General features: G+C 65.3%; 51 protein-coding genes (1 of these 51 only partly in view). 30 read left to right on the forward strand and 21 right to left on the reverse strand.

Annotation, left to right across the window (positions count from 1 at the left end; translation table 11 throughout):
- Nucleotides 1-475, forward strand: a 475-nt coding sequence (locus tag ACFFBG_RS14005) for a GGDEF domain-containing protein (protein ID WP_375479723.1), incomplete at its 5' end; no start/stop codon positions are given.
- Between the two features lie 15 nt (nucleotides 476-490).
- Here the strand turns inward: ACFFBG_RS14005 and ACFFBG_RS14010 are convergent.
- The 3 genes from ACFFBG_RS14010 to ACFFBG_RS14020 form a co-directional block, all read right to left on the reverse strand.
- Nucleotides 491-1,279, reverse strand: a complete 789-nt coding sequence (locus ACFFBG_RS14010) for a citryl-CoA lyase (protein ID WP_375479725.1) — start codon at nucleotides 1,277-1,279, stop codon at nucleotides 491-493.
- Nucleotides 1,272-2,438, reverse strand: coding sequence for a CaiB/BaiF CoA transferase family protein (locus ACFFBG_RS14015; protein ID WP_375480041.1), 1,167 nt, complete (start codon nucleotides 2,436-2,438; stop codon nucleotides 1,272-1,274). The genes ACFFBG_RS14010 and ACFFBG_RS14015 overlap by 8 nt, the downstream gene beginning before the upstream one ends.
- A gap of 62 nt (nucleotides 2,439-2,500) precedes the next feature.
- Nucleotides 2,501-3,331: an IclR family transcriptional regulator C-terminal domain-containing protein gene (locus ACFFBG_RS14020; protein ID WP_375479727.1), complete on the reverse strand. Its 831-nt coding sequence runs from the start codon at nucleotides 3,329-3,331 to the stop codon at nucleotides 2,501-2,503.
- A 137-nt stretch (nucleotides 3,332-3,468) separates the two neighbouring features.
- Between ACFFBG_RS14020 and ACFFBG_RS14025 the strand changes: the two genes are divergently transcribed.
- The 8 genes from ACFFBG_RS14025 to ACFFBG_RS14060 all read left to right on the forward strand — a co-directional run bounded on the left by ACFFBG_RS14025 (nucleotide 3,469) and on the right by ACFFBG_RS14060 (nucleotide 11,367).
- A complete protein-coding gene (locus ACFFBG_RS14025; RefSeq protein WP_375479729.1) occupies nucleotides 3,469-4,329 on the forward strand; it encodes an extradiol ring-cleavage dioxygenase in 861 nt (286 codons plus the stop codon).
- Between the two features lie 34 nt (nucleotides 4,330-4,363).
- Entirely contained in the window at nucleotides 4,364-4,726 is a 363-nt protein-coding gene (locus tag ACFFBG_RS14030; protein ID WP_375479730.1) for a hypothetical protein, read from the forward strand.
- A 153-nt stretch (nucleotides 4,727-4,879) separates the two neighbouring features.
- On the forward strand, nucleotides 4,880-6,349 hold the full coding sequence (locus ACFFBG_RS14035; protein WP_375479733.1) for an amidohydrolase family protein: 1,470 nt from the start codon (nucleotides 4,880-4,882) through the stop codon (nucleotides 6,347-6,349).
- A gap of 211 nt (nucleotides 6,350-6,560) precedes the next feature.
- Nucleotides 6,561-7,679, forward strand: a complete 1,119-nt coding sequence (locus ACFFBG_RS14040; RefSeq protein WP_375479735.1) for a sugar ABC transporter substrate-binding protein — start codon at nucleotides 6,561-6,563, stop codon at nucleotides 7,677-7,679.
- Between the two features lie 7 nt (nucleotides 7,680-7,686).
- Nucleotides 7,687-9,252, forward strand: coding sequence for a sugar ABC transporter ATP-binding protein (locus ACFFBG_RS14045; RefSeq protein WP_375479737.1), 1,566 nt, complete (start codon nucleotides 7,687-7,689; stop codon nucleotides 9,250-9,252).
- Nucleotides 9,249-10,253 (forward strand): ABC transporter permease, encoded by a 1,005-nt coding sequence (locus ACFFBG_RS14050; protein WP_375479739.1) that lies wholly within the window; start codon nucleotides 9,249-9,251, stop codon nucleotides 10,251-10,253. Before ACFFBG_RS14045 ends, ACFFBG_RS14050 begins: the two co-directional genes overlap by 4 nt.
- A gap of 147 nt (nucleotides 10,254-10,400) precedes the next feature.
- A complete protein-coding gene (locus ACFFBG_RS14055; protein ID WP_375479740.1) occupies nucleotides 10,401-10,793 on the forward strand; it encodes a nuclear transport factor 2 family protein in 393 nt (130 codons plus the stop codon).
- A 151-nt stretch (nucleotides 10,794-10,944) separates the two neighbouring features.
- A complete protein-coding gene (locus tag ACFFBG_RS14060) occupies nucleotides 10,945-11,367 on the forward strand; it encodes an aspartate 1-decarboxylase (protein WP_375479742.1) in 423 nt (140 codons plus the stop codon).
- Here ACFFBG_RS14060 and ACFFBG_RS14065 read toward each other — a convergent pair.
- Nucleotides 11,364-12,401, reverse strand: coding sequence for an AraC family transcriptional regulator (locus tag ACFFBG_RS14065; protein ID WP_375479744.1), 1,038 nt, complete (start codon nucleotides 12,399-12,401; stop codon nucleotides 11,364-11,366). The genes ACFFBG_RS14060 and ACFFBG_RS14065 overlap by 4 nt on opposite strands.
- Before the next feature lie 190 nt (nucleotides 12,402-12,591).
- On the opposite strand from ACFFBG_RS14065, the gene ACFFBG_RS14070 reads away from it, so the two are divergent.
- A complete protein-coding gene (locus ACFFBG_RS14070; RefSeq protein ID WP_375479746.1) occupies nucleotides 12,592-13,815 on the forward strand; it encodes an acyl-CoA dehydrogenase family protein in 1,224 nt (407 codons plus the stop codon).
- 27 nt (nucleotides 13,816-13,842) lie between these two features.
- Entirely contained in the window at nucleotides 13,843-14,136 is a 294-nt protein-coding gene (locus ACFFBG_RS14075) for an antibiotic biosynthesis monooxygenase family protein (RefSeq protein WP_375479748.1), read from the forward strand.
- 359 nt (nucleotides 14,137-14,495) lie between these two features.
- On the opposite strand, the gene ACFFBG_RS14080 is transcribed toward ACFFBG_RS14075, so the two are convergent.
- Genes ACFFBG_RS14080 through ACFFBG_RS14090 form a run of 3 tightly spaced genes read right to left on the reverse strand, consistent with a single transcriptional unit; the run spans nucleotide 14,496 to nucleotide 17,853 of the window.
- The gene (locus ACFFBG_RS14080) at nucleotides 14,496-15,524 is read right to left on the reverse strand and encodes a zinc-binding dehydrogenase (protein WP_375479750.1); all 1,029 of its coding nucleotides are present in this window, start codon (nucleotides 15,522-15,524) and stop codon (nucleotides 14,496-14,498) included.
- Nucleotides 15,524-16,720 (reverse strand): mandelate racemase/muconate lactonizing enzyme family protein, encoded by a 1,197-nt coding sequence (locus ACFFBG_RS14085; protein WP_375479752.1) that lies wholly within the window; start codon nucleotides 16,718-16,720, stop codon nucleotides 15,524-15,526. The genes ACFFBG_RS14080 and ACFFBG_RS14085 overlap by 1 nt, the downstream gene beginning before the upstream one ends.
- Complete coding sequence (locus ACFFBG_RS14090) at nucleotides 16,717-17,853, reverse strand: cellulase-like family protein (RefSeq protein WP_375479754.1); 1,137 nt, start codon at nucleotides 17,851-17,853, stop codon at nucleotides 16,717-16,719. Before ACFFBG_RS14090 ends, ACFFBG_RS14085 begins: the two co-directional genes overlap by 4 nt.
- A gap of 297 nt (nucleotides 17,854-18,150) precedes the next feature.
- Between ACFFBG_RS14090 and ACFFBG_RS14095 the strand changes: the two genes are divergently transcribed.
- Nucleotides 18,151-19,104, forward strand: a complete 954-nt coding sequence (locus ACFFBG_RS14095) for a PDR/VanB family oxidoreductase (protein ID WP_375479756.1) — start codon at nucleotides 18,151-18,153, stop codon at nucleotides 19,102-19,104.
- Nucleotides 19,105-19,179: 75 nt separating this feature from the next.
- On the opposite strand, the gene ACFFBG_RS14100 is transcribed toward ACFFBG_RS14095, so the two are convergent.
- The 3 genes from ACFFBG_RS14100 to ACFFBG_RS14110 all read right to left on the reverse strand — a co-directional run bounded on the left by ACFFBG_RS14100 (nucleotide 19,180) and on the right by ACFFBG_RS14110 (nucleotide 22,889).
- Nucleotides 19,180-20,289, reverse strand: coding sequence for a hypothetical protein (locus ACFFBG_RS14100; RefSeq protein WP_375479758.1), 1,110 nt, complete (start codon nucleotides 20,287-20,289; stop codon nucleotides 19,180-19,182).
- Complete coding sequence (locus tag ACFFBG_RS14105) at nucleotides 20,286-21,608, reverse strand: flavin monoamine oxidase family protein (protein WP_375479760.1); 1,323 nt, start codon at nucleotides 21,606-21,608, stop codon at nucleotides 20,286-20,288. The genes ACFFBG_RS14100 and ACFFBG_RS14105 overlap by 4 nt, the downstream gene beginning before the upstream one ends.
- A gap of 120 nt (nucleotides 21,609-21,728) precedes the next feature.
- A complete protein-coding gene (locus ACFFBG_RS14110) occupies nucleotides 21,729-22,889 on the reverse strand; it encodes an SRPBCC family protein (RefSeq protein WP_375479762.1) in 1,161 nt (386 codons plus the stop codon).
- A 134-nt stretch (nucleotides 22,890-23,023) separates the two neighbouring features.
- Here ACFFBG_RS14110 and ACFFBG_RS14115 point away from each other — a divergent pair, with 134 nt between their 5' ends.
- On the forward strand, nucleotides 23,024-25,504 hold the full coding sequence (locus ACFFBG_RS14115; protein ID WP_375479764.1) for a beta-glucosidase: 2,481 nt from the start codon (nucleotides 23,024-23,026) through the stop codon (nucleotides 25,502-25,504).
- A 113-nt stretch (nucleotides 25,505-25,617) separates the two neighbouring features.
- On the opposite strand, the gene ACFFBG_RS14120 is transcribed toward ACFFBG_RS14115, so the two are convergent.
- The 8 genes from ACFFBG_RS14120 to ACFFBG_RS14155 all read right to left on the reverse strand — a co-directional run bounded on the left by ACFFBG_RS14120 (nucleotide 25,618) and on the right by ACFFBG_RS14155 (nucleotide 34,429).
- The gene (locus ACFFBG_RS14120; RefSeq protein ID WP_375479766.1) at nucleotides 25,618-27,105 is read right to left on the reverse strand and encodes a GntR family transcriptional regulator; all 1,488 of its coding nucleotides are present in this window, start codon (nucleotides 27,103-27,105) and stop codon (nucleotides 25,618-25,620) included.
- A 105-nt stretch (nucleotides 27,106-27,210) separates the two neighbouring features.
- Nucleotides 27,211-28,128 (reverse strand): dihydrodipicolinate synthase family protein, encoded by a 918-nt coding sequence (locus ACFFBG_RS14125; protein ID WP_375479768.1) that lies wholly within the window; start codon nucleotides 28,126-28,128, stop codon nucleotides 27,211-27,213.
- Entirely contained in the window at nucleotides 28,125-28,583 is a 459-nt protein-coding gene (locus tag ACFFBG_RS14130) for a hypothetical protein (protein WP_375479770.1), read from the reverse strand. Before ACFFBG_RS14130 ends, ACFFBG_RS14125 begins: the two co-directional genes overlap by 4 nt.
- Entirely contained in the window at nucleotides 28,580-30,199 is a 1,620-nt protein-coding gene (locus ACFFBG_RS14135; protein ID WP_375479772.1) for a GMC family oxidoreductase, read from the reverse strand. Before ACFFBG_RS14135 ends, ACFFBG_RS14130 begins: the two co-directional genes overlap by 4 nt.
- Nucleotides 30,196-31,692 carry an aminobutyraldehyde dehydrogenase gene (locus ACFFBG_RS14140; RefSeq protein WP_375479773.1) on the reverse strand — a complete coding sequence of 499 codons (1,497 nt, stop codon included), beginning with the start codon at nucleotides 31,690-31,692 and terminating at the stop codon, nucleotides 30,196-30,198. Before ACFFBG_RS14140 ends, ACFFBG_RS14135 begins: the two co-directional genes overlap by 4 nt.
- Nucleotides 31,693-31,762: 70 nt before the next feature.
- Complete coding sequence (locus tag ACFFBG_RS14145) at nucleotides 31,763-32,704, reverse strand: ornithine cyclodeaminase family protein (RefSeq protein ID WP_375479775.1); 942 nt, start codon at nucleotides 32,702-32,704, stop codon at nucleotides 31,763-31,765.
- Nucleotides 32,701-33,141: an aconitase X swivel domain-containing protein gene (locus ACFFBG_RS14150; protein ID WP_375479777.1), complete on the reverse strand. Its 441-nt coding sequence runs from the start codon at nucleotides 33,139-33,141 to the stop codon at nucleotides 32,701-32,703. The genes ACFFBG_RS14145 and ACFFBG_RS14150 overlap by 4 nt, the downstream gene beginning before the upstream one ends.
- Nucleotides 33,134-34,429 (reverse strand): aconitase X, encoded by a 1,296-nt coding sequence (locus ACFFBG_RS14155; RefSeq protein ID WP_375479779.1) that lies wholly within the window; start codon nucleotides 34,427-34,429, stop codon nucleotides 33,134-33,136. The genes ACFFBG_RS14150 and ACFFBG_RS14155 overlap by 8 nt, the downstream gene beginning before the upstream one ends.
- 167 nt (nucleotides 34,430-34,596) lie before the next feature.
- Here ACFFBG_RS14155 and ACFFBG_RS14160 point away from each other — a divergent pair, with 167 nt between their 5' ends.
- Together ACFFBG_RS14160 and ACFFBG_RS14165 are read left to right on the forward strand one after the other, a co-directional pair.
- Nucleotides 34,597-36,048 carry an aldehyde dehydrogenase family protein gene (locus ACFFBG_RS14160; RefSeq protein ID WP_375480043.1) on the forward strand — a complete coding sequence of 484 codons (1,452 nt, stop codon included), beginning with the start codon at nucleotides 34,597-34,599 and terminating at the stop codon, nucleotides 36,046-36,048.
- Nucleotides 36,049-36,178: 130 nt separating this feature from the next.
- Nucleotides 36,179-37,291, forward strand: coding sequence for a mandelate racemase/muconate lactonizing enzyme family protein (locus tag ACFFBG_RS14165; RefSeq protein WP_375479781.1), 1,113 nt, complete (start codon nucleotides 36,179-36,181; stop codon nucleotides 37,289-37,291).
- A gap of 44 nt (nucleotides 37,292-37,335) precedes the next feature.
- Here the strand turns inward: ACFFBG_RS14165 and ACFFBG_RS14170 are convergent, their stop codons facing one another.
- Nucleotides 37,336-37,671 (reverse strand): cupin domain-containing protein, encoded by a 336-nt coding sequence (locus ACFFBG_RS14170; protein WP_375479782.1) that lies wholly within the window; start codon nucleotides 37,669-37,671, stop codon nucleotides 37,336-37,338.
- Between the two features lie 122 nt (nucleotides 37,672-37,793).
- Between ACFFBG_RS14170 and ACFFBG_RS14175 the strand changes: the two genes are divergently transcribed.
- Entirely contained in the window at nucleotides 37,794-39,506 is a 1,713-nt protein-coding gene (locus ACFFBG_RS14175; RefSeq protein ID WP_375479784.1) for a dihydroxy-acid dehydratase, read from the forward strand.
- A 102-nt stretch (nucleotides 39,507-39,608) separates the two neighbouring features.
- Here ACFFBG_RS14175 and ACFFBG_RS14180 read toward each other — a convergent pair whose 3' ends face one another.
- Nucleotides 39,609-40,589, reverse strand: coding sequence for an acetylxylan esterase (locus tag ACFFBG_RS14180; protein WP_375479786.1), 981 nt, complete (start codon nucleotides 40,587-40,589; stop codon nucleotides 39,609-39,611).
- Nucleotides 40,590-40,983: 394 nt separating this feature from the next.
- On the opposite strand from ACFFBG_RS14180, the gene ACFFBG_RS14185 reads away from it, so the two are divergent.
- From ACFFBG_RS14185 to ACFFBG_RS14220, 8 genes are all read left to right on the forward strand, one after another.
- Nucleotides 40,984-42,033: an ABC transporter permease gene (locus ACFFBG_RS14185; protein WP_375479788.1), complete on the forward strand. Its 1,050-nt coding sequence runs from the start codon at nucleotides 40,984-40,986 to the stop codon at nucleotides 42,031-42,033.
- Nucleotides 42,030-42,932 carry an ABC transporter permease gene (locus ACFFBG_RS14190; RefSeq protein WP_375479790.1) on the forward strand — a complete coding sequence of 301 codons (903 nt, stop codon included), beginning with the start codon at nucleotides 42,030-42,032 and terminating at the stop codon, nucleotides 42,930-42,932. The genes ACFFBG_RS14185 and ACFFBG_RS14190 overlap by 4 nt, the downstream gene beginning before the upstream one ends.
- A 1-nt stretch (nucleotide 42,933) precedes the next feature.
- Nucleotides 42,934-44,751, forward strand: coding sequence for an ABC transporter ATP-binding protein (locus ACFFBG_RS14195; protein ID WP_375479792.1), 1,818 nt, complete (start codon nucleotides 42,934-42,936; stop codon nucleotides 44,749-44,751).
- A gap of 49 nt (nucleotides 44,752-44,800) precedes the next feature.
- Nucleotides 44,801-46,417 (forward strand): ABC transporter substrate-binding protein, encoded by a 1,617-nt coding sequence (locus ACFFBG_RS14200; protein WP_375479794.1) that lies wholly within the window; start codon nucleotides 44,801-44,803, stop codon nucleotides 46,415-46,417.
- Between the two features lie 125 nt (nucleotides 46,418-46,542).
- The gene (locus ACFFBG_RS14205; RefSeq protein ID WP_375479796.1) at nucleotides 46,543-47,076 is read left to right on the forward strand and encodes a TetR/AcrR family transcriptional regulator; all 534 of its coding nucleotides are present in this window, start codon (nucleotides 46,543-46,545) and stop codon (nucleotides 47,074-47,076) included.
- Entirely contained in the window at nucleotides 47,073-48,284 is a 1,212-nt protein-coding gene (locus ACFFBG_RS14210; protein ID WP_375479798.1) for an MFS transporter, read from the forward strand. Before ACFFBG_RS14205 ends, ACFFBG_RS14210 begins: the two co-directional genes overlap by 4 nt.
- A 20-nt stretch (nucleotides 48,285-48,304) precedes the next feature.
- Nucleotides 48,305-49,324 (forward strand): Gfo/Idh/MocA family protein, encoded by a 1,020-nt coding sequence (locus ACFFBG_RS14215; protein WP_375479800.1) that lies wholly within the window; start codon nucleotides 48,305-48,307, stop codon nucleotides 49,322-49,324.
- A gap of 44 nt (nucleotides 49,325-49,368) precedes the next feature.
- Nucleotides 49,369-50,250, forward strand: coding sequence for a hypothetical protein (locus ACFFBG_RS14220; protein ID WP_375479802.1), 882 nt, complete (start codon nucleotides 49,369-49,371; stop codon nucleotides 50,248-50,250).
- Here the strand turns inward: ACFFBG_RS14220 and ACFFBG_RS14225 are convergent.
- Nucleotides 50,242-51,189, reverse strand: coding sequence for an alpha/beta hydrolase (locus ACFFBG_RS14225; RefSeq protein ID WP_375479804.1), 948 nt, complete (start codon nucleotides 51,187-51,189; stop codon nucleotides 50,242-50,244). The two genes, ACFFBG_RS14220 and ACFFBG_RS14225, sit on opposite strands and share 9 nt — an antisense overlap.
- 400 nt (nucleotides 51,190-51,589) lie before the next feature.
- Here ACFFBG_RS14225 and ACFFBG_RS14230 point away from each other — a divergent pair, with 400 nt between their 5' ends.
- From ACFFBG_RS14230 to ACFFBG_RS14255, 6 genes are all read left to right on the forward strand, one after another.
- A complete protein-coding gene (locus ACFFBG_RS14230) occupies nucleotides 51,590-53,203 on the forward strand; it encodes an ABC transporter substrate-binding protein (RefSeq protein ID WP_375479806.1) in 1,614 nt (537 codons plus the stop codon).
- A 22-nt stretch (nucleotides 53,204-53,225) separates the two neighbouring features.
- A complete protein-coding gene (locus ACFFBG_RS14235; protein WP_375479808.1) occupies nucleotides 53,226-53,420 on the forward strand; it encodes a 4-oxalocrotonate tautomerase family protein in 195 nt (64 codons plus the stop codon).
- Between the two features lie 80 nt (nucleotides 53,421-53,500).
- On the forward strand, nucleotides 53,501-53,815 hold the full coding sequence (locus tag ACFFBG_RS14240) for a DMT family transporter (RefSeq protein ID WP_375479810.1): 315 nt from the start codon (nucleotides 53,501-53,503) through the stop codon (nucleotides 53,813-53,815).
- A 48-nt stretch (nucleotides 53,816-53,863) separates the two neighbouring features.
- Nucleotides 53,864-54,859 (forward strand): LLM class flavin-dependent oxidoreductase, encoded by a 996-nt coding sequence (locus tag ACFFBG_RS14245; protein WP_375479812.1) that lies wholly within the window; start codon nucleotides 53,864-53,866, stop codon nucleotides 54,857-54,859.
- 442 nt (nucleotides 54,860-55,301) lie between these two features.
- Nucleotides 55,302-56,339 (forward strand): ABC transporter permease, encoded by a 1,038-nt coding sequence (locus ACFFBG_RS14250; protein ID WP_375479814.1) that lies wholly within the window; start codon nucleotides 55,302-55,304, stop codon nucleotides 56,337-56,339.
- Nucleotides 56,339-57,162 carry the 5' portion of an ABC transporter permease gene (locus ACFFBG_RS14255; protein WP_375479816.1) on the forward strand. 55 nt of this gene lie beyond the right edge of the window, so the window shows 824 of its 879 coding nt (coding positions 1-824); the start codon lies at nucleotides 56,339-56,341; the stop codon falls past the right edge of the window. The genes ACFFBG_RS14250 and ACFFBG_RS14255 overlap by 1 nt, the downstream gene beginning before the upstream one ends.

Genomic DNA, 57,162 nt, shown 5'->3' on the forward strand with positions numbered 1-57,162 from the left:
ATCGGGGCAATCAGACTCTCACTCGGCATGGATCGAGCAATCGGGGTCAGGCCAGGACGTCAAGATCGCCCAGCTCGACCGTGACTACGACACCTATGCCGACCCCACGGTCATCGTCGTCGTCGACCTGGACAACCTGAAGCAGGTCAACGACGGCCCCGGAGGACACAGCGCGGGAGACCACCTGCTGCGCGGGGCCGCTCAGGTCATGCGTCGCTGCATCCGCGACTGCGACTTCCTCGCCCGACTCGGCGGCGACGAGTTCGGCATCACCCTGACCAGCACGCCCGCCGACCTCGCGCCGACGCTGGCCCGTCGCGTGACCCGTGCACTCGACCTGGCTGGAATCCCGGCATCCGTCGGCTGGTCGCCCCTCGCGCCGGATCGCACCGTCCGCACGTCCGTCAAGCTGGCCGACGAGGCCATGTACCAAGCCAAGAAGAGACGAAAGCGAAGCGCCGCGACAACCGGTTGAATTCTCGCGGACGGTTCACTCGGCGGGACGGTAGACGGCGTGCGACTCCACATCGTTGAAGATCTCGCGGGCGACCGGGTTGCGCATCTCCTCGGCAATATGTCCGAGCAGCCCAGCGCAGCGCGCGAGCAGCACGACACCGCGCAGGATGCCGAGCGGGATGCCCAGATCGGCGAGCATCGCGCCGCACATGCCGGCGCCGTTGAGCGGTAACGACTTGCCGAGGATCTCTGGAGAGACCCGGCCGATGGCCTCGAAGAGCGCGAGGTGCGGTCCGTATTGGTCTTCCTCGCGAGCGACGCCGACGAGCACCGCCACGCGTGGATCAATGTGCTTGTGAAGGTGATGCCCGAGACCCGGCACGAACCCGCCGGCCGCGCGGCGTGCGGTGACGGCGGCGCGGGCAAGCTCATCCCAGGCCGCGTCAGTGTCCGGCAGCGGGTCGGAGTTCGACAAAGCCTCGGCGAGGAAGGTGCCGGTCTCCTCGCTGACTCCGAGGAAGCGTGAGCCGCCGCCGAGCAGGCCCGCGGCCAAGGCGCCCTGCACGGAGTCGGGCGCGCTGAGGTAGGTCAGGCGCGCGGCGATCGCGGTGGGCGTGAACCCGTGGTCGGCCAGCGCCACGAGCACTGCCTCGAACACACGCGCCTGCTGCCGGCTGGGCGGGCTCAGCGTGATCAGCTGATAAGCAAGATGACCGAAGCTGACCTTGCCGATGAGGTCTGCGGCCAGGTCCTGACCGAACAGCATGATGCGTTCGGCGGACGACACCCCTAGTGCGGTCGGGTATTCGGAGTGCTCAGTCATGTGCAGCCTCCTGTCCGATGCCAAGCTCGCGACGGATCTCCTTGCCATGCTGGTCCAGCCTCGGTGGTGGCCGGTCGTAGCGCACCGGCGTCGCCGAGAAGCCGATCGGGTTGCGCACGGTGGGGACGCCGTCGATGACCACGACCGGCTCTAGGCCGAGTTCGGTGGCCAGTTCGACGCCGCCGCGCACGTCGTTGATGGGGCCGCACGGGATGCCAGCGGCGCTGAGCGTCTCGAACCACTCGTGGGCCGACTTGGTGGCCAGCCGTTCGAGCAATATCGGCCGCAACAGGTCGCGGTTGTCGTTCCGTGCGCCGACGGTGGCGAACCGCTCGTCGGCGGCGACCTCGCCGATGCCGAGAGCCGCGGCGAGCTTGCGGAACTGGCCGTCGTTCCCGGCGATCACGATCAGTTCACCGTCGCCGGTCGGTAGCGGTTCGTATGGGAACAGCGACAGGTGCGCATTGCCCATTCGGGTCGGCACGACATCACCGGCCACGTAGGCAGACGTCTGGTTCACCAGGGACGAGAGCGCGGTCATCAGCAGGTTCGTCTCGATGTGCTGACCCTCGCCGGTCGCGTCACGATGATGCAGCGCGGCCAGGATGCCGATCGCCGACTGCAGCCCGGTCATCACGTCGAACACCGAGATGCCGGCGCGGTACGGAGGGCCGTCGCGCGACCCGGTCAGGCTCATCAAACCCGACACGGCCTGCACCAGCAGGTCGTAGCCCGGCAGTGACGCGCCCTTGTCGACGCCGAATCCGCTGATGGAGCAGTAGATCGAGTCGGGGCGCCGCGCGCGCACCGATCCATAGTCGAGCCCGAACTTGTCCAGCCCGCCCGGCTTGAAGTTCTGGATCATCACGTCGGCGCGGGCGGTGAGCCGATGCGCGACATCGAGATCGACCGCGTCACCGAGGTCGAGCACGATCGAGCGCTTGTTGCGATTGATCGCGAGGTAGTAAGTGCTGTCGGCGCCGCGGCGCGGCGGCACCCAGTGGCGGGTGTCGTCGCCGGCCGCGGACTCGACCTTGATCACGTCTGCGCCGAGATCAGCAAGCAGCATCGTGCAGTACGGACCAGCGAGCACACGGCTGAAGTCCGCGACGACAGTGCCGGTGAGCGGTGCGCTCGACGTGTTCGGCGCTGCCACCAAAGATCTCCCGTTCACATCGTTATGCGTGCGCTTGTCCGTTCTGTGGTAAGCCGCTCGGCCGGTCATCCTGCAGCGGGACGCAAGGTGCCGTCGGCGAGCCGTTCGACGTGCGGTCGCAACTGCCACGCCGCCCAATCGGCGCTGACGTCGCCGGCGGTGCGCAGCAGATGCGGCAGGTGCTGATGGACGAGCGTGTCGACACTTGTCTCGGCCGCGTGCACCGTCACGTTCATGGCGGCGCGCACGAGGCCGTCGCCGTCTCGCACCGGAGCCGCGACCGAGCGGATGCCGGGTGCCAACTCCTCGTCGGCCAGGGCCCAACCGCGCGCGCGCACGGTCGTGAGTTCGCGTTCGAGCGCTGTGCGCTCGCGTGGCAGGAACTGCGGCAGCCCTGACCGGCTGGGCTCGCGCAACGCCGCGTCAAGTTCATCGGCGCTCAGCGCGGCAAGCAGCACTTTGCCCTGTGAGGTGAACGTCGCGGGAAATCTCGTGCCCACATCGACGCGCAGCGCGATGATCTTCGGGACGGCGACGCGCGCCATGTACACGACGTCCGAGCCGTCCAGCTGGCTCATCGACGATGACTCGTGCGTCACGGCGACGAGGTCGCTCATGTGCGGCCGGGCGATGTCCCACAGCCCCAGCGAACTGACGTACGCCATGCCCAGGCGCAACACCTTCGGCGTCAGCGAGAACATGCCGTCGACGACCCGCACGTGGCCGAGTTCGCTCAGTGTCAGCAGCAGGCGGCGGGCGGTCGGGCGGGCTAAACCTGTGACAGCGGCAACCTCGGCGAGCGTCATCGCTGAGCGCTCGCGGTCGAAGCAACTCAAGACGTCGAGTCCGCGTGCCAGCGCCTCAACGAAGTCGGGGGAGTTGCCGCGTCCTGCCATCTCATCCTCCCGTGCTTGACACTGCTCGACACCGCTTGACACCGTCCGTCGCCGAGAGGCATCGTCTCACCAGACCGTCAGACGGACAACTGTACGTTCGCGGCTGACAGCGTATGCAGGGATGAGGAGCATGGCTGATGGCCGAGTTGGTCGCAATCCTGGCGACGACCCACCACCCGTTCTTCTACCGGACGAGCCTGTTGGCGCCCGAGGTGGCGCCGCCGTTCGCAGCGGAGTGGGTGCGCAAGGTCGAGGCGTACCGCGAGACCCTGACGCGTGCGCGTCCCGACATCCTCGTGATGGTCGGTTCCGACCACTTCCACCAGCTGTGGCTGGACAATATGCCGCAGTTCCTCGTGGGCAAGGCGCCGTTCTATGACGCGAACTACTACAACGAGGAACGCGAGTTCGGGCTGCCGCGGATGCTGCTCAAGGGACACGAGGAGCTTTCGAGCTACATCCTCCGCGAAGGCATCGACCGCGATTTCGACCTCGCGTTCTCGAACGAGCTGCGGGTCGACCACTCGATCACGTGCCCAATCATCACCGTGCGGCCGGGGAACGACCTGCCGATCGTGCCGATCTACACGAACATCTTCGCGCCGCCCCTGCCTCGTCCTGAACGCTTCGTCAAGCTGGGCCAGACGATTCGCCAGCTCATCGACGCGTGGCCGTCGCAGCTGCGCGTCGCGGTGATCGGCACCGGTCATCTTTCGCTCGAGCTCGGCGGTCCGCGCCAGTTCGGCCCACACGGTCCTGACCCCGAGTTCGACGCGAAAGCGGTCGAGTGGATCGCCAATGGCGACATCGACGGCTGCCTGGCCAACGTCACGCTCGACAGCTTGCATGCGCCCGGCAACGCGACCCACGGCTTCATGGATTTCATGCTGATGATGGGCGTGGCCGGCTACCGCAAGGCCGATCACGCCGACAGCCTCGACCTGTTCCACACCATGGAGGCCTACTTCACCTGGTACCCGAATGGGGCGCCGGTATGAGCGAGGCTTACGGGGCTGGCACGGAGGTCTCGCGATGAGCAAGTACCTGATGAACAAGTTCTTGTTCACCGTCGATCGCGACCCAGTGCTCGTCGAGCGCTACCGCATCGACCCGGCTGCGACAGTCGCCTGGTGGGAACACACCCAGGCGAACAGCATCCTCCACTGCCACAGCGGCGAGTCGAGCACGTGGCTCGCGTTCACCGATGACGAGCGTGCCGCGCTGGCCACGCACGATCACGTCGCCTTGTTCGAACTCGGCGCGCACCCGTTCCTGACGCTGACGCTCTGGATCGCCCTGTTCGAGCGCGACGACGATGAGCCGTTGGCGATGCAACTCGACTACGCGGCCAAGCTCTCGCATGTCGTGCCGCCCTATCCGGACATCAGCACGTGAGGGGGTTCGACGCAGCCGTGCGTCTCGACGCCGCGGCGCAGGAACCCCCCGGCACGGCACTCGCGTTCGGCGTAGCGCACAAGAACATCAGCATCGCCGGCGGACGGTCGCACGTCGTGATCGCACCGCGACGACCCACCGGAAGGAATTAGCATGAACCCCGACGAGATAACGCAGGTCAGCGCCGGACGACCAGTGGTGTTCCGGCACGCAACGGTGCTCGCGATGGACGACGCCGACGCCGGCGCCATCGACGACGGCGACGTGCTCGTCACCGGCGACACGATCGTCGCGGTGGGACGCGACCTCGACGCGCCCGCCGACGCGGTCGAGGTCGACGCGGAGGGTGGAATCCTCATGCCCGGCATGGTCGACACCCATCGGCACATGTGGCAGAGCGCATTGCGCGGGCTCGGCGCCGACTGGACGCTGAGCCAGTACTTCGTCTTCTACTACCTGACCTGGGGCAAGATCTTCCGTCCCGAGGACATCCACGCGGGCAATGTGCTGTCGGCGATCGAGGCCGTCGACTCCGGTGTCACGACCACGGTCGACTGGTCGCACGGCTTGCAAACCGTCGACCACGGCGCCGCCGCGCTCGATGCGTTGCGCACCTCGCCCGGCCGCTTCGTGCTCGCCTACGGCAACCTGCTCGGTGCGCCGTGGGAGTGGACGAAATCGGCAGAGTTCCGTGCGTTCGTCGACCAGGCCGCACCCGATGACAATGTGGGTCTGCAGTTGGCTTTCGACGTGACCGGCGATCCCGGGTTTCCGGAGCGCGGTGCGTTCGAGGCGGCGCGCGAGCTCGGCCTGCGCGTGACCACGCACGCCGGTGTCTGGGGCGCGACGAACGACGACAGCATCCGGCTGATGTGGGAGCACGGGTTCATGACGCCCGACGTCACGTATGTGCACGCCGCGACCCTGACGCAGGATTCCTACCAGCGCATCGCGGCGAGCGGCGGCTCCGCGTCGGTCTCCACCGAGAGCGAGCAGAGCGCGGGACAGGGCTACCCGCCCACCTGGGAGTTGCGCAAGCACGGGATCCCGGTCTCGCTGTCGATGGACACCAGCGTGTGGTGGAGCGCAGACCTGTTCTCGGCCATGCGCGCCACGCTGTCGGCCGACCGGTCGCGCGAGCACCTCGAGGCGCACGCGCGCGGTGAGACCGTCGTGCACAACCGCTTGCGCGCCGAAGAGGTCGTGCAGTGGGCGACGATCGGCGGTGCTCGCGCGCTCGGTCTCGACGATCGCATCGGCTCGGTCACGCCGGGCAAGAAGGCCGACCTCGTGCTGATCAAGAACGACGAGTCGCCCGCGATGTTCCCGCTGCTGCACCCGTACGGCACCGTGGTCTACCAGGCCGGACGCGGCGACGTGCACACCGTGCTCATCGACGGTCAGGTGCGCAAGCACGAGCACCGGTTGGTTGGCGCCAACCTCGCCGGCGCAAGGGACGAGGTCGCCGCGACCGTCGAATATGCGCGGTCGACTATGGGTGAGGCCGCCTGGGCCGAGAGCATCACTCCGGAGCTTGCGAGCACCGAGCGCATCCCGAATCCGTACACCTACACCGACTACGCAGGCAGCAGCGACCGGCACACGGCCAGCTCGGACGAGTAGCTGTCTGAGCCCGTCAAGCGGACGTTTGTCCGAATGGCGAGCATCGCCAGCCGCGTCTTCCCCTTTAGAGACGAAATTGTGGCCGAAGTCCGCTTGACGTACCCGACAGGCGGTAGTTTGCTTACGTCCGACCTGCTGTCCGTCAGTCGGACATCAGTCCGTTTCTGGGAAATCGCGCGATGGGTGGCTGCAGCCGGGCACCGCAGAACAGGTGCACGCTCCGGCGGCGGCCCACATCAATGACGAAGGGGAAGTCATGATGCAGCGGGGGTTGACGAAGACGGTGGGCGTCGTTGCCGCGGGCATGGTCGCGGCACTTACGCTGAGCGCCTGTAGTAGCTCCGGCACTACCGGCGGCCAGAGCAGCGGCAGCCCGAGCAGCGGCGGCCAGAGCAGCGCCAGCAACCCCAGCGACGGCAAGAAGCTGAACATCGCATACATGTCGTTCGCCGTCGCGAACAGCTACGACGCCCCGATGCTCGCCGCCGCGAAGAAGGTCGCGGCGCAGAGCTCGGCCAACGTGACAGTATTCGACGCGAACAACAGCCCGCAGCAGCAGTTCAATCAGATGCAGAACGTGATCTCCTCGGGCAAGTACGACGGAATTATCACTCAGCCGATCCTCGCCACCAACCTCATCCCGCTGGTCTCGCAGGCAGTGAAGAAGGGCATCAAGGTCGTCAATATCGACGAGGTGCTCGGGTCGAATCAGTCCACGAACAACCCGCAGGTGCCGGGCTTGTCGGGCAATGTGATTCTGCCGCCGGCGACGATCGGCCAGCGGCTGGGCGAACAGGTTGTGGCAGCCTGCAAATCCAAGAACTTCAACCCGTGCAATGTCGGCTACTTGTACGACATCAAGGCGTCGACGCTCGACGAAGCGAGACGTAAGGCGTTTGACCAAGCCATCGCCGGCACGTCGTCGGTCAAGGTCGTGGCCGAGGGTGAGGACCTCTTCACCATCCCCGGCGGCCTCAAGGCCGTTCAGAACATGCTGCAGTCGCGTGGAGATCTCAACGTGATCGTGGGCTCTGGCCAGGGCATCCGGGGTGGAGTTGACGCGTTGAAAACGGCGAACAAGTCTGGCCAGCTGCTCTTCGTCGGCTACGGCGGCAGCGCGGGCGCGCTCCAGCTAGTCGCGCAGGGCGCCCAGTTCGCTGACGTCTACCAGAACCCTGCGACCTACGGCCGGCTCGGCATGACTGCTTTGATCGAGGCGCTGCGCACCGGAAAGGACAGCGGCGCGATCAACCCCGAGGTCGGCCTGCCCAACGGGGGTATCGTCACCAAACAGAATTTCGCACAGTTCAAGCCTGAGTGGCAGGGCTAAGCCCCAGATGACGACGCCCGCGCCGTCGACGCATGTCGAGCTGATCGACGTGAGCAAGAATTTCGGTGGTGTTCAGGCGCTATCGAAAGTTGATTTGAGTATCGCCCGCGGATCGGTGCACGCACTCGTCGGCGAGAACGGCGCTGGCAAATCGACGCTGAGCAAAATCATATCCGGCAGATTGGTGACGGATTCGGGTGCGTTGCGGGTCGACGGCAAACAGGTCAGCTTCCGCTCGCCGCGAGAGGCATTGACACACAACATCGCGACGATCGCCCAGGAACTCGCCATCGTCCCGAGCCTCTCGGTCGCCGCCAATGTCTTCCTTGGCGCGGAGCCGGCCGCCGGCACTGTGATTCAGCGCCGAGAGTTGACCCGCCGGTTCAACGAGCTGAACGAACGGGCCGGATTCAACCTGCGCGGTGGTGTGCTGGCCGGCTCGCTGCGTATCGCCGATCAGCAGAAGATCGAAGTCTTGCGGGCGTTGGCCAACGGCGCGTCGTTCATCGTGATGGACGAGCCGACCGCCGCGCTGTCACACGGAGACACCCAGCGCCTGCACGAGCTGATCAGGTCGCTAGCGGACTCTGGTCACACAATCCTGCTGATCTCCCACTTTCTCGGCGAAGTGCTGGACCTGTCCTCGACAGTGACGATCCTGCGTGATGGTCACCTCGTGCGCACGAGCGCGAGCCAGGACGAGACTCAGACGTCGCTCATCGAGGGGATGCTCGGCCGAACGCTCGGCTCTGCGTTCCCGCCGAAGACGGTGGCGCCGGCGAACGCCGAGGTAGTGCTGAAGGTCGAGCACGTCACAGCCCCGGGAGTCGACGACATCTCCCTAGAGGTCAGGGCCGGTGAGGTCGTCGTGCTGGCCGGTCTCGTGGGGGCCGGTCGCAGCGAGCTCGCTCACGCGATCGTCGGCGCGAGCCGGCGCAAGCACGGAGTGGTCGGCATCGACGGAAAGCCGCTGATGCGGCGATCGATCAACGCGGCGCGCAAATCGGGCATCGTGTTGATCCCCGAGTCGCGCAAGGAGCAGGGACTGCTGCTCGGCCGTTCGATTCGCGAAAACACGACCCTGCCTAGCCTAGACACCCACAGCGTCGGCAGCTGGATTCGTCGGGGCCATGAAAACAGAACGACCGCGAAGGTCCTACGCGACGTGACCATCGTGGGGGCGAGCCCTGAACAGCCGGTCGGCTCGCTCTCGGGAGGCAACCAGCAGAAGGTCATGTTCGCCCGCGCGCTGCTGTGTTCGCCGAAAGTGTTGATCGCGGACGAACCGACCCGCGGCGTCGATGTCGGGTCACGGCGGGCGATTTACAACCTCATCGTCGAGCAGGCCGAGGAGGGAGTGGCCACATTGATCATCTCCTCCGATCTCGAAGAGGTGCTCGGCCTAGCCCACCGCGTGGTCGTGCTACGCGCCGGCCGGGTAGTGGCCGAACTATCCGGCGACGATATGACCGAACAGAACGTGTTGGCGGCCGCCTTCATCGAAGGCGGCCCTCCGCTGAATGGGCCGGAGTCGCACGAGGCGGAGTCGCACGAGGCGACGGCGCACGCATGAGCACCAATGTGACCGATCACGAACCGGTGACCAGCATCGCCCGCGGCCCTAAGAGCGTGCTGCGGTCGGTGCGGCTGCCATCGTGGCGCTCCTCGGCGATCGTATATCCCTTCGCTGCGCTGTTCATCGCCCTATCCGTGGATAGCGGCCCATTCTTCACGAGGGCCAACCTATTAAATATCTTGGACCAGCAGTCGCCGACGCTGATCATCGCCGCCGCAGGCACGCTCGTGCTCATCGGCGGCGGCCTCGATCTGTCGGTCGGAGCGACCTATGCGCTGAGCGGCGTCGTCGCGGCCCAGGTGACGCAGGCCCATGGCGTCGCGCTCGGCGTTGTCGTCGCCCTCGCCGTGGGGCTCGCGGTCGGCACCATCAACGGCATCATCAGCACGGTCTTTCACATCAACTCGTTGATCGTCACCCTGGCCATGTCGTTCATCATCGGCGGCCTGGCCAGCCGCATCTCCAGCGGCAATCTCATCGTGCTCACCGGCAAGGAGGGCTTCGCCAACGTCGCACAGACTGAGTGGATCTCCGTGCGCACGTCAATCTGGATCGCCTTGGGCGTGGTGGTCGTACTTGGGCTGCTGCTCGCCTCGACTACGAATGGCCGCTATATCTACGCCGCCGGCGGCAACCAAGAGGCTGCTCGGCTGGCTGGTATCCGCATTGGCGCGGTTCGCACTCTCACCTTCACGCTGAGCGGCGGCGCCGCGGCCCTGGGCGGCATCATCGACCTCTCACGCACGCTCAGCGCGCAATCATCGCAGGGAAACACTCTCACCTTCACTGTGCTTGCCGGGATCGTCGTCGGGGGCACATCGATCCTCGGTGGCGAAGGCGCAATCTGGCGGACCGTCGTGGGCGTGCTGTTCATCGCGCTCGTTGGTAACGGCTTCGACCTCATCGGCACTGACCCGCTATACCAACAGATCGTCCTAGGCGCGCTGCTGTTGCTCGCGGTCGGCCTGGACGCCTGGGTGCGCCGTGTGCGCCGCTGAGCCCGGCCGCGTTGTCGCCGATGACACTCGGTGGCTGACCATAGGAGGTGAGCACGGCCGCGTGCGCGCGATGAGCGACGCGCAGGCGTCGGTAGACGTCGAGAGAGAAACCATAAGGGTCCAGTACCGGAGTGAGAGGACTGTCTCATGACAATTGATGTATCGAAATGGCTCGATGACTACCGAATCGCCTGGGAGACGCGCGACCCTGACGCCGCCGCTGCATTATTCACCGAAGACTCGCTATACCGCGAGCAGGCGTACCAGGAGGCGTTCGCAGGCGCCCAAGGAGTGAAGGAATATTGGATCAATGTGACGGCGACCCAGTCGGACGTCAAGATCGAGTGGGGCACTCCGCTCGTGGTCGATGACCACGCAGCCGTGGAGTGGTGGGTGAACCTTAAGAACGCTGGCGCGGATATCACGCTGGCCGGTGAGTTCATGCTGATCTTCGCGGAGGACGGTCGCTGCAAGGAGCTGCGTGAGTACTGGTTCTTTGGCGAAGGCGCCCTGCGTCCACCTTCGGGTTGGGGCGCCTAGCCCTACGCAGGTGGGCACCGCGTCCGCAGACCGGACCGGTGAGGGTGAGGATGTCGTGGCGGTCTCGTGAAGACAGTTGCGCCCACACCGTTGAGCGCCGTCCGATAGAAGTCGCGATCGAAGACCACGCGGCGACGGATTGGCCGATTCAATGCACCGAACTGTCGTGAAGAGCGAAATCTCGAATATTCGGGTGACGCACTTCTGGCTGAACGATCCAGCTTCCATCACCATCGACCAGGATGTGTTGGACGCCGCCGACATTTTGCCGGGAGAGGTCGTCTCCGTCCTGTGTGAGATCAGCGGCATGCGCAGTGAGCAGCACGTAGTCGCCGGCTGTCGCGGGAGTGGAACGGTGGCGATCAAGGCCGTCGGCGGTCAGCGCGTCGAGCCTGGCGATCGTCTCGTCGTGATCAGCTACGCGTTGGTGACCGACGCGGAGGCGAGGAGATTCGCGGCCCGCCGTGTTGGGGTCGACGGCGCCAACCGTGTCGTTCACGGCGCCGCCCAGCCGGAAGAACCCGCTGCCGAGGATCGTGAACCCGCCGCCCAGTCAGCGGCTCTGCGGCCTTAGGGGGGTGTGGGATGCAAAGTGGCGGAGGGGAACTCGCCGAACTGGTCTTTGTAGGCCTGCGCGAAACGGCCTAGGTTGCTGAATCCCCAGTAGGAAGCGATGTCTGCCACCGTGCCGTTGCCCCGACGCAGGTCTTTTCTCGCATGATTGAGACGGACCCGGCGCAGATAGCGCATCGGCGTGATTCCGTACTCCTCCTGAAAGGCGTACTGGACACTGCGAGCGCTTAGGCTTGACAACCTGCACAGGTCCGCCAGCGTGAGTGGTTTGTCCGGAGCGGACTCCATGGCCTCGATGATGGGTTCGAGGGCTGTCCGGGAGTTCCGATGGCCGGCGTCCCCGTGGAGTTCTCTGGTGAGCGAGTGTTCTTGTGAAACGAGAAGGCCACATATCAGGCTGCGCTCCAGCGATTCGACGACGTAGGCGTCGGCCGGCGTCGTGGACGCCTTTGCGAAATTCAGCAAGGTGGACAGGAGGGACAACCACCTTTGTCCGGCGCCCGAGTCGATCGGGAAGGCAAGCCGGAAGTCGATTGTGCGCTCGCCGGGGCGACGAAGCAGGTCAGCAGCCTCACGCTCGACAACATGTCTGTCGAACTTGATGCACAGCTGGGCTGCGTCGGCATCCCACACGGGTAGCACCGTGCGCTTGCCGGGGCTGAAGACGGCTGCGACGGCGGGTGAGGCAACGGTGGACTGGTCGCCGCATTGCGAGATCACGCTTCCGCGCAGTGGAACGTTGACGTGGTAGGCGTGCAGGTCGCCGGGATCGACGCGGGCCCGGACGCCGAAGCGGACGAACCCGATCGTCGTGTGCGTGAGTCGGATCGCGGACAGCCGAGGCGTGATCATGAGCGCCTGCGGATCCAGCGGTTCGACCGCCGCAGGATAGAAATGGCTGTTGAGCACGTCGCGGAACAGGCCGAAGTCGGGCACCGCGACCTCGTTCGGCTGCTCGGCAAACAGGCCCATTAACAACGGGGCAGGTGAGGACGAGCGCACGGGCGGCGTGATCACGTCCGCGTCCCAGTCCATGCGTCCTCCTGAACCGTCAGTCGCCTCGAGGCGACGGCGGCGAAATCTCGTCCCAGTGTGCCCCGCCTGCCTGGAGATGAGAAGGGTGCGCGGATTGGCCTGGCTGCTGCGCGAACCGTCTCGGCCGACCAGGGATGGCCTCGTAACGTCGGCAACTATTCGTGACAGCCATCACATCAGAAGGAGTTCCATGACCGACACGCTGATCGAGCGGCCAGCATCCGTGCAGTCTCCCGAAGGCATGGGCACCGGAGTTGACGCCGAGATCGTCGCCCGCGCTACCGCGCTGATTCCGCTGATCCGTGAGCACGCGGCACAGACCTCCGACGAACGCCGGGTCGTGCCCGAGGTCATGAAGGCCCTCGAAGACGCCGAACTGTTCAAGTTGTTCGTCCCCAAGCGATTCGGCGGCCACGGCGCCAACATGGCGACCGCAGTCGAGACCCTTGCCGAGATTTCGCGCGGCGACGGGTCGACAGGCTGGGCCGCTTCGCTGCTCAACGTCTGCACCTGGTTCGCCACCACCTTCTCCGAGCAGGCGCAGGCGGAGGTATTTGGCGCCAACCCTGACGCCAAGGTGTGCGGAATCTTCACCCCGGGCAGCAAATTCGAGCGAGTCGAGGGCGGGTATCTGGTCAGCGGACGCTGGCCGTATTCCTCCGGCTCGTTCGCCGCGGACTGGGCAGCCCTGGGTATCGGGATCGATGTCCCCGAGGGCGAAGACCCTCGCGCTTTGGCCTTGATTCCCGCCGAGGCGTGGACGATCGAACCGACCTGGTTTGTCGCCGGAATGCGCGGGTCCGGCAGCGACACCATCGTGGTCGAGGACCATTTCGTGCCCGACCACCGCGTCCAGCGGTTCATCGACATGCGCGAGGCACATTTCCTGACCCCGTACAAGCAGGACCAGAACTCACACATGGCCTTCATTCCGGTTGCTGCCCTGATCCTGGTGGCGCCGCAGCTCGGCCTAGGTCGTCACGCGTTGGAGCGCACCCGCAACAGCCTGCCGGGCAAGGCCGTCGCCTACACGGTCTACTCGGAAGCACGTAAGTCGCCGATGCATCAGCTGGGGGTCGCCAACGCCGCGACGAAGTTCCACCTCGCAGAACTGCTCATGCGCCAGGCCTGTCTCGACATCGACGCCAGCGCTGCCGAGCACCATCTGCCGACCATGGAAGTCCGGGCCAGGGTCCGCAACGACACCGGCATCGTGGCCGAACTGGTCAAGGAAGGCATCGATTATCTACTCACGGCCAACGGCGCGGGCTCGTTTGCCGACGTCAACGTCCTGAACCGCATCTGGCGCGACGCCGAGATTGCCGGTCGGCACGCCTACGTCTCCCCAGAGGTCGGTAAGGAGGTCTACGGCAAAGTCCTCCTCGGCGACGACGAACTCACGATGGACCTGTGACCCCGACGTGAGGACGGAGCACGTCGCGTGATCTACGAGCACGCCCACCTGGTGATTGACCCAGCACGGGCGCACGACTTCGAGAGCGCGGCACCCACTGCGCGCAAGGCGCTTCAGGACGCGCCGGGCTGTCGTGAAGTGAGCATCTTCCGCAGCGCCGACAAGCCGGGCACCTACCTCCTGCGGGTCGGGTGGGACCGCATCGAGGACCACCTCGAGGTCTTTCCGACAACCCCGCAGGCCGCAACCCTCGCCGATGCGATCGCCGGGTACTTCACCGAGACGCCGCTGGTAATTCATTTCGAGAGTGAGGAGATCTGACACGACGACGCGCTGCAAATGACAGCGACCGGGATGGAGCAGGCGTTCCCGCTGATGGTGGCGTTGGCGTTTGGACGACAAACTTTGCGATGTTGAGCGAGCGGTCGCGCGCGCAGCGCTGGACCGCCTGGCCCGGTCGGGTCGATGGCGTCGCCGGACCGGTCGAGACGCTCGCGCTCGTCCAGGTTCAGCGCGATGTCCTCGTAGTCGTGATAGGCGGCGACGCGACTGGTCGCGATAACTCATCGAGGCCAACACGGGCTGGGCGTGTGGAGCGATTCGTGTGGCCCGCCGCCGCTATCGCACCGCACCACAGGTCGGCATCCGCGCCGGCGCTGGACGGTCCGGGATGTTCCGCATCAGGTCTGCGGATCGATGAGCACCTTGCCCATGGTGGAGTCGCGTTCCATCGGGGCAAAGCCGTCGTCGACGACGGCTTCGAGCTCGATGACTCGATCGACGAGCGGCAGCGGGTCGATCAGCGACCGTTCGAGCAGCGCGACGGCAGCCTGAACGTCCACATCCCAGACGTGCGCAGCCGAGCCGAGGAGGCGTTTCTCCGTTAGCACCATTGCGCGCATCGGGAGGGTCATGCGGGCGGCGCCAGTGCCGATCACGACGACCGTCCCGCCCCGGGTCGCCAAGCCGAGCGCATCAACCACCGAGGCCGACGTGCCGGCGCACTCGATGACCACGTCCGGCCGTCGCGCGCCCGCCAGGTATCCGCTTACCTCGCCAGGATGGAGCGCAATGCTCGCCCCGGCCTGCGCACGCCGCGTCGCGACAGGATCGATCCCGATCAGGGTCCGCACTCCGTGCAATGCCGCCACCTGCACAGCCAGATTGCCGATTGTGCCCAACCCGATGACAGCCACATCGGCGCCGCTCAGATCTCCACACTTGCGTATCGCCCGCACTGCGACCGACAACGGCTCGGCGAAGACGGCCGAATCGAGCGGCACGGACTCCGACACCGGGATACACGTCGTCGCGTCCGCAAGCATGAACTCGGCCAGGCCTCCGTCGGCTTGAAGTCCAAGCACGACCAAGTCGTCGCAAAGGCCCGGTTCGTGGCGGCGGCACCATTCACAATGTCCGCAGGCCCTCACCACATCCGGTATCACCCGGGTGCCTACCGCGACTTCGCCGGCCGGGCACTCGACAACCCGGCCGGTCACTTCGTGGCCGAGGGTCACGCCCGTCCGCAGGTGCGGCGGAATGTCGACCGGCCCTCGCGCAAACTCCTCGAGGTCGGTGCCGCAGAGCCCCACCCGCTCCACCGCGACCAGGATCTGTCCACCTACCGGCTTCGGTCGGCCAACGCGCTCGATGCGCACATCGCCCGCGCCGTGCCAGCGGCCCGCGCGCATCGATTCCACGGCGGACATCAGAGGCGCGACACGCGACGGGACGCAGCAGGGCCTTCGGTGAAGTCGTCCCGTAGCCGAACCCCGTGGCCCGGAGCGGGAGACAGGTTGATGACCCCGTTCTCGATCTTCGGCAAACCTTCGGCGACCTCCGGGTACCAGGTGCGGACGAAGGCGCGGGAGCTCTCCTGAATGAGGCCATTGGGCTGGCTGCAAGCCAAGTGTGCGGAGACCGCGAGCGACACCGGCCCGGTGCAGTCGTGGGGGGCGAGCGGGACGCCGACCGCGTCGGCCAGAGAGGAGACTTTCACCGCTTCGGTGAGGCCACCAGTCCACCCGATGTCGACGGTCACAATGTCAATCGACCCGCCGGTCAGCAATGGGAGGAAACCACGCCGCCCGACGCAGGTCTCGCCCGCGGCGATCGGCACGTCGATGTCGTCGCGAAGCCGGCGGTAGGCGTCCGCCGCGTCCGGTCGCAAGGGATCCTCGATCCAGTACGGTGCGACGTCGGCCAGGGCGCGAGCGATCTTTGTGGCGGCCAAGCGATTCCACAAGGCATGGAGCTCGATCATGACCTCCATGGCCGATCCGACCTCTGACCTGATCGCCTCGACGATCCCTATCGCCTTGCGCAGGTCGGCCACGCCGATGTCGAGGCCGCCGCTGCGTTCTGCCGCCTGATCGAAGGGCCAGATCTTCATTGCGGTGATGCCTTCGTCGAGCAGCTCACGGGCCAGTTCGCCGGGTCGGGTCAGGAATGCCTCGAGATCTTCGTAGGGCTGCGCGGTTTGCGTCAGGCCCCAGTTCGCGGAGGTCTGCCGGACACTGGAACTGATGTACCGGGATCCCGCGCAGGTGTTGTAGGTGCGGATCGACTGCCTCACCGGTCCGCCGAGCAGTCGCGCTAGCGAGAGGTCGCTGGTGTGGCCGAGCAGATCCCATAGGGCGACATCGACGGCGCCGTTGGCCCGCTGCTCGACCCCGCCCCCCTGATAGCCGGTGTAGGGAGCAAGCAGCGCCGCGACGGCCTGCGGTGACGGATCGCTGAGCCCGGTGAGCAGCGGGGCGACGGCTTCGTGCAGATAAGCCTCGACCGAGTCGGCCGCGTAGAAGCTTTCGCCAAGACCGATCAGGCCGGCCTCGCTGTGCAGCCGGACGAAGCAGACGTTGGGCTGCACGGTGGGGCGAATCGTCTCGAGACTCGTGAGTTTCATGGCCGATTCCAACTGGCGGCAACCACAAGATCTGCGTCGATCCGCGCCGATTTGATCGTCTCGGTCAGGCGGCGGTGGTAGTCGACTTCGCGCCAGACGCCGTGAAACTGCGGACCGCAGAAGTTGCTGGTCGCGATGCCCAGCCATCGTCCGGTCGTCACGACATGCTGCACGGCGCGGGCGTTCAGATCGAGGACCCAGTCCCAGTCGAGACCGGGCCAGTCTTTGTAGTCGGTGACCGCCCAGCATTCGGTGGTGAACACGGGCTTTCCGGTCGCCCGTGACCATGCCGCGACGTTGTCGATCGCGTCGAACAGCGCCGAGTCGTACTCGTGCTGCTTGCTGAAGTAGGTCGATCGGCCCAGGGCGACCAGCTTGTCGAAGCTGTCGGGGGTGAACTGATCCCAGCTCCAGCCGATCCGCTCATAGAAGTCGGTGAAGTCGTCGCTGGCCATCCAGATGTGCGGTTCGAGGAAATCGAGTTCGTCGACTTTTTGATCGCGCCAATTGTCGTACTCGCCGGCGAAGGAGTACGTGTAACGCAATTGCGGGAACTCTGCGCGCACCAAGGCGATCGAGTCGGCCATATAGCTGGCGATCAGCGGGTCGGCGCGGGTTGCCGCCTCGCCGGCCGCACTCCCATACAGGAACGGGGCGTACGGCGCCATCGGGAACTCGTTGCAGAGGTCGACGTAGAGGACGGCGTCCAGCAGTTCGGCCGCGGCCAACACCCGCAGCGTGTCGATCCAGATCGCGGCCATCTGCGCGGCGGAGTCGATCTTCATACGGACGTCGGCGCGGTCCTGGCGGAACCAGCTCGACAGGGCGACTGCGACGCCGCGGTCGCGGGCCTTGGTGATGAACTCGATCAGTGCCGGCAGCACCTGAACCCGGATGATCGACTGGGCGCCCCAGGTGTTCTGCGTCCACATCGGCAGCAATTCCCAGGTTGCGGTGGGATCGGCCGACACGAGGTGCGGGTAGGCATCGATGCGCACGGCGTTGTAACCGCGCTCGACGAGCTCATCCAGAACCAGGTCCCAGTCCTCGTAACCGGCACCTGGCCAGCGCCGTTCCAACCACGAGAAATCCCACATCGTGATCGCGTAGGGCGCGATCATCGGGTCACTCATACGAAGGCTCCTCGAGATCTCGGATCGTCCTGCCTCGATTCCTCACGGTGGCACCAATTCGGTTTGGTGTCGACGCTGAGCGGGTGTTGGAGAGTGCCGCCCAAGATCGGCGGCGTGATTGCCATCCAATTGCTCAGTGGCTGCGGTCAGAGGGCTAGCCGGCAATCGCCGCCAGTGATCCGTCGGCTGCGCGGTGAAGAGTCTAAAATCTTCGAATGCAAATGCTTGTTCTATAATATTCAACTACTAGTATGGCAGAGGAGTTGGGCATCATCCGCAACCCGAAAGTGGTGAATCATGTCGGCCCACGAACAGGAGACTTCGGTTCGCGTTCTGTCGATCGACCGGGTCGCCGATGACGTGGTCTCGGTGCGGTTCGGTCCGATCGAAAGCGCAGGGCTGCCGACTTGGGAACCCGGGGCTCACGTAGACCTGGTCATCGACGGGGTCGAGGAACGGCAGTACTCGTTGTGCGGCGACCCCCGCGACAGCAACGTCTGGCGGATCGGCGTGCTTCGGGAACGCGCGGGACGCGGGACTTCGCGGTATGTGCACGAACGGCTTGCCATCGGCCAGGAGGTCGTCCTACGCGGTCCACGCAACCACTTCGAACTGGTCGATTCGCCTCGCTACTTGTTCATCGCTGGCGGCATCGGGATCACCCCTCTCCTGCCGATGATCCGGAGCGCCGAGGCCGCCGGGGCGGACTGGTCACTTGTCTACGGCGGGCGCCAGCTGGCGTCCATGGGGTTCATGGACGAGCTGGCTGCTCACGGGGACCGGGTGACGATCGTGCCCCAGGACACGGCTGGACCGATTGACCTCGACGTCCTGCTCCTGACCCCGTTGCCGGACACTCTGGTCTACTGCTGCGGCCCCGAGGGCCTGTTGCATGCTGTCGAAGAGCGCTCCGCGCTCTGGCCGGCCCACAGCCTGAACATCGAACGCTTCGCGCCCAGACCGGTCGATGACGCAGCCCCCAGCACATCGTTCGAGGTGGTGCTGAATGCTGCGGCGATGACGCTCGTTGTCCCGCCGGAGCTGTCGATCCTCGAGGTTGTCCGCGCGGCCGGGGTCGACGTGATGTCCTCTTGCGAGGAGGGCATCTGCGGAACGTGCGAGACGGCCGTCCTTGGCGGAACGCCCGATCATCGTGACTCCATCCTCGACGAAGAGGATCGTGCCGAGAACACCTGCATGATGATCTGTGTGTCCCGCTCGCTGACTTCGCGGCTGGTGCTCGACCTCTAGTCCCGGCGCGGCGCAATGCTCCAGGACGAGGACCACTCACCTTCTTCGACCACCCGTGATATCGCCCTGCTGAAATCATGTCGGTGGTCGCAGGGCGTGCCGACCCCCGAACGAGGGCAGCTCATTCAACAGGTGATATCCGGCCGCCGCGTCGAGCACAGTTGAGATCGAGTTGACGCAGCGCGCCGCGGTCATGAGGACGGCGTCCCCGAGACACGTCCCGGTCCCGCCGTCGAGCCCGAGCGGAAGCTCCGCCAGCAGCGGCGGCGATCCGTCGATCTCGATCCGGTAGCCGCCCTTCGAACCGATTTGCGGCCAGTCCGGCGCCAAGTCGGCCCCGATCCTTCCGACATGACTGTTGACGATGCGCGCGTGACCGTCGACCATCGCCGTGAGGGACCACCGCATCGCGGCGACCGTGCCCACGGCGACGTGGAGGCCGCCCGAGGACACAAAATCGGTGGTCGAGAGGAACGGCTCAACAGCCAGCACGAGGTCGTCGATCTCGACACCGAGCGCGTCCGCGACAAGCCACGACGCGCAGCCCCAGCTCGGGATGAGCGTCTCCGCCCCGTCGGGCGTTTCCTCGTCGACGGGCATCCCGAAGCCCATCGCTCGCAGCGTGTCCGCGGACTGGTAGGTCGAGTAGTCGATGACTTCGAACGTCCTGACCTGTTCGATCCGACCGGCCGCCGAAGTCAAAGCGGTGGCCAAACAGTCGCTTATGAAACCCGGGTCGAGACCTGTGAAGAACAGACTCACCTCTGCCGATCTGCAGACTGCGTCCAGCCGCTGCCTCAGACGATGTCCGTCCGCGAGCTGGCGCCAGTGCATGGCGCTCTGGAGGGGGCTCACCACGCTCTTGCCGCTCTCCAGAATCCGCACGACCTCATCGATCCACGCTGCCGAAGGACTCTCGTGTGCAGTCGGATCGAGAAAGAGGTCCCGAGGCATGTACAGCACGACATCGGCCGCTATCTCGAGGACGGCAGCGGCGTCAGACGTGACGGTCACACCGACGGGCCCCAAGCCGACCAACGCCCCTGCGTCCACCCCGTCCTTGGCCGCGGTGAAGCACTTGACGCCCACGAGCTCGAGATCTCGGCTCGCCAGAATCATCTCCAGCGCATGGAGCCCAACACCGCCGGTCCCCCACTGGATGACCCGTGGGCGAGCCGAGTTCACCGAGGCACTTCCGCTCGCACGAGGCTCGCGACGCTGTCTGCGGCCACATGCCCGCTATCGACTGCGCCTTCCATCCACCCCCAGAAGGTGGGCTTGATGGTCATCTCCGACCCGGCGAACACCACCCTTCCCTCTGCCCTGCTCATGACGTCGGCGAACGATTGGGCGAGTCCCGGGGGAGAGAATCCGACGATGCCGAGGCTGAGCGGATCACCGAACCAGTCCTCGCCGTCGACCGCGACGACCCGCGCGTCCGGCAGGTACTGAGACACCGCCGCTTGGGCAAGATCGACGTCGTTCGAGACCAGGTGCGCGGCGATCCCGAAGGCCACCAGCACTGATCGACCGCCTTCCAGCACCTGGTCCTCGACGAGCCACTGGTAAGCCGCCGAGGCTCCACCAACGCCGAAGAAGCCGGATGGGACGTTCTCGACGATCAGCAGCTTCTTGACGCCGGTGACCTGATGTCCGTGATTCAGAAGAGCGGTCTTATCGAGGCCCAACGCCGGCTGGAACTCGATTTCCTTCAGCGTCCACGCCGGCACCGCGCACACGCAGGCGTCGGCCGCGAAGGCCTCGCCGGACGTCGTCCGCACCGTCACCGTCTCGTCGTCGTGCTGGATGGCGGCGACGTGCTGGCTCAGCCGGACGGTCAGCTCGGCGCCGCCCGCCAACGCCTTCACCAGATCCTGGACGCCGTTCACGAACCCTTCTCCCATCGTGCCAAAGAAGGTGTCGACCGGACTCCCGCCGCAGCTCAGCACCGACTGCAGCACCTGCAGGATCGACGTCTTGTCCGGCGTCGCCTGGATCCACCCGGCGACGAGTCCCGTCACGAAGTCGTGTGTCTCCGCCGGGAGCTCCATCTGCTCGAAGTACCTCGCGATCGAGATGTCCAGGTCTTCGACCGACTGGACACTCAGCGGCAGCGTGACGCTCAGACGCCCAGCGTCCTGCGCCATCCGGCGAGACGCGCGCTCGAGTGCCGCCAGCTGAGCGATAGGCACCGGCAGGGCGGTCCGCCTCTGTCCGCCGACCACGAAAGCGCCGTAAGCCGGGCCCGAGCTTGCCGCGAACACGGGAATCGCGTAGCGCTCGACCTCTCTGCGCAGGTTGGTCTCGTTGCGGAGGTTGAGATATGCCCCGCCAGCCTCGATCTGGATGTCCTCGTGCCCCGAGAACGGTCGCGTATACGTGCGACCACCGAGCCGGTTCCGCGCTTCCAGCACCAGGACCGAATACCCCTGGTCAGTCAAGTCACGAGCCGCGGTCAGGCCGGCCAGGCCCGCTCCGATCACGAGTACGTCGACGTCCGTCATTGGTGTCTCCATGATCAGAGCGGGTTGACAGCGGCCCGTCGGGCTGGCGTCGATCAGGCGTGCAGTGCTCGACGGCATCACCTTGGCCGCCGCGTCAGCGGTAAGAGAGCGGCCCACGGGTCAGTCCATGAACGTCCGGTAGTTCGACACGAAGTCGTGAAGCGCACGCTCGACGTCCGAGCCGATCGGGCCGGGAGTGAAGTAGCGCGAATCCATCCCTGACTGAGTCCGCTCGATGAGCACGTTGTCCTCACTCTGGGTGACATGACCGACCTCGATCAGCTTGGCGACGTCGTAGTCAACTCCCTCGACCGCGTCCTCCCGGACGAACCACTGATACTGGATCACGGTGCGCTTGGCGCTCAAGGGACGGAACGCAAGGGTCCACCAGTGGTCGATGTAGTAAGCCGCATAGAAGAGATTGGGGACCACAGTGACGCCGCCGCTGACGCCGCGACCGATGTCGTCAGCGCCGTGGTCGCCCAGCAGCTTGTCGGTGATCAGGCTGCCGTCGGCCGAAAGTGTCTCCAGGCCGGCCTGGATGCGCATGCCGCCCATGCCCTGATCGACCGAGCCATCGGCGGCGCCGTCAGCGTCGTCCTCGACGAGCCACTGCCTCAGATCGGCCTGCAGGCCATCGATGTCCACGACCTTGCACAGCGTCGGATGGGTGCCCACGCAGTGATAGCACTCGAGCGAATTTTCTGCGGCCACCTTCCAGTTGGCCGCCACCTCGAACCGCGTCTCGTGCGCGAGCCGGGTCTTGGTCGGAGCAAAATTCTCGACCGTCGCCTCGAAGGCCTTCAGCCGATCAGCCAGCGAATCGGTCGGCTCTGGGTCGAGGTTGACGAAGACCATGCCCTGCCAGACTTCGACCAGCGCGGTCGCGAGTGGGAAATCCGCGTAGTCGAAGTACTCACCATCCTTCATCTGAGGAACACCGCTGAGCTTGCCGTCGAGGTCGTATCGCCACTGGTGATAAGGGCACACAAACGCGCGCACCTTGCCCGCGTCCGCCTCGCAGATGCGGAAGCCGCGGTGACGACACACGTTGAGATTCGCGTAGAGGGCGTCGCCCGCGCCGCGCACGACGACGATCTCCTCGCCACCGTGCTCGATCTTGACGAAGGAGCCCTTGCTGGGGAGCTGGGAGATGTGACATGCGTACACCCAGTCTCGCGAGAAGATGCGGTCGAACTCCTTGGCGAAGATGTCCTCGGATGTGTAGTACTCGCCCTCGAGCAGCGCGAAGCTCGTCTTGTGATGGTCGACGACGGTCATCTGCGGTTCCCTGGTTTCGATGGGCCAGAATCCTATTCTGAGAATACAAATATTACAGGGTCGAGGCCTGGGCCAACGCGCCCGTTCACGACAGCGGCCATCGTTGACGGTCCACGCGAGCGCTAACTATCGTGATGAAAGTTTCGCGCCCGAAGATTATAGCCTGTATGAGGATTGGTGGGCCGGTGGCAGACGACGAAATCTCGGTGGCGGGACTGATCGGCCAGCTCGACCTCGACGACAAAATCTTGCTCCTGAACGGGAGCGGCGCCTGGTCGACGGCAGCTCTGGCGGGGATCGGGTTGCGGGCCATGGTGTTGTCCGACGGCCCTAGCGGCGTCCGCGGCGAGCTGTGGGACGAGCGCTCGGCGTCGCTGCTGCTTCCCTGCTCGACGTCTTTGGCGGCCAGCTGGGACACTGAGCTGGCCCGCCGGTTCGGCGCCGTCGTTGCTGTCGATGCGCGGCGCAAGGGCGTCGACGTGATCCTCGGGCCGACCGTCGCCCTGCACCGGTCGCCACTCGCTGGGCGACACTTCGAGTCGTTCAGCGAGGACCCGCTGCTCAGCGCCGATCTCGCTGCCGCATATATCACCGGCGTGCAAGCCAAGGGGGTTGCGGCGGCCATCAAGGCTTATGTCTGCAACGACTCCGAAACCGACCGTTACCGCCTGGACGTCCATGTCGAGGACCGAGTACTGCGCGAGCTGTACCTGTTGCCGTTCGAGCGGGCCGTTGTCGAGGCCGGCGTGTGGGTGGTCATGAGCGCCTACAACGCGGTCAACGGCATCACGTTGACCGAGAACCCGTTGCTGGACTCGCCGCTGGATCAGGAGTGGGGCTTCGACGGAATGGTCGTCGGGGACTGGACCGCAGTGCGCAGCATCGAGAGCGCTCGGCACGCCCAACACCTCGCGATGCCCGGTCCGGGCGGCCCGTGGGGACCGGCGCTGGCCGATGCGGTACGCCGCGGTGACATCGCCGAGTCGATCATCGACGACAAGGTCGAGCGCATTCTCCGGCTGGCCGTCCGCGTCGGCGCATTGCCCGGACGATCACCGGTCCCGCTCGCCGAGCATGAGGACGGTCCGACATTTGCCCGGCTGGCGGCCGCCGAAGGCATGGTGCTCGTGCGCAACGAAGCCGCGCTGCCGCTACAGCCAGACCGCCTGGCCAGGGTCGTTGTCGTCGGCGAGAACGCCCGCTACGGCGTCGGGCAGGGGGGCGGCAGCGCCACCGTGAAACCGGAATATGTGATCAGCCCGTTGGCCGGGTTGCGCGCAGCTCTGCCAGATCGTGTCGCGATCGACTACCGGCTCGGCGCCGTCACTCGCACTGACTTCAGAGAGCTCGACGAGCATCGGATGCTCAATCCCGATACCGGCCGCGCCGGCGCGCAGCTGCGTTTCTTCGATGCCGACGGGCGGGTCCTCCACACCGAGGAGCGATACGCGAGCGAGATCGTCGAGTTCGGGCACCGCGAGTTCTCATCTTCGATCGCCGCACTCACCTTTTCGACCATCTACACCCCGGAGCAAAGTGGTGTCCTGCAAGTCGGTTTTGCGTCACCCGGGCGTGGCCGGTTGCGCGTGGACGGGATACCGCGCCTGGACGAGACCATCTCTGCGATGGGGGTCGACCAGGTCGGCGGTTTCTTCGACCCTCTCTCGGTCACCACTGCGCTCGACGTGGTCGCCGGCGAGCCGATTTTGCTTGAGTACGATTTCACCGCCGGCGAAATCGTCGATGGTGTCGAGGGATCGTTTTCGGTGATCTTCGGGTTGCAGCCGAATCAACCTGATGCAACCGCCCTGATCGATGATGCCGTCGATGGTGCGCGCTCCGCCGACCTCGTCGTCGTCGTGGTAGGGACCAACGCCCATATCGAATGCGAGGGTTACGACCGTAGCGACCTGCGTTTGCCCGGCCACCAGGACGCGCTGGTCGCCGCCGTCGCAGCCGCGAATCCAAACACTGTCGTCGTCGTCAACGCGGGCGCGCCGGTCGAGCTGCCCTGGCGCGACGACGTCGCGGCTGTGTTGCTGACCTGGTTCGGCGGCCAGGAATACGGCCACGCGCTCGCTGATGTGCTTCTCGGGCACGTTGAGCCGGGTGGGCGGCTTCCGACGACGTGGCCGAAGACGCTGGCCGACGCGCCGGTCGTCAATGTCACTCCTCGCGACGGTGTGCTGCCCTACGACGAGGGGCTGCACATCGGGTACCGCGCCTGGAGCACGATCGGACGAGAGCCGGCGTATCCATTCGGGTTCGGCCTCGGCTACACCGATTGGCGGCTTGGTCCTCCCGTCGCCGAGGCGGGCGCCGATGGCGTGCGGGTCACGCTCGACGTCGCAAACGTCGGCGAGCGGCCCGGAAAACAGGTCGTGCAGGTGTATGCCGAGCGTCGGGATTCGCGGGTCGAACGGCCGGACCGTTGGCTGGTGGGTTACGGCGTCGTCCGGGCCGAGGCGGGTTCGGTCCAGACTCTGCAAATCGAGGTCGCCAACCGGGCGTTCGCCTATTGGGACAACGGCTGGGTGCATGAGCCCGGTGAATACATGTTGTTCACCGGCGCGTCAGTCCATGCCGTCGGGAACCCGGTGCGCGTCCGACTTTGAGGCTCGGGGTTCGCGCGCTCCCGATCTTCGTGAGACGGGCCGATATCAGATCCGCGTGATCCACGGTTGAGCCGAGTCGTCCCACCTACGCCGGACGGCGCGCGGGTGTCGACTCAGTTGTCTTCGCCGAGCAAGACCCGCCAGTCCAGCACCGGCAGCTCCTGCGTCTGGAAGCCCGTCGTCGAGGCGAGCACGTCGCCGACGATGTAGGTCGCCGAGTTCGACACCACGACGCGACCCTCCGCGTTGACGACGACCGTTTCACGGGTCTTTCCGGCCAGCCACGGCGCCAGCCGATGCTCCAGCGTCGCGACCGGCAGATCGGCCACCGCGATGCCGACGAATCGTCCTTCGACGAGGACGGGGAGCGAGAAGGTCACTATGTAGTCGTTGACGCCGCCGTAGTCGACGTAAGGGCCCTGCGCCACACCGGTTCCGCCGGCGCGCGGAACGGTGAAGAAGTCTTGGCTCGGGTAGTCGTAGAAATCGTCGCGTTCTGGATCGGTCACGTGGCTGTCGTCGGGAACTGCGCCGTCCTCGGATTGCCGCCAGCAGGCCAGGAAGTATTTGTGGCCAGGTATCACGCCCGGCTCAGCGATGAATCCGATGCCGTGGAGTTCGACGGGACCGTCGATCAGACCGGCCATCGCCGACCGCGACACTTGCAGGCGCAGGGACTGCGCGTCGAAGCTGTGAGTCATGGCGCGCCCGGCAGCGTCGACGATTGCCCGCAGCCGGCTCATGATCATGTCAACGGCGCTCGCGACTTCGTCAGCAATCGAGGTGGTCGGTGCGGCCTGGCCAGCACCGTCGGCCACCACCCGGGCGGCGATGGCGGACAGCCTGAGACCGACCAGGGCGGACACCGTCGATGTGGAATGCCTTTCGGCTGCGGCCCGAGCAGCACGTGGAGAACGCCGCTTGATCGACGCGACAATGTCCCTGAGCTCCTTCGCGCTGGCGTTGCGGCGCGCGGGGTCGGCAAGAGCGAGGCTGAGCAGCCAATCGAATTGTTCGAACATGGTGAACTCGGCCCGGCTCATCCGAATCGACTGAGCGGCCGCCGCGAGCTCGATGTGAAAACGCCCATGCGCCCGCCGAGCCGCGAGCACCGTTTCCGCTGAGTCGAGCGCTGCGGCATAACGGTTCAGTCGCTCGACGCTGGACGCAGAACCTCGCCGGGCCGCCAATGACGCCGATTCGGCGGCCAGCATTTGGCGCCAGTCGCCGAGATCGCGCAGCTCGGTGGTCGAGAGCTGACGAAGCTGTTCGGACACCATCGCCTCTTCGCCCGGAGCTCGGCTGACGAAGCTGCCGCCGTTCTTGCCGGCTCGGGTGACGATGAGGCCATCCTCGCGCAGCATGCCCAACGCCTCACGTAGCGCGAAAGCGGTGACGCCGAGCTGCTGGACGAGATCGGCCTCACGAGGCAGCCGATCGCCCTCGGTCAGGAACCCGAGACCGATCGCAGCGCGCAGCCGGCCGGCGACGGCCGATGGGATGCTGAGGGTCGGCAGTGCGCCGAACAGCAGCCGGCCGGACGGCATGGCGACCGTGTCGAGTTTCTCGGAGGCGGGCGATCGATCCCGGGTCGTAATCACCGAATCCTCCTGCGAGCATCGCGCGGGCACCGACCGTCACCCGTCCACTGAATCGTAGTTACCCGCCGGGGTGACGTGCGGGACGCGGGCCGACGGGCGTCGAGATCAACGCGGCGTCGCGTCGGGTGCGTGCGCCGAGAATGCCGAGCGCAGCTCCTGAAGCCGTCCTGTGAAATGTTCAAGTTCGTCGTCCGGCGGCAGGAGGTACGGCCTCCGGGGGTCTCCGACGTCCAAGCCGTCCAGGCGCAGTCCGAACTTGCATAACGCGATGTAGTTCGTCGAGCGTTCCATGAACCGCAGGAACAGTCGAAGCTGCTCGGCCAAGTGCGCGTACTCATCAGTTTCGCCCGACGTTCGACGCATCGCCAACAACGTCGTGACCTCGCGTGCGATCACATTTGCCACACCGATGATCAGGCCGTCGGCGCCCCTCGCGACCGCCGGCAGGGCGAGCGAGTCCCAGCCGACGTAGACGTGGAAGTCCTCCGCTCGCGCTTTGGCCAGCAGATCGCCCAGCAGCGTCATATCGCCCGAGCTGTCCTTGATCGCGGTGATATTTTCGATCTTGGCGAGCTCCTCGATCTGCTCGAAAGCGAGCAGTCCGGACGGTGGCGTGTTATAGATCATGATCGGGAGCGACACGGCGTCGGCTACATCCTCGTAGAACCGCTTGCGTTCGCGCCACGTGATCGGCTCGCCGAACGGCGAGGCCAGCAGCAATCCGGTTGCCCCGGCCCGCTCGGCCGCCACGCTCAGCTGCACCGAATCGCGGGTGGCAAGCGCACCCGTCTGCACGATGAGTGGGACGCGGCCGTCGAGCAGCGTGATCAACGATTCGGTGATGCTCATCCGCTCGTCCGTGCCCAGCGCGCCGAACTCGCCCGTCCCGCCGCCGGCCACGATCCCGTTCACGCCCGCGGCAAGCTGACTCTCGACGAGGCGGTCCAGCGCTTCGTTGTCGACGGCGTCGTCTCGCAGCGGCGTCACCAGCGGAGTCAGCAGACCGGTCGGCCAGGTCGTCATTCGGGGTCGCTATGAAGATGTTGGGCTGTCGCCGGCGGGAGCACGACGAGCGGGTCGCGGGCCAACATCGGGTCCAGCAGTCCGTTGCCGAGCTCTTCGGCGGCGCGATCGTGGGGCGCGGCATGCCGTGCGCCAACCGGATACCCGATCGACTGCAGCACGTGCTCCGACATGAAGTACGCACCCGCGACCGCCGTCGAGATCAGGTCGAACGCCGCCGCCTCGTCGAGCGCGAACCCCTCCAACACCGCCAGTTCGACATTTGCCGGCAGCCTGGTCAACGCGTGGCACAGTGCGTCGGCCTCCGGCCCGAGGGCGTCGACCGCCCGGCGGAGCAACTCGTCGTAATCATTCAGCTCGTTCGCTGCCGGCGAGTGGCCGTCGCCGGGAATCAAAACCCGGGCGACCGCGCGCAACTGGTCGAACTGGCCGGGCGACAAGACCTCGCCGCTCACGCCGGGACGCTTTGAGCGTGGGCGGTGCGGGCGATGTGGCGCGCGGTTCGCAACGCCAGCGCCGAAATCGTGGATGTCGGATTCACGCCGCCGCTGGTGACCATGACGCTGCCATCGATGATGAAGAGGTTGGGCACGTCGTGGGAGCGACCGAACCGGTCGACCACGGAAGTCGCCGGGTCGTCGCCCATCCGAGCCGTTCCGAGCAGGTGCCCGGGTGCGTCGACCCACAACGGGATGCGGCGGGTGTCGATCGCCCCGGCCGCCTCGTGGGCCTCGGTCATGCGATCAAGGGAGAAGTCGATATTTCGCTGTGTGTTCTCGCTGATGCGGTAGGCCACGGCCGGCGCGGGCAGGCCGCTGGAGTCGGTCAGCACCGGATCCAACGTGACGCGATTGGACTCCTCGGGTAGATCTTCCACGTTCGCGACCCAGTTGAGGACCTTGCCCGCGTGCCGCGACAACTCGTGCAGCCCGGCGCCCCAGCGCTGCTCGAACGGCAGGTCACGGAACATCTCCAGAATTCCCAAGACGCCGGGAATCGGCATGAGGTTCCACTTAGCCCCGCGGACGAAGCCGCGCGCCGTATCGGTCTCATAAAACTGCATCGAGTAGATCAACTGGCCGGCAGGTCCGTTCCAGCTCTGCAGCGCCTCGTCGTACACCGCCGTCACTCCGCAGTTGGGGTGCAGCATCAAATTCTTGCCGACCAACCCGGACGAATTCGCCAGGTCATCCGACATCAGCAGCAACCTGGGGGTGCCGACACCGTTCGCGGCCAGCACGACCGACTTCGCTCGGGTGTGGTGTTCGACGCCCTGCTGGTCGAGCCAGATCGCGCCGTTCGCCAAGCCTTGGGCGTCCAGCGTGACACGCGCGACTCGCGCGCCGGTGACCAACTGCGCACCTGCCGCAGTGGCATGCGGCCAGTACCCGATGTCGAAGGAGGCCTTGGCTCCGGCTGGGCAGCCTCGCTCGCAGACCCCCCAACGCACACATTGCGCCATGTTCTTGAACTTCATCGACGGGATCGCGTTGGTCCCCGGCCACCAGTGCCAACCGAGCTTGTTCATGCCGGTCGCCGCGCGCACGCCGGCCGGCCCGATGGGGTGTGGCGGCAGGGGAAAGTCCTGCTCGCTGTACGCAGGATCGCCGCCCAGGCCGGAGACACCGATAAATGCGTCTACTTCATTGTAAAAAGGATCGAGATCGCGGTGGTCGATCGGCCAGTCATCGGCCACGCCATCGAGCGTTCGCACCCGGAAGTCCGAGGGCGTCAAGCGCATCCAGTGGGCGCCATACAGAACGGTGCCGCCGCCGACCCCGTTGAACATGATCGGGTGCACGTCGGACTCATCGACGTTCACCGGGTAATCGGCGGGCAGTTGTCGCTCGTTCGGGTCCCAGGCCCACTGGCGCCGTGTGAGCAATTCGAAGGCGGGCTTGTTCCCTGGCAGGTCCTCCGGATTGACCCAGTCACCTTGCTCGAGGCACACGACCGAGAAACCCTCTGTCGCGAGTGTGTGCGCAGCCACGGCCCCGGACGCGCCGGCGCCGACGATCAGGACGTCGACCTGCGGGTCAGTCATAAAGCGTTCGCCTTCCGCGGAAGTCACTTGGCCAGCATGACGTGCTTGGTGCGCGCGAAATCGTCGAGGGCGAATGTCGACAGTTCCCGGCCCGAACCCGACATCCCAAAACCACCCCATGGCATTTCGCTCGCGGTGACCAGATGCGTGTTGACCCAGACTGTCCCGTAGTTGAGCGCGTCGACCACGCGTAGCGTCCGGCCGGTGTTCTGGGTCCACACCGAGGCGGCCAGGCCGTACTCGGAATCGTTGGCGATTCGGACGGCGTCGTCCTCGGAGTCGAACGTCTCGACCGTCACGACCGGGCCGAAGATCTCCTGCCGGGTCACGGCCGCCCCGTCCGGGATATCGCTGATGACGGTCGGCGCGAAGAAGAAGCCGGTCTGCGCGTCGAAGTCCGTGCCGCCGCTGAAGATCGTCGCGCCATCGGCGCGGGCCTGTTCGACCATCGTCTGAACCCGCTCGCGGTGCGCGGCGCTGATGAGCGGACCGACCTCTGCGGCGTCGTCGTCCGGGCCGCCGACGCGCAGTGTGGCCACCGCGTCGCGCAGCTGGGTGACGAAACGATCTAACAGCGAACGGTGACAAAGCACTCGCGTTGCGGCGCCGCACTCCTGCCCGGCGTTCCAAAAGCCCATCGTCCGCACAGCGTCGACGGCGTTATCGAGTTCGGCGTCGTCGAAAACAATGACGGGCGCCTTTCCGCCGAGTTCGAGGTGGACGTGCTTGAGGCTGTCGGCGCCGGCGCGGGCCACCGACACGCCGCTGGCGACCGAACCGGTCAGCGAAATCATCTCGACGTCACGATGGCTGCTCAGCGCCGCGCCGACCTCGGGCCCGAGGCCGCACACGACGTTCAAGACACCCGGCGGCAGCACGCTGCGCGCAAGGTCGGCAAAGAGCAGAGTGGTCAGGGGGGTCAACTCGGACGGTTTGAGCACCATCGTGTTGCCGGTGGCGAGCGCCGGCGCGATCTTCCACAGCGCGGTCATCAGCGGATAATTCCAGGGCGTCACCGCACCGACGACACCCAAAGGCTCGCGGCGGATGATTGAGATGTTGCCGGGGGAGTACTCCTGCGTCGCGGGAGCCTGCTGTGCTCGGACGGCGCCGGCCATGAACCGGAAAACGTCGCTGCCAACCGGGATTTCTTCTCGAGCGACATTCAGCGGCTTACCTACGTTGAGCGCCTCAAGCTGAGCGAAGGTCTCTGCGTTCGCGTCGACCAGATCGGCCAAGGCGTGGAGAATGGTTGCTCGATCACTCGGCGTCCGCGCTCGCCAAGCGGGAAATGCACGGCGGGCGGACCGTACCGCGGCGTCGACGTCCGCGGCCGTCCCCAATGGCACCCGGGCAATCGCGGCGCCGGTCGACGGGTTGACGACCTCATGCGTTTGCGGTCCGTCGCCGTCGCTGAGTTGGCCGTCGATAACGTGCGCGAACCGATGCTCGACCAGTAGGTCGTGGACAGCTGGAGACGGAAATGTCGTGCTGAGATCGGCGACTGCTGGCACGAGCACTCCTGACGCAACGGGGGATAGTCGAAGGCGAGTCACGACGGCAGATCTAAACCTAACATCTACGAATATTTCAGGTCAACGATTCAAGAGTTCCTACGTCGGCCGTGCGGCTAGCCAGCGAATGCACAATTGCCCAGTCCTGAATTGCCAGGCCCACGCTCTTGAAGACGGTCCGCGGACCGAGATCCAGCTGGCCGTCCAATGCGGGACCGAGCTCGATGAGGGCGGTTTCGTCCAACGCCGCGGACGCGACGGCGTGCCGAATCTCGCCGGCCTCGGCCAGCGCGGCCGCACGCAGATCGACGACGACGGTCGCGGTCGCCAGGAGCCCGTCGGGTAGTTCGCGCATAGACGGGCGGTACGAGCCGACGGCGTTGACGTGGACGCGTGCGGGCAGTGCGTCCGTCTGGAAGAGCGGCTCGCGGACCGGCGTTGCGCAGCAGATGACGTCGGCGGCCGAAACGGCTGTGTCGGCGTCGGTGGTGACAGTGACCTCGAGGTCGGCGAGTTCGACGGCGTGACGAGAGCGGAACGCCTCCGCGCGTGCGAGATCGGTGGCGACGAGGATGACGTTGCGGATCGGGCGGACCGCGCGCACGGCCCGAAGTTGATCCGGGGCCAGTTCGCCGAGGCCGATGAGGACGAGAGTGCTGGCGTCGTCGCGACACAGCAGGTCGGTAGCCACTCCGACGACGGCGCCGGTGCGCAGGGTGGTCACTTCGGCTGCGTCGACGACCAGCAGCTCCGAGCCAGTCGTGGCAGCCCAGGTGACGACGCCCTGGATGGCCGGGCGCCGGTTGAAGTCGATGGTCAGTGACTTCACCGCTATCGAGGCGGTTGGGCGGTGGCGGGCGGTCATGATCAAAAAAGCACCGTCCCCGAGCGCGGTCCGCAGCGGCATGTCGAACTCGTCCGCGGCCAACCCGACGAATGCCTGGCGGACCGCGACGATCGCGTCGGTCATCGGCAGGTGATGCCGCACCTGCGCGCCGCTCAGCTGTCGGATCGTCACGAAACGGGCCCTGACGCGAGGGCCAGCACCGCACCGGTGGCCTCGAGTTGGACGGCGGACACGCCGGCGGCATCGGCCGGCTCGCTCAGCAGAACAATCGACGGGGAGCGGCCGTATATCTCCCACGCGGCGGCCGCGGCGGTGACCAACATCGGATCAGGGGCGGTGAGCAGCACCAATGTGGGGGCGGTGCCGCGGCGGATGCATTCGAGAAACGTGCTGCTCGAGGAACTCGATCCGCGTGTCGCCGAGATGAGCAACGCCGTTTTCGCCAGGCACACGCCGAACTGGGGATGGCGGGCTTCGATGATCGTGCCGGTCTTTTCATCCACCCCGCCCCAGAAGCTGAGCGGCTCGGTGAGAGCGACCAACGGACCGGATCCGGTGTCCGGTCCGAGCAGCAGTTCGCCGGCCGCCCACGGCCGGCTCTCAGCCATGCCGGAGCACGATCTCGCCGCGCACAGCGCTTTCCAGGCAGTCGAATCGACTGGCCAGCAACACCTGGAACCCCAAATGCGAAGGCGCGTAATAGGCCCATTTGGCCGAGTTGGTCAGCACTGCGCCGTCCGGTTTCATGACCTTCGAGGGACCGTAGGTGCAGGTGTCGGCGACGACCGTGACTCCGCTGGCGACCAAGCTGCGGACCGCGTCGGGCTCGGCGGCGAAGACCGATCGGCTCGAGGTCGCGTACGTCGGGACCCGGACAGACCGGCCGGCGAGTTGGTCGGCCATCTCGATCAGCTGGTTGCGGGACAGGTGCGGCGTGCCGATGCTGACCCCGCCAAGCGGCGCGTCGACCGCGGCGCTCGTCAGCTCGCGGTGCGCCTGCGCGACGTCGGCGACCCCGATGCGCAGTTCGAGCAGTGGCGGTTGCCCACGCAGCGACGTGGCCAGGTCAGGCGCCTCCGGTGTCACGCCGGCGATGTGAAACATGGCCACGCCTCCGCTCGACGCGCTCGCCGAACCGAACGACTTGCCCCAGTCCTCGTCGATGTCGACGCCCTGCAAGCCGTCGATCACGGGGACGAGCGACCCGGTTCGCCTGCCGACGTGATGACCGAGCAGCGCGGGCAGCAGGTCGGGATCAGTGCCCTGCACGTCGGGTTCGACAGTGAAGACCGCGCGCGCGGCCCGATTCTCGGGGACGTGGAGCCCTGAGTAGGGGACCCGGCCGGTGATTGCGGCGCAGATGTCGATCAGGTCGCCGTAGCGGTTGGTGCGCAAGCCGATCATGCTGTTGCCGAAGACGATGGCGTTCGACTCGGCCCACGCGACGTCGGCGCCGGGTTCCGGCCGCCCGGGGAGTTGATAGGGAGCGCAGGTGAATGTGGGTTGGCAGCCGAGTTGGACGTAGCAGTTCATCAATTCGCGCGAGCCGTCGCGCTCTTCGGCTGAGCCGATGAAGATGTCGGGCCGGCTCAGGTCGATGCCCCCGACGTTGAGCGTGGTCGGCACCTGCACTTGGCCGCCGCCGTCGAGCAGGGCCTTGGCGAAGTCAATGCTGGACGGGCCGTGATATAGGCAGCTGTCGACGTGGGCTGCGCTCACCGGGATCAGCCGCGATGCGCCCTGGGCCCGGGCGGCCGCCAGGATGATGCGCATCGACATAGCGCCCGCGAGGCCGTGCGATCCTGTCAGGATCCCGATCTCGTCGGGTTCGAGGTGAACGTCGTCGGAGAGTCGGGTGCTGCCGGCGGCGATAGGTGCGCCCTTCCTTGAACTCAATCGGCGTCCGATCTAATATTTGTTGTCGATAATTTAGCGGTAGTCTCGCCCGCAGAGCAACCGCGTGGGGCGCGAGACCGCGACTGGCGGTCGGTGGCGTCGGGTCGGGTCGGGTCGGGTCGGGTCGGAAGTTCATCATGAGGAGTGCTTGAGTGACGTCCAGGACTGTGGTCGAGGTTCGCAATCTGATTGACGGCGTCTGGGCTGAGGGATCGGCTGACAATCGCCTCGACGTCGTTGATCCGGCGACCGAAACCGTGCTGACGAGTTTTCGCGCGTCCAGCCTTGCGGATGTCGATCGGGCGGTTGCGGCTGCCAGACGCGCGGCGCCGGGCTGGGCGGCGCTGCCCTACGGCGACCGCGCCCGCCTGTTGCATCGTCTGGCGGACGCCGTTGCCGCCGACCTGCCGCGCTTGCAGGAGCTTGAGGTCGCGGACGTCGGCAAGCCGGTTTCGGCGGTGAGCGAGGACGAGTTGCCGCTCGTGCTGGACTCGATCCGATATTTCGCGAGCGCTGCGCGGTCGCTGTCGGCGCAGACGACGGGGGAGTACGCCGTGGGCGTCACGACCACCTTTCGCCGGGAGCCGCTCGGCGTCGTCGCGGCGATCACGCCGTGGAACTACCCGTTGTGGATGGCGGTCTGGAAGGTCGTTCCAGCGTTGGCGACCGGCAACACTATGGTGTTGAAACCGGCTGAGGACACGCCGTTGTCGACCACGCGCCTCGTCGAACTGGCCGCGGACATCTTGCCGCCCGGTGTGCTAAATCTGGTGCACGGCTCAGGTCAGACCACCGGCAAGCACTTGGCAGAACACGCCGGTGTCGATCTCGTGTCGTTCACTGGTTCGGTCGCGACCGGACGGGCCATCGCAGAGGGGGCTTCGCGCAAGCCGCGAAAATCAGTGCTGGAGCTGGGCGGAAACGCGCCGGTGATCATTCTCGATGATGCGGATCTGGCCGCGGCCGCCGCGAAAGTCTCAGTGATGGGCACGTACAACGCCGGCCAGGAATGCATGGCCGCAACTCGGGTCATCGTCGCGGAGTCGGTCGCCGACGCGTTCGTCGATCGGCTGGTGACCGAGCTCGGGTCGGTTGTGGTCGGCGATCCCGCTGATCCGCAGACCACGCTCGGCCCGCTGATCTCCGAGCGGCAGCTTCGCCGGGTCGAAGGCCTCATCGAGCGGCGCCCCGGTCACGCGAAGGTCGTTCTGGGTGGACACCGGGTCCCGCGGCCGGGTTTCTACTTCGAACCGACCGTCGTCACCGGCCTTCTCCAGGAAGACGAGTTGGTTCAGGAAGAGATATTCGGACCGGTGATCACCGTCCAGACGTTTTCGACTGCCGCTGAGGCTCTCGAGCTGGCAAACGGTGTCCCGTTCGGCCTGTCCGGGTCAGTGTGGACGGCCGACATCGCGCAGGGTTTGCGCCTGCTCAACGGCCTTGACTTCGGCAACGTCTGGCTCAACACCCATCTCGTGGTCGGCCCGGACTATCCGTTGGGCGGGTTTAACGAGTCGGGCTACGGGAAAGAAGGCGGCGTGGCGGGCATCGAGGAGTACACGAGGCTTAAGGCGATCGGCATTCAGACCGGCATTCAGACCGGCACCGTCACGGACTGAGGATCGCCGGACCCGGCGACAGGTGTCGACGGGGGCGTCGGGACGTTCGGGCGCATCTCCTTCGTTGTCGGTCGGCCGCCAGCCCAAGCGTCCGGCGAGGCACAAGGACCTGGTCAACGGGAGGGTGTCCATGAAGATCACCCGCGTGCAGGTCTACGAGTACGACGTCGCGTACGCATATGGCCCGTACGGCATGTCACACGGACGCGTGGCGCTCGCGCAGACCTCGCTGGTGGTCCGGCTGAGCACGGACGACGGCCTGGAAGGCTGGGCTGAGACATGCCCGAACGGCCGCACATACCTGCCGTCCTTCCTCGAAGGCGAGCGCGCCGCGCTCGGTGTGCTCGCCGATGCCGTGCTCGGCTGCGACCCACGTAACGTCAACGTCCTCGACGCCGTCATGGATGACGCGCTCCTCGGCAGCAACGCGGCCAAGGGCGTTGTCGACATGGCTGCCTGGGACATCCTCGGCCAGGCGGCCCGCCTGCCGGTGAGCGAGGTGCTTGGCGGGCGGACGCAGGACTCGTTCCCGCTGTTCATTGCCGCGCCGATCGATTCGGCCGAGGCGACTCGCGAGGCGGTCGCGCGGGAACTCGCGAACGGCATCCGCGTGATACAGGTGAAGGTCGGTGATGCGGTGGCCGACGACGTGGCGCGGGTGCGGGTCGTGCTCGAGGCGGCTGGGCCGGACTGCACGATCATCGCCGACGCCAACGGCGGCTGGAACCTGCAGTCGGCCTTGCTGGCCGCGCGCCAGCTCGACGGTCTGCCGGTGCGCCTGGAACAGCCGTGCCGCACCATGACCGACTGCGCCGAGCTGCGCAAGCACACCAGCCTGCCGTTGGTCCTCGACGAGTGTGTCGTGACGATAGACGACCTCATGCGGGCGAAGTACTTCGTGGGCGCCGGCGCAGTGAACATCAAACCGAGCCGAGTCGGGGGGTTCACCCGGGCCCGCGCGATGCGAGACGCGGCGCAGGGCCTCGGCATGACCTTCACCATCGACGACACGTGGGGCGGGGCGCTGACGACCGCGCAGAATGCCCACTTGGCCGCGAGTAGCCGCCCGGACAACCTCACCGCGACGTCGTTCTTCGCAGAGTGGACTGAGCCGCTGATCGCCACCGGTCCGCGGATGCTGCCGGACGGCCGCGGCGTCGTCTCGGACCTGCCGGGTCTCGGCGTCACCGTCGATGTTGATCGGCTCGGCGCGCCCGTGATGGATCGCGGGACGCGGAGGTGAGCGCCTACGACGATCCTCGAGCTCGCGTTGGTTTGCGCGGTCTGTCAGACGTCGATCGGCTTGTCCGAAATCAGGACGGTGACGTCGTGAAAGTCGTCCGTCATCTCGAAGGTGACGTTCGTGCCCTGCCGCAGGTAGCAACAGTCGCCCGCCGACAACGTGAACGGTTCGCCGTCGTCGACCGAGATGGTGGATCCGCCCGTCACCACGTAGATGAACTCGTCGAACGGCATCACCATGGTGTGTCGGCCGGACTCCTGGAAGCTGCCGGCCAGCCGTGTCCCGTCGTCGGACTTGTACAGGATTGCCTGCTGGCCGCCGAATTCCGGGAGCGGGTCGTAGGTGGCAGTGTGGACGTTGAAGCGGGGCACCATGCTCATCGCTGGATCTCCTCGTGCAGACGTTGACAAATGTTGGCTGAAGCGTTGGTCGCGAACAAACCTAACAGCTAATATTTGTTGACGAAAGATTAGAACTCGACCGGACAGTGAGGACGGAATCAGTGGCTGGACAAGACCGGCACCTACGTAGTCAGCGTTGGTACGACGACACCGGTGTCAACGGGTTTCTCCAACGCTCCGCCCTGCGGGTGCAAGGCCTGCGCGAGAAGGACTATCAGCGTCCGGTCATCGGGATCGCCAACAACACCAGCGATTTCAATCGATGCCACACCCATTTCGACTCGATGGTGACCGCGGTCAAGGAGTCGGTGCTGGCGGCCGGCGGCCGCCCGCGCGAGTTCAACACGATGACGCTGGGCGCTGACCTCGCCTATCCGCTGGGAATGACCTTCCTCCATCGCAATCTGCTGTCGATGGAGGTCGAGCAGATGGCCGAGCTGCACGGGGTAGACGGGCTCGTCATGCTGGGTGCGTGCGACGAGACGATCCCGGCCATGCTGATGGCCGCTGCGTCGATCGATCTGCCGACGATCGTCATTCCCGGGGGACCGTCATTCAGCGGGTTCTGGCGCGGTCGGGACGTCGGCTCTGGCTACGACTGCCATCGGGCGTTTGAGGCCTTGGGCCGCGGCGAGCTCACACCGGCCGACATCACCGACCTCGAGTGTTCCCTTGAGCGCAGCCCCGGTCACTGCAGCACAATGGGCACCGCGGGGACGATGACGACTTTGGCCGAGGCGCTGGGGATGGCGCCCGCCGGCAGCTCGGCCATACCCGCGGTCGATTCGCGCCGCCTGGCAATGTGCCGCGACGTCGGCGAGCTGATCATGCACGCCGTCGCCGACGACCTGCGGCCTTCGCACGTGATGACGAGCGACGCATTCCGCAACGCGGTCCGGGTGCTCGCGGCCATCGACGGCTCGGCCAACGGCGTGCTGCACCTGCTCGCGATCGCCGGCCGCTTGGACGTCGATCTCAAGCTCATCGACTTCGATGAGCTTTCGGCGACCACGCCGGTGCTGCTGAACATGCGGCCGTCTGGCCAGTTCTACTACACGGACTTCTTCAACGCCGGCGGCGTGCCGGCGTTGATGAACGCGCTCGGGCCGCTGCTGAATCGCGAGGTGCTCACCGTGACGGGCCGGACCTTGGGTGCGGAGATCGACGGGGCGGTAATCCGTGACGAGCGGGTTATCGGCACGTTGGAGAATCCGGTTTCCGCGCCGCGCGGAATTGCTGTCTTGACAGGCAACCTTGCTCCTGACGGGGCGATAGTCCGAACCGGTGTCGCGTCGCCTGCGTTGCTTACCCACCGTGGACGAGCCGTCGTGTTCCAGTCCAAAGAGGAGCAGGACGAGCAGCTTTACAAACCAGATTTCGACATTCGCCCAGGTGATGTCGTGGTCGTGCTCAACGGCGGTCCGAGAGGTTCGGCGGGGATGCCCGAGACAGCTCGCATCCAGGTGCCGGACAAGTTGCTGAGCGCCGGCGTCACCGACCTGGTTCGGCTGACCGACGGACGGGTCGGGGGCACGGTGTCTGGGACCGCGGTCCTGCAAGTCACGCCCGAAGCCGCGGTGGGCGGCCCGATCGGGTTATTGCGCACTGGCGACATGATCAGGCTCGATGTGCCTGGTCGACGTGTCGACGTCGAACTGAGCGATGTCGAGCTCGCCGCCCGCCGGGCGGAGGCCGCGCCCGACCGAGACGCGAACGGTCCCCAGCGCGGGTACGGCAAGCTGTACGTCGAGCGGGTGACTCAAGCCGACACGGGCTGCGACTTCGATTTCATGCGCCGGGTCAATTCAGGCTGACCTCGCCGAGATCGGCGTGCGCCACCGCGCCGGGTTCGCCTACCTCACCGGCCACCTCGCTCGCGGGTGACACACTCCCGCTTTGCCGCTGCGCTACGTGGATCAGCGTGGCGCCGGCGGAACCAGGTCGAGGAGCCACCGCAGCTGCTCGGCCTCGTGCCAGACATGGCCGCCCTCATGGTCATTGAACGGATAGGTCCTCATCTCCTTGGGGCCACCGTAGGAGTGGTAAGCGCCGTACACGGTTGAGGGGGGACAGGTCTGATCCATCAGGGCAACCGAAAACAGGGCCGGCGCCACCGCGGAGCGGCTCAGCACGGTCGCATCGAAATACGCAAGCGTGTCGAACGCAGCGCCTATGTGATTCGGGTGGACGGACAAATAGGCGGCGATTTCAGAATAGGGCGGGCCGCCGGCGATCGCCGCGGCCCGGGGGAAGTCGCAGAGGAATGGCACGTCGGGCATCGCGGCCGCGATGCCGTCGACGAGTCCGGTAACAGCGAGGCAAATGCCGCCGCCCTGGCTCATCCCCGCGACGACCACTCGCCGGGGATCGATTCCCGGAAGCTCACGCACCGTTTCCACCGCTCGCACGGCGTCGGTGAACACCCGCCGGTAGTAGTAATCGTTCGGGTCGAGGATGCCTCGCGTCAGGAAGCCTGGGTGGGATGGAGCCGAACCGACTGGGTCAGGGGTGTCGCCGGGACCCCAGCCAGCCCCTTGCCCACGGGTGTCCATTTCGAGGCAGGCGTAGCCGGCTAGGACGTAGTGGCTCACCTGATGGGCGAGTCCCCGGCCGCCTCCGTATCCCTGGAAGCGGACAACGACGCCGATCGGGTCGCTCCCGGCGGTTGTCGGGCGGTGATACCAAGCGCGGATCGGATGGCCGCCAAATCCGCTGAAGACGACGTCGAACGTGTCGATCAGGCTGAGCCCGGTTGGCACTCGACGCAGGTCGACCGGTCGGGTGAAGGATCGCGCTTCGTCAAGGGTTCGCTGCCAAAAGCACTCCACGTCACTCGGCGCTTTGACCGAAGATCGGTAGGAACCGAGTTCGGCAAGTGACAGATCGGTATGAGCCATGAATATCCATTCTGAGCTAAGGACGCGCTGTTAACTGCTCGACCCGCGCGCCGCCGCCCGCGGCCGCCTTGAGCACCTCCGCTTCGAACGCCATGGATGGTCTTTAGGGGAGTGTGCGCCGTGCTCGACGGCGTCGATCAGCGGGGCCGGTAGACCGTGGATAGCAGCTTGAGAGGGCGACTGCGACGCCGCGGTCGCGGGCTTTGGTGGTGAGCTCGATCAGCGCCGGCCACCGTTTTCCGCGGCCGGCGACGCCGCGCCTTCGCCTTCCGTGACGCCGCTTCACCTCTTGCGTTTCGATTTCGAATCGCTTGTTCGAAGTCTTGACGGCAAATATTCGTGGAAGGTAAGTTCGCGCCACCGCGAACGGCAGGCAACTGCAGGGAGTCTTCCGATGGTGCTGGCGCAGGGTGTCGATCAATTCCAGGCGCCGCTGACAGACGGGGCGGTTCGGCTGTCGATGCGGCAGCGTCACTCGCTCGGCTTCTACATCGGGCGTCGCGCGGCGGTTGGCGTGGTGACAGTTTTCGCCACCTCGGTGCTGATCTATGTCGCTATCATCGCCCTGCCGGGCAACGTGGTCGAAGCCGTGCTCGGCAGGAGTGCGACAGCGAAGCAGACAGCCGACATCGAGCGTCAACTCAGTGGCGGCCTGCCTCTGTGGGAGCGCTACTTCAAGTTCCTCGGCAATCTGCTCACCGGCCATCTCGGTAACTCGACCGCCGCGCTGGTGCAGGGCAATAAGGTGCCGGTCTCAGACACGGTGATTCCGGCGTTGGAGCATTCGGCGGTGTTGGCGCTGATCACTCTGATCATTTTCGTGCCGATTATGATCGCTCTTGGCCTGCTGGCCGGTTTGAAACCGGGCAGCCCGCGCGACAGCGCGATCACGACCGGGGCGCTGGCCGTCGGCGCCTTGCCGGAGTTCTTCATCGGCACCGTTCTGATCGCGGTGTTCTTCGACCAGTTCAACCTGCTGCCGCCGGTCAGCGTCATCTCACAGGGCGCGTCGGTGCTGTCCAGTCCCAAGGGGCTGGTGCTGCCGGTGGCCACCCTGTTGCTGACCAGTGTCGGTTTCGGGTCGCGGCTCCTGCGGGCCTCGGTCGCCGAGATCGTCTCGCAGGACTACGTCACGATGGCACGCATCAACGGCTACAGCGAGCGCGCGATCATCTTGAAATACGTCTTGCCGAATGCTCTTGCGCCGACCGTGCAGATCGTGGCTCAGCAACTGCAATATCTCATCGGCGGGATCATCGTCGTCGAGAGCGTCTTCAGCTTCCCCGGGATCGGAAACGATCTGGTGCGGGCGATCTCGTCGCAGGACACCCAGCAAATCCTGGTGATCGCCACGATCCTCGCCGCGGTCTACATCTTCATCAACCTGGTCGCCGACGTCATCTGCGTATTCCTCGACCCGAAGGTGAGGACGAGCTTCGCATGAACGGGAAAACGATCAAAGGCATCCTGAAGGTGCCTAGCGGACTGATCGGAACGATCGTGCTCGTGGCGGTCCTCGCTATAGCCCTTCTCGGACCGCTGTTCACCCCACACTCGATCACGGCCATCGTCGGGACATCAAGCGCCCCACCCGGACACGGCTTCCTCCTGGGGACTGACTTCCTCGGTCGCGACGTCTTGTCCCGCGTGCTTGCCGGTGGGCGCTCAGTCATCGGCATCGGCTTTGCGGCGACGGTGCTCGCCTATCTCGTCGGTGTCACCATCGGCCTCTTTGCCGGTTACCGCGGCGGTACGAGCGACGCCATCGCGATGCGGGTCGTCGACGTGTTCCTCGCCTTTCCCCCTCTGCTGCTGCTGTTGCTCCTCATCGGCGGCCTGGGACAGCACATATGGGTGCTGATCGTCAGCGTCATCTTCGCGCTCGCCCCGCCGATTGCCCGCGTCACGCGCACGGCGACGCAGTCGGTGAGCAAACAGTCTTACGTCGAGGCGGCGCAGGCGCGAGGTGATTCGACGCTGGTCATCTGGCGCGGCGACATACTGCCCAACATCATGCACACGATCCTGGCCGACTTCGGCATCCGCTTCGCTGTCTCGATCTTGTTGGTGGCCAGCCTCAACTATCTCGGCCTTGGGCTCACTCCGCCGGCCGCAGACTGGGGTCTGATGACATCCGAGAACCAAGCCACGTTCATCCTCAATCCGGCCGCGGTCGTCGCCCCCGCGGTCATGCTGGCGTTGCTCACCATCTCGATCAACCTGATCGCCGACGCCTACATCCGGGTCGTGGGCGGCCGCGTCGTCAGCCGCCGCAGGCGTAGACGAGCCGGTGCCACGCCGGTCGCGACGCCGCCCCTACACGCGTTGAAGGAGGTGGCCTGATATGACCAGCGACGGGGGAGTCGACGTCGAGCCAGACGAGGCGGCAATCGCTCTGCACGACCTGCGGGTCGAGACCGCCGCCGGCGTTCCTATCGTCGACGGCGTTTCGTTGCGATTGGGCCGCGGCGACATCCTGGGTGTCGTAGGCGAATCCGGTAGCGGCAAGACCACGACGGCCTTGTCCCTGTTCGGCTTCGCGCAGGGTGGCGCGCGGCTGGCACGCGGCACCGTCACCCTGCCTGGGCATCCGCCCTTCGACCTCACCGACGCCCGCAGTCTTGCGGCGTTGCGCGGCCGCTACCTCAGCTATGTTCCACAGTCTCCGGGGACCGCGCTCAATCCGTCGATGCGCATAGGACGGGCGCTGCGCGAGATGCAGACGCATCGCGACGCGAACGAGCAGAAACAGTCGAAGGATCTGGGCGCTGAGCGGGCCGAAGTCCTCGAGATCGTCGGTCTCGCCACATCGGAGGAGTTCCAGCGCCGGTTCCCGCACCAGCTTTCGGGCGGTCAGCAACAACGCGTGTGTCTGGCGATCGCGCTGCTGTCAGGCGCGCGGACGATTGTGCTCGACGAGCCGACGACCGGCTTGGATGTGATCACCCAAGGCGCGGTGCTTCAAGAACTGCGCCGGCTGCGTCGCGACCTGGCGGTGGCGATGGTGTACATCTCCCACGACCTCGCGGTGGTGGCTCAGCTGGCCACGCACGTCGCGGTGATGTACGCGGGCAAGGTCGTGGAGGTCGGGACAGTTGACCAGGTGATCGATCGCCCGGCGCACCCCTATAGCCGAGGTCTGCTGCAATCGACTCCAGATCACCGGGCGCTGACGCTCGTGCAGGCCATGCCCGGGGTCTCGATATCGCTGGCCGAGCGGGACGACCGGTCGTGCTCCTTCTCACGGCGATGTCCGCACGCCACCGACATCTGTCGAGCCGAGGAGCCGCCACTCGCACCGATCGACGCCACCGAGCGATTGGTGAGCTGCTTCCATCCGCTGACCTCCGAGGTGTCGGTGATCCACGACACTGCGCCAGTCGCCGAGCGGGATTCGTCCAAAGAGCTTCTCGCCGTTCAGAACCTGTCGATCGAATACCGGGTGCGAGGGGTTCCGGTCGCTGCCGTGGCCGACGTCAGCTTCACCCTCAACAGAGGTGAATGCGTCGCGGTGGTCGGCGAATCCGGCAGTGGCAAGACGACGATTGCCCGGACAGTCGCAGGCATTCAAACGTACAAGACCGGCTCGATCAAACTGCTCGGCCAGCAGTTGGCTCCGGTCGCGCAGAAACGCACCGTCGAGCAGCGACGGCTGGTCCAGATCGTGTTTCAGAACGCCACAGCCGCCCTGAACCCGAGGCAAACCGTTCGCACCGCGATCGAACGCTCGCTGCGCTTGTGCCGGAAGAGCGATCGTCGAACAGTCGAAGAACTCATGGAATTGGTGCGACTGCAGCCCTCATTGGCGGAATGCCTGCCGCGCCAACTCTCAGGCGGCGAACGTCAACGTGTGGCAATCGCGCGCGGCCTCGCCACGAATCCCGAGATCCTGATCTGCGACGAAATCACCTCGGCGCTGGATGTGTCCGTGCAGGCAGCGGTGCTGTCGCTGCTGCGTGATCTGCGCGAGCGGCTCGGACTGTCGATGCTGTTCATCACGCACGATCTGGGCGTGGTGGCGAACCTCGCCGACCGCGTGCTGGTGCTGCAGGGTGGTCGGATTTGCGAGACCGGCGCGACCAGGGCCGTGCTTGACGCCCCTGAGTCGGACTACGCCCAGCGTCTGATGAGCGCCGTGCCCAGCGTGACGGCAGCAGTGTGACCCAGCATCGGCAGGCGGTTGCGCAACGTCGACCGACAGGAGCGCGGACATGAGCACCGATGATCTGTGGCTTCCGGCATCCGCTGGGACCAGCCGGCGGACATTTCTCGCCGGCACGCTCGGTATGGCCGCTGCGACCATCGGGCTGAGCGCCTGTGCGGCGGCCACCACCGGAAAGAAGTCGTACTCAGGCGGGCCGACCTCCGCGGGCCGAATCTCGCGTGGCGGCACACTGCGCGTCGGAGCCCTGACCAACGGATCCGTCGAGACGATAAGTCCACTGACGACGATCGGGATTTCGGACTTCATCCGGCTGTTCAGCTTGTACGACCCGCTGTTTCTGCCTGGCCCGAACGGCACGACGATTCCAGCATTGGCCGAGAGCGCGACCCCGAGCGCCGATGCGAAGACGTGGACCTTTCACCTCCGGCGTGGCGTTGTCTGGCACAACGGCAAGGACTTCAATGCCGACGACGTCGTCTACACGATTCAGCACAGTTGGGGGGATAAGGCAAACGTTTTCAACGCCGTGCTGGCGACGATCGTCGACTTTGGCAAGGCCCGCAAGATCGATGACTACACGGTCGAAATCGTGCTGAAGGTAGCTATCGCGGACTTCACCAGCGTCACGTGCTTCCCAAACTGCTACATCGTGCAGGCAGGGACGAAGGACTTCAGCAATGGGAATGGAACGGGGCCGTTCACGCTGAAGACGTTCAAGCCCGGCTCCTACAGTCTGTTCGACGCCAACAAGAACTACTGGCGCCACGGCGGCCCTTACCTGGACTCGCTCGTGGTCGACTCCACGTACATATCGGACCAGAGCCGGCTCAACGCGCTGCTCGCGAATGCCATAGACGTCGCGCCGGGCGTGCCGCCGGCGCTGGCCCAGGCGAACGCGCGTACTGGACGCATCGTGTTGGGCAACCAGCCGGGACCGGGTTTCGTCGGACCCGTGATGCGCGTCGATCGGGGCACCCTGAAGAATCCGGTCATCCGCCAGGCGCTCAAGCTCATCCCGGACCGAGATCAGTTCGTCTCGAATGTCTACCAGGGCTATGCCAGCCTATCCAACGACGCGCCGGGCTTCACCGACCGATACTGGGCCAGCGACCTGACCCAGCATCAGGACATCGACAAGGCGAAGTCGCTGCTCAAATCTGCCGGTGCGTCGGATTTGAAACTGACTCTCAAGACCTCTGGCGTTGTCCCGGGGCAGTCGGACACCGCGACGTTGCTGCAGCAGCAGGCCAAAACTGCCGGCGTGACAATCAACGTGCAGCGCTACACGCCGGCCGAGTTCTACACGCCGCAGGCGGGGTTTTTCACCCGAGACTTCTCAGTCACGTTCTTCAGCACCGGCGTCAACTCCCTCGCCGTTTTCTACCTCTCGTCGATGGTTCCCGCCGGGCCGTACAACGAGTCGCATTTCGGCGGCGACCCCACAGCGAGCAAGCTCGTGTTCGACGCGATCGGCGAGGTCGACGAAGGCAAGGCGCGGGACAAGTGGCATGCCGTGCAGGAACAGCAGGTGAAGGACGGCCCTTACATCATTCCGGCGACGAACAATTGGCTCGACGCGTACGGGACGAAGGTGCGGGGTGCTAAAACGACCAACGCGTTCTCTTGTAATTATTACGATTTCTCGAGCACGTGGCTGACCTGACACTTCTGGCTTGGTGAGACGCCCGGGTCGGCCGGTCGACCTGATCGCGGCTCGGTAGGCTCTGGTACATCTGTACTGTGGCTGATGTGCACACGGCCACCGGGCAGGATCGACGAGAGCGCATCGTGTCCGCGGCGCTCGAACTTGTAGCCGACGTCGGCCCTGACGGGTTGACGCACCGGATGGTCGCAGTGGCCGCAGGAGTTTCGCTGAGTTCGACGACCTACTGGTTCGCGTCGAAGGAGGAGCTGATTGAGGCGGTGTTCGTCCGGATCGTCGATGACGCCATGGACGACGTGGTTGCACGCCGCTCGGCGATACCGCGCTGGAGGCCACGCACGGCGGCAGCCGAATTGGCGAAGCTGATCCGTGAGGATTTCACGACCCACCGAAAGCAAGCGATCCTGGGCAACGCGCTGTGGGTCGAGGCGCAGCGGCGGCCCTCGCTGCGGCTACACGCAAGGCGCTGGGTCGGCGCATATCTCGACCTGTACGTCGATCTCCTGCGACATCTGGGCGTCGAGCGCGAACTCGCCGCGCGCGCACGTCTCCTGCTCGCGGCGTATGACGGTCTGCTCGCCGAACAGCTGGCCACAGACGTCGTTCTGTCTTCGCGTCAGCTCATCGCGATCCTCGCGCCGTTGTTGCAGGCGCCGTGACAGCGCAAGATGTTGCGGTCTCGCACAAGTCGAGTCCGCCCTCGCTGCGGTTGGCCCGCTCGTCGCTCGCGCTGGCGTTACTGGCCCGAATCCCGATTGGCGGGCTAAGCCTGCTTTTCATCCTGGCAGCCAGAGAATCCGGGACTTCGTTCGGAATGGCCGGTCTGACCAGCGCCGCCTGCGCGATCGGCGTGGCGGTGTCCGCGCCACTCACAGGTCGCCTGGCCGACCGAATCGGACAGACGCCGGTGCTGTACGCCTCAGCCGCCGCGACGGCAGCCACAATGTTGACCTTCGGCATGCTCAGTCAAACGGCGCCCGTCGCCGTATTGCCAGCATTGGCGTTGCTGTGCGGCTTGGCCCTGCCACCCACGTCGTCGTCGGCGCGGGTCGTTTGGCGTTGGATGTTGCCGGCAGCGGCGTTCGACCGGCTTGTCACCCTCGATGCGACGCTGCAAGAACTCGCCTTCCTATTGGGTCCGTTGCTCATGCTCGGGCTCGCGGCCCGAACGAGCGCCCACACAGTGATCGCGGCGACCGGGCTCGTCTGGGCTCTGATCACCGTTGCGTTCGGATCCCTGGCCGAGACCCGCCAGGTCAAAGGATCGCGAGGTGTGACCGGCAGGGGCCTCGTTGGGCCCGTGCGGTGTGCGGCAGTGCGAACTCAACTGCTGATCGCTCTCACCCTCGGGATTGGTGTCGGCGCTACTGAAATCGGCATCATCACCTTGATGCAGGCCAGTGGAACTGAGGCATGGCTGAGCCTGGTGTACGTGATATGGGCGCTGTCGAGCGCCGTGGGTGGGCTGCTGGCGATGCGGTACCCCACGGAAAGGCTGACCCGCCGACTTGTTGCGCTGTTGGCTTCGTGTTCGCTGAGCACGGCGGCGTTGGCGTTGGCGACCGGCCCGGTGAGTCTGGCCTTTCTGCTGCCATTCGCAGGAGCTGGCTTCGCGCCGCTGCTGGCGTTGCAGGCGTCGGCACTGGCCGTGGTGACGCCGGCCGCGATGATGACCGAGGCCTACGGGCTTTATGCCGCGGCTATCACGGTTGGCGTCGCGGTCGGCACCGCGGTCGGCGGACTGGTGGTCGGCGACGGCTCGTACCGTGCCGCCTTCGTCGCTGGGGCTGTTGCGCTGGCGGCTGGGACACTCAAGTACTGCTCCGTCGCTCGTGAAAGTCGTCCAAAAATATTCGTGAGCAGCTAACTGTGTGAAAGACTGGGTCGGTGCCCGTCACGGCTGATCGCGACATTCGGTGGGGCATACTTGGCGCTGGAGAAATCGCGTGGACGGTCGGGCGGGAGATCGCCCTCAGCGAGGGCAACCGGGTAGCCGCCGTCGGCGCTCGATCGTTGTCCCGGGCCCGGGCGCTGTCCAGCAGGTTCGAGGGCTGCGTGAGTTACGGCAGCTATTCGGAGCTGGTCGTCGATCCCGACATCGACGTCGTGTATGTCGCCTCGACCCATCCGTTCCACCGCGAACACGCGCTGCTCGCGATCGACGCCCGAAAACCGGTCCTGATCGAGAAACCGGTTAGCCTCACTGCCGAAGCGACACGCGAAATCTTTCGAGCGGCGCGGCAAGCGAACGTGTTCGCGATGGAAGCGATGTGGATGCGACTCAATCCGCTCGTGCGCCAAGCGCAGCAGCTCGTCGCCGACGGCGCTATCGGTGAGGTCAAATTCCTACGGGCCGATCACGGTCTAGGTCTTGCTTATGACCCGTCGCATCGGCTCTACGATCTCCACAACGGCGGGGGAGCGCTGCTTGACCTCGGAATCTATCCGATCACATTCGCGCATCTGTTCCTTGGCGCACCGACGTCGGTGGCCGTCAACGGCGAGCTGGCCGAATCCGGATGCGACGCGACAGTCGCAATGCAATGGACGGCCCAGTCCGGCAGCACTGCGCAGCTGTGGTGCTCGGCGTCGGTGCTCACATCGAATCAGGCGGCAATCTACGGGTCGACTGGGTGGATCCGCACCGAAGGCGACTTCTACCGTCCGAGCGGGTTACTTGTTCACTCTGGCGAAAAGGTGCGCCGGATACCCGACCCTATCGTCGGGCAGGGCGCGGGCTACGGTCCCGAAATCCTCGAAGTGGCGCGATGCCTGCGGGCGGGACTGCTGGAGAGCCCTTCGGTGCCCCACGACGACACTGTCGCAATCATGGAATTGCTGGATTCCGCTCGGGCAGAACTCGGCGTCGCCTATCCAGATGAGCAGGAAGCGGCGAACATTTATTGAACTGTTGCGAAATAATATTTGATGTCGTAACTTATAGTTCGCACATGGTGATCGCCCTGACAGGAGCACCCATGCACACACGCACCCAGCTCAACCCGGCACAGTTCGACATCCGGGTGGGCGACGACGTTGAGGCCGGCATCGACGGCCTGTTCCCGGCCTGGAACAGGCACGACCGGTTCGGAATCGTCATCCATGACCCGCTTGGCGGCGTCGGCGCTTCTCATCTTTTGCAGCTGGCGATCTGCGCCTACTACGCGGCCGACGAACGACGCCGGGGTGAGCTCGACGTATATCCCGAGATATTTGCGTTTCATGTCGGCGGTGGACATGGCAGTCATGCCGATTTCGACTTCTGGGGTCCGCGGCGAGAGGTGCTGCTAGGCGACGACCCGCAGGAATTACTCGCCGCCATCAACGACCGGGGCATCAGCCGGCTCGCTGTGCCCGATCTTGCCAGCGTTGGCGACCTCGCTGCTGCCGACGCGGTGGGGGCGGCCTTCGAAGTGAAGGAAATCGCCGCCTTCCGCGACATCATCGCCTCGACCTTCGCCTACAGTCCGACCGGCCGAACGGTTGCCGCCGATGTCGACATCGTCGGACTGGACCGCCGGACCGAGCAGAACCCCACCAAGGTGTTGCGACGTTTCACAGCCGCCGAGGTGACGATCAAGAGAGCTACGCCTGCGAGACGTCCGCTAAAAGAGGTCGATCCGAAGTTCAACGCCTATCAGGCCGCGCGCGCTGCGGAGCTTACAGACAGCCAGTTGGCCAAGGCGGTCGCGCTCCGACGCGAGATCTCGGTCGACGGTCTCGCTCGCGAGACCTATCGCAGGATCAGTGCTGACGAGGCGCTGCGCCTGCTGGCTCACTCACCGTCGATCGATGCGCATGGACCCAGCACTGCGCGCGCAAACTCACAGTGAGCGCAGAACTCGCACCCGGTCCGTCACGGCGCGTTGAGTGACACCCGTTTTCCACGCGAAAATGTCGAAGTCGTGTGGCACGCCAAGACGCAAATGGAACTCCACGTCGGTTCCAGCTCTGCAGAGCCGATGGACGAAAGCGAGCGCCTCATCACGGAAGAGGTCAAGCTGCCCTACTTCAAGGTAGGTGGCAGGCAAACCGGTCAGGTCAGCAGCGCGCGCCGGAGCTGCGTAAGACGGGACGTCGCGGGGAGGGATGTGACCCAGTAGCGCCCGCCAACCGGTGAGGTTGTCATCGTGGCTCCACGTCAAGTGGCGACGTAGTTCGACGTCAGGTTGGGCGGTGCGGTCATCAAGCATCGGATAGATCAGAATCTGGCGGGCCAAGGCTGGCCCGCGGCGGTCGCGAGCGAGCAGCGCCGCCGCGACAGCGAGACCACCCCCAGCACTGTCGCCCATGACCGCTAACCGAGTCGTGTTGATTTCGAGTTCGGCAGCATGCTGGGTGAGCCACACGAGCGCCGCGTAGACGTCCTCGACAGCTGCGGGGTAGGGATGCTCAGGCGCCAGCCGGTATTCCACTGCCAACATCGGCACGCTACTCAGCGACACGTACTTCGCTACGAGCCCGGAATAAAGATCGACACTGCCAAGAATCATCCCGCCGCCGTGCACGTAGAGGGCGGCCGGGCCAGGTTCGGCGCCACGCTTGTTGTACCAGCGAAGTAGCAACAACGAGCCGTCTTCCGCTTGAATGTGAAAGTCGTCGACGTCGACGTCCGACGGCATCGGGTGCAGCGCGGCGATGCGGTGTTGGATAGCTTTCAACGCAGTTCGACGTCCGCCAACGTCGCCCACAGGCAAGGCCTGCGCCTTCGGAAGTCCGTGCATCGCCGCGGCGACGGCGGCTTCGTATTCTGCGTCAACAGACAACGCCACGACGCCTCCGCCCCATCTTCGGCCGCGACGGTGCGTCGCGTTCGCCCGCTTCGATGACGACGTCCCCCATCTGCTTTGCGGTGATCGAGGCCGGCCGGGACGCGGACCATCACTGAGCCGTCCAGACGCGGTGTGACTTGCCCAGCAAGGTTAGCGGGCCGGGGCGCCTAAATAAATCACCGCGAACCATTGACAACGAATATTTGCCACCGTAATTTACGCAGTAGTGCGGTGGCGGTCTGGCGGGACACGTCTAGCGGGACGTGCAACGTGTCCGATGTCGCCGCACGGCAAGCGCTCGCGACGCCGCGCGCAGAGGAGACGTCCCGTCGCCCACTCCAACCCCGAAGTCGATCCGCCCGCTCAGACCAGAACACGTCGCCGTCGAGAGGATTAAACAATGGATGATCGCTCCACAGGATTACCTTTAGGTAACAGCGACGTTGCCAGCGCCGGGATATCGCGGCGACACGCCCTATTCGGGGGGGCGGCCCTGATCGCGGGCGCCGTGTTGCTCGATGGCTGCACCCACAGCAGCGGCACGAGCCCTAGCGCGACCGCGAAAGCGTCGGGCAAACCCGTGCGCGGAGGCAGTCTTCGCGTCGGCGTCATCGGGCAGGGCACGCTGGAAGACCTGGCGCCATCCATCACCGGCCCTCCGGCCATTGTCCGGGGCGAACAACTGTACGATCGGCTGTTCGACCTCGCCAGCGACCTGAAGAGCCTTACGCCGAAACTCGCCTTATCGGCGGAGCCGAACGCCGACGCGACAGTGTGGACGTTTAAGTTGCGTGACGGCGTCACGTGGCACGACGGCAAGACCCTCACAGCAGAGGACGTCGTTTACACCATCAAGGGCTGGGGCGACAAAGACAGCCTGACATTCGGGTCGTTGAACTCCCTCATCGACTACAAGAATGTCCGGTCTTCCGGCAAGTTGACGGTCATCGTTCCCCTTCTCAAGCCTTCGGCCCAATTCCCGACTCTCAGTGCCGTGAACGCGTCGTATAGCGTCCGACAGAGCGGATCATCGCTCAAAACACTTGCCCGCAGGCCAATCGGCACCGGACCGTTCTCTTATAAGTCTTTCACGCCCGGTGCCCAGAGCACGTTTGTCGCGAATCGCGACTATTGGCAGCACGGCGGACCGTATATCGACGAGCTGATAGTGAATTCAAGCTTCACCGATCCGACCGCGATGGTCAACGCACTCGAGGGTGGCCAGCTGGACGTCGCGACATTGCTTCCCCCCCTAGCGGGTAAGCAGGCCGCCGCGGGCGCCTTCACGCTGCTGCGCGCTCCCTCGCCTAATGCAACCTTTTTCTATATGGACATCACGTCAGCGCCGTTCAAGGACGTTCGCGTGCGCCAGGCCTTGAAGCTTGTCGCGGACCGACAAGCACTGATAGACGGCGCCCTTGCAGGCTTCGGCACACCTGGCAATGACCTCTTCGGGGCGGGCTCCGAGTACTTCGACTCCACACTCAAGAGCGTTCGGGACGTCGACAAAGCCAAGTCGCTGCTGAGGTCGGCGGGGCAATCTGGCCTGACCGTGTCCCTCTCGACATCGAAGGCGTTTCCTGGTGCGGAAGAGGCTGCAACCCTGTTCGCGCAGCAGGCGAAGGAAGCAGGCGTGAATATCCGACTTGATGTGAAGTCGGCCGCAAGCTATTACGATTCCTCCGCAGGCTTCCCATGGCACTTCGGGCAGGACTATTCGAGTCCACAGGCTTCGCTCGCCGCGTGGTATCGCCTTTTCTTCATCGAGTACAACGAAACTCGATGGGATGTGCCGGGCGACTCGGCGCTACAAGCCGCCTTCGTCGAGATCGACAAGTCGAAAGCCGCGGAAAAGTGGGCTATCGCGCAAAAAGAGCAGTTCGACAATGGCGGTGCCATTGTCTGGGGAAATTCCGATCTACTTGACGGCCTTGCCAAAAGGGTTCGCGGAATTCCGCCCTCGCCAGTGAATTGTTCTAACAACTATCGTTATGTCGATGCTTGGGTCGTGTAGGGAGGAAGGAGCGACGGCGGCCATGCCATTGGTAACTGTCGAGTGGCTTGCGGGACGGTCCGTCGAGCAGAAGCAAGCACTTGCCGCCGAGATCACGGCAAGCGTTTCCGGGATCGGTCAGGTCGGCGCCGCCGACGTATGGGTGATCTTCAAAGACATCGGACGTAGTGACTGGGCCGTCGGCGGAGAACTCGTCACGAAGGCGCCGATGCCGTGAAGACCGCTCTGGTGCGGTGTGCGGAGACATTGCCTTGCACCGGTGGGCGGGTCGCGGCGGGCAAAAGGACTGGTACATCGATGTTCGCAGCCGCATTGCTCGCGCTCGCGATTAGCGTCGAGGTGGCGGCGACGGCGTGCCTGAAACGCACTGCGGGCTTTACGAATATCTGGTGGACCATAGCCGTCGTTTTTGGCTACGCGTTGGCGATCTGGCTCCTGACCCGAGTCGTCCGAGAACTGCCAGTGTCGGTCACTTACGCAACTTGGGCTGGTGCGGGAACGGCGGCGATCGCGGTCATCGGCGGACTGTTCTTGCATGAGCGGTTGAGCATGCTCAACACCGTGGGACTGGCGCTGATCGTGTGCGGCGTCGCCTTGGTCAACATCAGATGACGGACCGGCTGAGCTGCGGCGGGTGGAAACATGCGTAATGGATGTGGCGTGTCTTTCCTGGGAGATCTGAGCGTCCGGGCGACCGTTGACTTGGCTGTGCGAGCCGAACAGCTAGGCGTCGATTCCGTCTGGATGTCGGAGACGTATTTCGAGCGCGACGCGTGGACGGCGCTCGCGGCGATCGCCGCGAGCACACACCGGGTCCGAGTTGGGTCGGGTGTTGTCCCAGTTTTCATGCGGCACCCCGCTTTGCTGGCAATGTCGTTTGCCACCCTGAACGAATTAACCGGCGGCCGGGTCGTCGCGGGCATCGGCACGGGGGTTGGCAACGTCGTCTCGGAGCAACTGTCCTATGACTACCGCAGCCCGATCTCGGCGATGCGCGAGGCGATCACCATATTGCGTGCCATGCTCGCGGGCGACACGGTCGATGTCGAGGGCCGGATATTTTCGGCACGACGGGTCGAGCTGGCGACCGTTCCGGCTTCGCCCAAGTTGCCGATTCATCTTGCTGCACTAGGCCCAAAGATGTGTGCACTAGCCGGTGAGCTAGCCGATGGGGTGCATTACGACTCGCCGACACCACGGCTGATTGCAGACTTGAACAAGCAAGTAGACGTCGGCCTTGAGAGGGCCGGACGGACTAGTTCGGACTTCGAACGCGTTGCCTGGATGATCTGTGGCGTGCACGATGACGAGGACATAGCTCACGACATCGCCAGGGAACATATTGCGGTCGCATTGTCGACGGCGCTAGGCGAGTATCAGCTAGAGCAGGAGGATTTGGATCCCGCGATCGCAGTGGTCTTGCGACAGGCGATCGCTCGCGGCGGCCTCGCGGAGGCCGTCCGGCACGTTCCGCGCGAGCTGGTTGATGCTTTCTCGGTCTCCGGAACGCCTTCCCAGGTTATCGAGAAAGTGGAGGCGTTGTTCGATGCGGGGATCAACCACCCCGTGCTGACCGCTTACGGCCCGTTCGCCGCGCACGTGCTCCCGGTTGCGGCAAGATTCGGCAGCGCCGACGGATCCAGTCAGCGGGCATGACGTGAGCTGACATGTTCGGGCTGCCAATGTGAGCGCGCGGCAAAGTGCGAATTCCAGGGGGCCGGCCGGCCTCGCCCGGTGAGGGACCTGTGCGGTTAGCAGCGGCCAGGTCGAGTCCCTCGCCTGTCTCCGTCCCCGAGCCTTGACGCGTGAATATTTGAGAACATATAGTTCCGAGCGTCGCCAGCTGGGCGCACCTATGGAGAGGGCTTCGATCGGTGCTATCCCGGACTGACACGGCGGACTCGGCCGCAACGTCTGCGGCGAGCGTTGGCCAGGCAATAATTGTTACCGCAACATTGCGCGCTGCAGCCGAGCACGCGGAAAGCCGTCAGCCAAGCGGCATGGCGGGGCCGCCGCTCGGCTCTAGTACCGACCTCCGCCCGATCGACTTTGGCCCACTCGATGTACGACGACCGAGCTTCAAGGGCAGTGATCGCATATGACAACAGCGCTGGCGCCTAGACGCTGGGATCCGCGTTCGGCGCTACGTCCTTCTAGCGGCAAACATCCGCTCCTCGCATTCACCGCGCGGCGCGTGTTGTCGGCGGTGCCGACGCTGATCGTGTCGTCTCTGTTGATCTTCTTGGCGACCAACGCGTTACCCGGAAGCGTCGCCGCCAGCGTGTTGGGCCGCAATGCCGAGCCGGGGCGGATAGCGGAGCTGAACACCAAGTTGGGCCTCGACCGATCGCTCATCGTCCGATACCTCGACTGGATCAAGGGGATCCTTCACGGGGACCTCGGTCAGTCGGCGATCCAGGTTGCCCAAGGCGCGAGCAAGGCCCCCGTGAGTCATATCCTTGCCACACCGCTTTACAACAGCCTTATCCTCGCTGCGATAACAACTGTGCTGCTCGTGCCAAGCGCATTGCTCGTCGGCACCGTCGCGGCGATCCGGGCTGGCAAGAAAGTCGACATAGTCGTTTCATACACCGCTTTGATCCTTGGGGCGCTGCCGGAGTTCGTCCTGGGCACCTTGCTCATTCTGGTGTTCTTTTCTGTGCTCAACGTTTTGCCGCCCGTCGCGCTGATTGCACAGGGGGACACGCCCTTCACGGATCCGACTGTGTTGATCCTGCCGGTGATGACCCTCTTTTTCGTGTCGCTGGCGTTCGCATCCAGACAGGTTCGCGCAGGCATGATCGAGGCGCTCAGCCAGGAATTCGTTGTCGCTGCCCGCCTGAATGGACTGCGCGAACGTCGTGTCCTCGCCCGGTACGCCCTGCGCAACGCCCTCGCACCAAGCATCCAGACCTTCGCGCAGACCATCCAGTACCTCTTTGGCGGCATCATAATAGTTGAAGCTCTATTCGCCTATCCGGGAATTGGCCAGCTGCTTGTCACCGCGGTCGCATCACGTGATCTGCCCGAGGTGCAAGGCATTGCGTTCGTCTTAGCCGCGCTATACATTCTCATCAATATTGCCGCTGACCTGCTTGTCGTGGTTCTCGTTCCGAAACTGCGAACAGCACTGTGATGACCAACGACATCGTGGGCGCCGACCCGGCAGCGTCCACCGCTCGCAAACGCGCACATGACCGCTGGCCGCGCATGCTAAGGACAAAGCACGGAGTAATCGGGGCGGTCATGGCGGCCGCAGTCCTCGCCGTGGCCGTTATCGGTCCATCCGTTGCGTCCCACCCAATCGATGAGCCTCTCGGTGCCCCCGGATCGGCGCCCGGTGATTGGGCCCTGGGCACCGACTATCTCGGTAGAGATGTGCTCAGCCGACTTCTCCACGGCGGCTTCTCGGTCGTGTGGGTCGCATTGTTGTCCGCGGCGCTAATCTACCTCAGTGGCACGGCGGTCGGCCTGATCGCGGGAATATCGCGGTCATGGCTCGACCCGCTGCTCATGCGGACCGTTGACGTGTTCATCGTGTTTCCTCCTCTTGTTCTGCTGCTCGTCCTGATTGCAGGCGCAGGAAACAAGACCTGGGTCCTGGTGCTCGGCGTCGTCCTCGTATTGGCGCCGGGTGTAGCGCGAATCGTCCGTTCGGCGACTTTGGAGATCTCGACGAAGAACTACGTCGAAGCGGCAGTGCTGCGCGGCGAGCGGACGTCCGCCGTGCTCGTCCGCGAGATTCTGCCCAACATCTTGCCAGCCATCGTGGCCGACTTCGGTGTCCGTTTCCTCGGTGCCGTCTTTATTATCGCCAACCTGGATTTCCTCGGCTTCGGCGCTCAGCCACCGACTGCGAACTGGGCGCTGATGATCGCCGAGAACAGGGTAATCATCGGCACCAATCCCTGGTCGGTCTTCGCCCCTGGTCTATTGCTGGCTATGCTCACCATTGCAGT

The organism is uncultured Jatrophihabitans sp. (genome assembly GCF_964251945.1).
In the GTDB taxonomy this organism is placed as follows: domain Bacteria; phylum Actinomycetota; class Actinomycetes; order Mycobacteriales; family Jatrophihabitantaceae; genus Jatrophihabitans.

What these genes read in the sequence shown, in the direction of transcription:
- ACFFBG_RS14010 (WP_375479725.1), bottom strand. Translation starts at nt 1,279, where the DNA reads ATGACTGAGCACTCCGAATACCCGACCGCACTAGGGGTGTCGTCCGCC.
- ACFFBG_RS14020 (WP_375479727.1), bottom strand. Translation starts at nt 3,331, where the DNA reads ATGGCAGGACGCGGCAACTCCCCCGACTTCGTTGAGGCGCTGGCACGC.
- ACFFBG_RS14025 (WP_375479729.1), top strand. Translation starts at nt 3,469, where the DNA reads ATGGCCGAGTTGGTCGCAATCCTGGCGACGACCCACCACCCGTTCTTC.
- ACFFBG_RS14030 (WP_375479730.1), top strand. Translation starts at nt 4,364, where the DNA reads ATGAGCAAGTACCTGATGAACAAGTTCTTGTTCACCGTCGATCGCGAC.
- ACFFBG_RS14035 (WP_375479733.1), top strand. Translation starts at nt 4,880, where the DNA reads ATGAACCCCGACGAGATAACGCAGGTCAGCGCCGGACGACCAGTGGTG.
- ACFFBG_RS14045 (WP_375479737.1), top strand. Translation starts at nt 7,687, where the DNA reads ATGACGACGCCCGCGCCGTCGACGCATGTCGAGCTGATCGACGTGAGC.
- ACFFBG_RS14050 (WP_375479739.1), top strand. Translation starts at nt 9,249, where the DNA reads ATGAGCACCAATGTGACCGATCACGAACCGGTGACCAGCATCGCCCGC.
- ACFFBG_RS14055 (WP_375479740.1), top strand. Translation starts at nt 10,401, where the DNA reads ATGACAATTGATGTATCGAAATGGCTCGATGACTACCGAATCGCCTGG.
- ACFFBG_RS14060 (WP_375479742.1), top strand. Translation starts at nt 10,945, where the DNA reads ATGCACCGAACTGTCGTGAAGAGCGAAATCTCGAATATTCGGGTGACG.
- ACFFBG_RS14065 (WP_375479744.1), bottom strand. Translation starts at nt 12,401, where the DNA reads ATGGACTGGGACGCGGACGTGATCACGCCGCCCGTGCGCTCGTCCTCA.
- ACFFBG_RS14070 (WP_375479746.1), top strand. Translation starts at nt 12,592, where the DNA reads ATGACCGACACGCTGATCGAGCGGCCAGCATCCGTGCAGTCTCCCGAA.
- ACFFBG_RS14080 (WP_375479750.1), bottom strand. Translation starts at nt 15,524, where the DNA reads ATGTCCGCCGTGGAATCGATGCGCGCGGGCCGCTGGCACGGCGCGGGC.
- ACFFBG_RS14085 (WP_375479752.1), bottom strand. Translation starts at nt 16,720, where the DNA reads ATGAAACTCACGAGTCTCGAGACGATTCGCCCCACCGTGCAGCCCAAC.
- ACFFBG_RS14090 (WP_375479754.1), bottom strand. Translation starts at nt 17,853, where the DNA reads ATGAGTGACCCGATGATCGCGCCCTACGCGATCACGATGTGGGATTTC.
- ACFFBG_RS14095 (WP_375479756.1), top strand. Translation starts at nt 18,151, where the DNA reads ATGTCGGCCCACGAACAGGAGACTTCGGTTCGCGTTCTGTCGATCGAC.
- ACFFBG_RS14105 (WP_375479760.1), bottom strand. Translation starts at nt 21,608, where the DNA reads ATGACGGACGTCGACGTACTCGTGATCGGAGCGGGCCTGGCCGGCCTG.
- ACFFBG_RS14110 (WP_375479762.1), bottom strand. Translation starts at nt 22,889, where the DNA reads ATGACCGTCGTCGACCATCACAAGACGAGCTTCGCGCTGCTCGAGGGC.
- ACFFBG_RS14115 (WP_375479764.1), top strand. Translation starts at nt 23,024, where the DNA reads ATGAAAGTTTCGCGCCCGAAGATTATAGCCTGTATGAGGATTGGTGGG.
- ACFFBG_RS14125 (WP_375479768.1), bottom strand. Translation starts at nt 28,128, where the DNA reads ATGACGACCTGGCCGACCGGTCTGCTGACTCCGCTGGTGACGCCGCTG.
- ACFFBG_RS14150 (WP_375479777.1), bottom strand. Translation starts at nt 33,141, where the DNA reads ATGGCTGAGAGCCGGCCGTGGGCGGCCGGCGAACTGCTGCTCGGACCG.
- ACFFBG_RS14165 (WP_375479781.1), top strand. Translation starts at nt 36,179, where the DNA reads ATGAAGATCACCCGCGTGCAGGTCTACGAGTACGACGTCGCGTACGCA.
- ACFFBG_RS14170 (WP_375479782.1), bottom strand. Translation starts at nt 37,671, where the DNA reads ATGAGCATGGTGCCCCGCTTCAACGTCCACACTGCCACCTACGACCCG.
- ACFFBG_RS14180 (WP_375479786.1), bottom strand. Translation starts at nt 40,589, where the DNA reads ATGGCTCATACCGATCTGTCACTTGCCGAACTCGGTTCCTACCGATCT.
- ACFFBG_RS14185 (WP_375479788.1), top strand. Translation starts at nt 40,984, where the DNA reads ATGGTGCTGGCGCAGGGTGTCGATCAATTCCAGGCGCCGCTGACAGAC.
- ACFFBG_RS14190 (WP_375479790.1), top strand. Translation starts at nt 42,030, where the DNA reads ATGAACGGGAAAACGATCAAAGGCATCCTGAAGGTGCCTAGCGGACTG.
- ACFFBG_RS14195 (WP_375479792.1), top strand. Translation starts at nt 42,934, where the DNA reads ATGACCAGCGACGGGGGAGTCGACGTCGAGCCAGACGAGGCGGCAATC.
- ACFFBG_RS14200 (WP_375479794.1), top strand. Translation starts at nt 44,801, where the DNA reads ATGAGCACCGATGATCTGTGGCTTCCGGCATCCGCTGGGACCAGCCGG.
- ACFFBG_RS14220 (WP_375479802.1), top strand. Translation starts at nt 49,369, where the DNA reads ATGGTGATCGCCCTGACAGGAGCACCCATGCACACACGCACCCAGCTC.
- ACFFBG_RS14230 (WP_375479806.1), top strand. Translation starts at nt 51,590, where the DNA reads ATGGATGATCGCTCCACAGGATTACCTTTAGGTAACAGCGACGTTGCC.
- ACFFBG_RS14235 (WP_375479808.1), top strand. Translation starts at nt 53,226, where the DNA reads ATGCCATTGGTAACTGTCGAGTGGCTTGCGGGACGGTCCGTCGAGCAG.
- ACFFBG_RS14240 (WP_375479810.1), top strand. Translation starts at nt 53,501, where the DNA reads ATGTTCGCAGCCGCATTGCTCGCGCTCGCGATTAGCGTCGAGGTGGCG.
- ACFFBG_RS14250 (WP_375479814.1), top strand. Translation starts at nt 55,302, where the DNA reads ATGACAACAGCGCTGGCGCCTAGACGCTGGGATCCGCGTTCGGCGCTA.